General features: G+C 60.1%; 49 protein-coding genes and 10 pseudogenes. 37 read left to right on the plus strand and 22 right to left on the minus strand.

Going from position 1 to position 50,279, the window contains the following annotated elements:
- Window positions 1-423: 423 nt before the first annotated feature.
- The 3 genes from U5A52_RS39705 to U5A52_RS39715 all read right to left on the minus strand — a co-directional run bounded on the left by U5A52_RS39705 (window position 424) and on the right by U5A52_RS39715 (window position 4,091).
- Window positions 424-1,626, minus strand: coding sequence for an acetate/propionate family kinase (locus U5A52_RS39705; RefSeq protein ID WP_321939661.1), 1,203 nt, complete (start codon window positions 1,624-1,626; stop codon window positions 424-426).
- A 796-nt stretch (window positions 1,627-2,422) separates the two neighbouring features.
- Complete coding sequence (locus U5A52_RS39710; RefSeq protein ID WP_321939662.1) at window positions 2,423-3,160, minus strand: SDR family NAD(P)-dependent oxidoreductase; 738 nt, start codon at window positions 3,158-3,160, stop codon at window positions 2,423-2,425.
- 49 nt (window positions 3,161-3,209) lie between these two features.
- Window positions 3,210-4,091, minus strand: a complete 882-nt coding sequence (locus U5A52_RS39715; protein WP_321939664.1) for an NmrA family NAD(P)-binding protein — start codon at window positions 4,089-4,091, stop codon at window positions 3,210-3,212.
- A 307-nt stretch (window positions 4,092-4,398) separates the two neighbouring features.
- Here U5A52_RS39715 and U5A52_RS39720 point away from each other — a divergent pair, with 307 nt between their 5' ends.
- The 4 genes and pseudogenes from U5A52_RS39720 to U5A52_RS39735 all read left to right on the plus strand — a co-directional run bounded on the left by U5A52_RS39720 (window position 4,399) and on the right by U5A52_RS39735 (window position 7,763).
- On the plus strand, window positions 4,399-5,307 hold the full coding sequence (locus U5A52_RS39720; RefSeq protein ID WP_321939666.1) for a LysR family transcriptional regulator: 909 nt from the start codon (window positions 4,399-4,401) through the stop codon (window positions 5,305-5,307).
- 11 nt (window positions 5,308-5,318) lie between these two features.
- Window positions 5,319-5,566, plus strand: a pseudogene (locus U5A52_RS39725) (phosphate ABC transporter substrate-binding protein PstS); the annotation flags it as partial.
- 652 nt (window positions 5,567-6,218) lie between these two features.
- Window positions 6,219-7,115: a cation diffusion facilitator family transporter gene (locus U5A52_RS39730; protein ID WP_321939667.1), complete on the plus strand. Its 897-nt coding sequence runs from the start codon at window positions 6,219-6,221 to the stop codon at window positions 7,113-7,115.
- A gap of 246 nt (window positions 7,116-7,361) precedes the next feature.
- A complete protein-coding gene (locus U5A52_RS39735; protein ID WP_321939669.1) occupies window positions 7,362-7,763 on the plus strand; it encodes a hypothetical protein in 402 nt (133 codons plus the stop codon).
- Window positions 7,764-8,129: 366 nt separating this feature from the next.
- On the opposite strand, the gene U5A52_RS39740 is transcribed toward U5A52_RS39735, so the two are convergent.
- The gene (locus tag U5A52_RS39740; RefSeq protein ID WP_321939670.1) at window positions 8,130-9,800 is read right to left on the minus strand and encodes an alkaline phosphatase family protein; all 1,671 of its coding nucleotides are present in this window, start codon (window positions 9,798-9,800) and stop codon (window positions 8,130-8,132) included.
- Between the two features lie 447 nt (window positions 9,801-10,247).
- Between U5A52_RS39740 and U5A52_RS39745 the strand changes: the two genes are divergently transcribed.
- Window positions 10,248-10,505 (plus strand): hypothetical protein, encoded by a 258-nt coding sequence (locus U5A52_RS39745; protein WP_321939671.1) that lies wholly within the window; start codon window positions 10,248-10,250, stop codon window positions 10,503-10,505.
- Between the two features lie 12 nt (window positions 10,506-10,517).
- Here the strand turns inward: U5A52_RS39745 and U5A52_RS39750 are convergent, their stop codons facing one another.
- The 4 genes and pseudogenes from U5A52_RS39750 to U5A52_RS39765 form a co-directional block, all read right to left on the minus strand.
- Window positions 10,518-11,087, minus strand: a complete 570-nt coding sequence (locus U5A52_RS39750; protein ID WP_321939673.1) for a cytochrome b — start codon at window positions 11,085-11,087, stop codon at window positions 10,518-10,520.
- A 176-nt stretch (window positions 11,088-11,263) separates the two neighbouring features.
- Window positions 11,264-11,664 (minus strand): annotated as a pseudogene (locus U5A52_RS39755) (ATP-binding protein); the annotation flags it as partial.
- A 9-nt stretch (window positions 11,665-11,673) separates the two neighbouring features.
- Window positions 11,674-12,189, minus strand: a complete 516-nt coding sequence (locus U5A52_RS39760; protein WP_321939676.1) for a cytochrome b — start codon at window positions 12,187-12,189, stop codon at window positions 11,674-11,676.
- 240 nt (window positions 12,190-12,429) lie between these two features.
- Window positions 12,430-12,657: a hypothetical protein gene (locus U5A52_RS39765; protein ID WP_321939677.1), complete on the minus strand. Its 228-nt coding sequence runs from the start codon at window positions 12,655-12,657 to the stop codon at window positions 12,430-12,432.
- A 213-nt stretch (window positions 12,658-12,870) separates the two neighbouring features.
- Between U5A52_RS39765 and U5A52_RS39770 the strand changes: the two genes are divergently transcribed.
- Window positions 12,871-14,076, plus strand: coding sequence for an IS110 family transposase (locus U5A52_RS39770; RefSeq protein ID WP_167449584.1), 1,206 nt, complete (start codon window positions 12,871-12,873; stop codon window positions 14,074-14,076).
- Window positions 14,077-14,965: 889 nt separating this feature from the next.
- Window positions 14,966-15,859: a hypothetical protein gene (locus U5A52_RS39775; protein ID WP_415774128.1), complete on the plus strand. Its 894-nt coding sequence runs from the start codon at window positions 14,966-14,968 to the stop codon at window positions 15,857-15,859.
- A 236-nt stretch (window positions 15,860-16,095) separates the two neighbouring features.
- Here the strand turns inward: U5A52_RS39775 and U5A52_RS39780 are convergent, their stop codons facing one another.
- Window positions 16,096-18,435, minus strand: coding sequence for a heavy metal translocating P-type ATPase (locus tag U5A52_RS39780; protein ID WP_321939683.1), 2,340 nt, complete (start codon window positions 18,433-18,435; stop codon window positions 16,096-16,098).
- 160 nt (window positions 18,436-18,595) lie between these two features.
- Here U5A52_RS39780 and U5A52_RS39785 point away from each other — a divergent pair, with 160 nt between their 5' ends.
- The 9 genes and pseudogenes from U5A52_RS39785 to U5A52_RS39825 all read left to right on the plus strand — a co-directional run.
- Window positions 18,596-19,546 (plus strand): universal stress protein, encoded by a 951-nt coding sequence (locus U5A52_RS39785; RefSeq protein ID WP_321939685.1) that lies wholly within the window; start codon window positions 18,596-18,598, stop codon window positions 19,544-19,546.
- 939 nt (window positions 19,547-20,485) lie between these two features.
- Window positions 20,486-21,049 (plus strand): Spy/CpxP family protein refolding chaperone, encoded by a 564-nt coding sequence (locus U5A52_RS39790; protein ID WP_321939686.1) that lies wholly within the window; start codon window positions 20,486-20,488, stop codon window positions 21,047-21,049.
- 108 nt (window positions 21,050-21,157) lie between these two features.
- Window positions 21,158-21,796, plus strand: a complete 639-nt coding sequence (locus tag U5A52_RS39795) for a hypothetical protein (RefSeq protein WP_321939687.1) — start codon at window positions 21,158-21,160, stop codon at window positions 21,794-21,796.
- Window positions 21,797-21,862: 66 nt separating this feature from the next.
- Complete coding sequence (locus tag U5A52_RS39800) at window positions 21,863-22,297, plus strand: YeeE/YedE family protein (protein ID WP_321939689.1); 435 nt, start codon at window positions 21,863-21,865, stop codon at window positions 22,295-22,297.
- A gap of 1 nt (window position 22,298) precedes the next feature.
- Window positions 22,299-22,730, plus strand: a complete 432-nt coding sequence (locus U5A52_RS39805) for a YeeE/YedE family protein (protein WP_321939690.1) — start codon at window positions 22,299-22,301, stop codon at window positions 22,728-22,730.
- Window positions 22,731-22,959: 229 nt separating this feature from the next.
- Entirely contained in the window at window positions 22,960-23,307 is a 348-nt protein-coding gene (locus U5A52_RS39810; RefSeq protein WP_321939691.1) for a carboxymuconolactone decarboxylase family protein, read from the plus strand.
- A 468-nt stretch (window positions 23,308-23,775) separates the two neighbouring features.
- Window positions 23,776-23,991 (plus strand): annotated as a pseudogene (locus U5A52_RS39815) (c-type cytochrome).
- Window positions 23,992-24,317: 326 nt separating this feature from the next.
- Window positions 24,318-24,665 (plus strand): hypothetical protein, encoded by a 348-nt coding sequence (locus U5A52_RS39820; RefSeq protein WP_321939693.1) that lies wholly within the window; start codon window positions 24,318-24,320, stop codon window positions 24,663-24,665.
- Between the two features lie 108 nt (window positions 24,666-24,773).
- Window positions 24,774-25,172: pseudogene (locus tag U5A52_RS39825) on the plus strand (hemerythrin domain-containing protein); the annotation flags it as partial.
- Between the two features lie 138 nt (window positions 25,173-25,310).
- Here U5A52_RS39825 and U5A52_RS39830 read toward each other — a convergent pair.
- From U5A52_RS39830 to U5A52_RS39840, 3 genes and pseudogenes are all read right to left on the minus strand, one after another.
- Entirely contained in the window at window positions 25,311-25,793 is a 483-nt protein-coding gene (locus U5A52_RS39830) for an RES family NAD+ phosphorylase (protein WP_321939695.1), read from the minus strand.
- Window positions 25,790-26,299, minus strand: a complete 510-nt coding sequence (locus U5A52_RS39835; protein ID WP_321939697.1) for an antitoxin Xre/MbcA/ParS toxin-binding domain-containing protein — start codon at window positions 26,297-26,299, stop codon at window positions 25,790-25,792. The genes U5A52_RS39830 and U5A52_RS39835 overlap by 4 nt, the downstream gene beginning before the upstream one ends.
- Before the next feature lie 179 nt (window positions 26,300-26,478).
- Window positions 26,479-26,852: pseudogene (locus U5A52_RS39840) on the minus strand (DUF1016 N-terminal domain-containing protein).
- A 271-nt stretch (window positions 26,853-27,123) separates the two neighbouring features.
- Between U5A52_RS39840 and U5A52_RS39845 the strand changes: the two are divergent.
- From U5A52_RS39845 to U5A52_RS39855, 4 genes and pseudogenes are all read left to right on the plus strand, one after another.
- Window positions 27,124-27,414 carry a type II toxin-antitoxin system CcdA family antitoxin gene (locus tag U5A52_RS39845; protein WP_321939698.1) on the plus strand — a complete coding sequence of 97 codons (291 nt, stop codon included), beginning with the start codon at window positions 27,124-27,126 and terminating at the stop codon, window positions 27,412-27,414.
- Window positions 27,414-27,533: pseudogene (locus U5A52_RS43405) on the plus strand (CcdB family protein); the annotation flags it as partial. The gene U5A52_RS39845 and the pseudogene U5A52_RS43405, both read left to right, overlap by 1 nt.
- 80 nt (window positions 27,534-27,613) lie before the next feature.
- Window positions 27,614-27,736: a hypothetical protein gene (locus U5A52_RS43410; protein WP_415774129.1), complete on the plus strand. Its 123-nt coding sequence runs from the start codon at window positions 27,614-27,616 to the stop codon at window positions 27,734-27,736.
- 146 nt (window positions 27,737-27,882) lie between these two features.
- Complete coding sequence (locus U5A52_RS39855) at window positions 27,883-28,605, plus strand: IclR family transcriptional regulator (protein ID WP_415774130.1); 723 nt, start codon at window positions 27,883-27,885, stop codon at window positions 28,603-28,605.
- Between the two features lie 9 nt (window positions 28,606-28,614).
- Here U5A52_RS39855 and U5A52_RS39860 read toward each other — a convergent pair whose 3' ends face one another.
- The gene (locus U5A52_RS39860) at window positions 28,615-29,943 is read right to left on the minus strand and encodes an MFS transporter (protein WP_321939703.1); all 1,329 of its coding nucleotides are present in this window, start codon (window positions 29,941-29,943) and stop codon (window positions 28,615-28,617) included.
- Window positions 29,944-30,190: 247 nt separating this feature from the next.
- Here U5A52_RS39860 and U5A52_RS39865 point away from each other — a divergent pair, with 247 nt between their 5' ends.
- The 3 genes from U5A52_RS39865 (at window position 30,191) to U5A52_RS39875 (ending at window position 33,964) form a co-directional block, all read left to right on the plus strand.
- Window positions 30,191-30,973, plus strand: coding sequence for an enoyl-CoA hydratase/isomerase family protein (locus tag U5A52_RS39865; RefSeq protein ID WP_321939704.1), 783 nt, complete (start codon window positions 30,191-30,193; stop codon window positions 30,971-30,973).
- Between the two features lie 13 nt (window positions 30,974-30,986).
- Window positions 30,987-33,086 (plus strand): acetate--CoA ligase family protein, encoded by a 2,100-nt coding sequence (locus tag U5A52_RS39870; protein ID WP_321939706.1) that lies wholly within the window; start codon window positions 30,987-30,989, stop codon window positions 33,084-33,086.
- An 83-nt stretch (window positions 33,087-33,169) separates the two neighbouring features.
- Entirely contained in the window at window positions 33,170-33,964 is a 795-nt protein-coding gene (locus tag U5A52_RS39875) for a substrate-binding domain-containing protein (RefSeq protein WP_321939708.1), read from the plus strand.
- 192 nt (window positions 33,965-34,156) lie between these two features.
- On the opposite strand, the gene U5A52_RS39880 is transcribed toward U5A52_RS39875, so the two are convergent.
- Window positions 34,157-34,444 (minus strand): hypothetical protein, encoded by a 288-nt coding sequence (locus U5A52_RS39880; RefSeq protein WP_321939711.1) that lies wholly within the window; start codon window positions 34,442-34,444, stop codon window positions 34,157-34,159.
- A gap of 723 nt (window positions 34,445-35,167) precedes the next feature.
- Between U5A52_RS39880 and U5A52_RS39885 the strand changes: the two genes are divergently transcribed.
- Window positions 35,168-35,329 (plus strand): group II intron maturase-specific domain-containing protein, encoded by a 162-nt coding sequence (locus tag U5A52_RS39885; protein WP_321939741.1) that lies wholly within the window; start codon window positions 35,168-35,170, stop codon window positions 35,327-35,329.
- Window positions 35,330-36,156: 827 nt separating this feature from the next.
- Window positions 36,157-36,456, plus strand: a complete 300-nt coding sequence (locus U5A52_RS39890) for an H-NS histone family protein (protein ID WP_321939713.1) — start codon at window positions 36,157-36,159, stop codon at window positions 36,454-36,456.
- A 434-nt stretch (window positions 36,457-36,890) separates the two neighbouring features.
- Here U5A52_RS39890 and U5A52_RS39895 read toward each other — a convergent pair whose 3' ends face one another.
- Window positions 36,891-37,814 (minus strand): AraC family transcriptional regulator, encoded by a 924-nt coding sequence (locus U5A52_RS39895; RefSeq protein ID WP_321939715.1) that lies wholly within the window; start codon window positions 37,812-37,814, stop codon window positions 36,891-36,893.
- A gap of 179 nt (window positions 37,815-37,993) precedes the next feature.
- Here U5A52_RS39895 and U5A52_RS39900 point away from each other — a divergent pair, with 179 nt between their 5' ends.
- The 4 genes from U5A52_RS39900 (at window position 37,994) to U5A52_RS39915 (ending at window position 40,155) form a co-directional block, all read left to right on the plus strand.
- Window positions 37,994-38,119: a hypothetical protein gene (locus tag U5A52_RS39900; RefSeq protein WP_321939717.1), complete on the plus strand. Its 126-nt coding sequence runs from the start codon at window positions 37,994-37,996 to the stop codon at window positions 38,117-38,119.
- Complete coding sequence (locus U5A52_RS39905; protein ID WP_321939719.1) at window positions 38,104-38,838, plus strand: SDR family oxidoreductase; 735 nt, start codon at window positions 38,104-38,106, stop codon at window positions 38,836-38,838. Before U5A52_RS39900 ends, U5A52_RS39905 begins: the two co-directional genes overlap by 16 nt.
- Window positions 38,839-38,938: 100 nt before the next feature.
- Entirely contained in the window at window positions 38,939-39,490 is a 552-nt protein-coding gene (locus U5A52_RS39910; RefSeq protein WP_321939722.1) for a DUF4863 family protein, read from the plus strand.
- Window positions 39,491-39,717: 227 nt separating this feature from the next.
- Window positions 39,718-40,155, plus strand: a complete 438-nt coding sequence (locus tag U5A52_RS39915) for a carboxymuconolactone decarboxylase family protein (protein WP_321939724.1) — start codon at window positions 39,718-39,720, stop codon at window positions 40,153-40,155.
- 183 nt (window positions 40,156-40,338) lie between these two features.
- Here U5A52_RS39915 and U5A52_RS39920 read toward each other — a convergent pair whose 3' ends face one another.
- The gene (locus U5A52_RS39920) at window positions 40,339-40,665 is read right to left on the minus strand and encodes a hypothetical protein (RefSeq protein ID WP_321939725.1); all 327 of its coding nucleotides are present in this window, start codon (window positions 40,663-40,665) and stop codon (window positions 40,339-40,341) included.
- 341 nt (window positions 40,666-41,006) lie between these two features.
- Here U5A52_RS39920 and U5A52_RS43415 point away from each other — a divergent pair.
- Window positions 41,007-41,180, plus strand: a pseudogene (locus U5A52_RS43415) (transposase); the annotation flags it as partial.
- A pseudogene (locus tag U5A52_RS39925) lies at window positions 41,167-41,778 on the plus strand (IS6 family transposase); the annotation flags it as partial. The pseudogenes U5A52_RS43415 and U5A52_RS39925, both read left to right, overlap by 14 nt.
- Window positions 41,779-41,811: 33 nt before the next feature.
- On the opposite strand, the gene U5A52_RS39930 reads toward U5A52_RS39925, so the two are convergent.
- Entirely contained in the window at window positions 41,812-42,483 is a 672-nt protein-coding gene (locus U5A52_RS39930; protein ID WP_321939727.1) for a HipA domain-containing protein, read from the minus strand.
- Window positions 42,484-42,810: 327 nt separating this feature from the next.
- Between U5A52_RS39930 and U5A52_RS39935 the strand changes: the two genes are divergently transcribed.
- From U5A52_RS39935 to U5A52_RS39955, 5 genes and pseudogenes are all read left to right on the plus strand, one after another.
- Complete coding sequence (locus U5A52_RS39935; RefSeq protein WP_321939729.1) at window positions 42,811-43,599, plus strand: acetoacetate decarboxylase; 789 nt, start codon at window positions 42,811-42,813, stop codon at window positions 43,597-43,599.
- 31 nt (window positions 43,600-43,630) lie between these two features.
- A pseudogene (locus U5A52_RS39940) lies at window positions 43,631-44,146 on the plus strand (SDR family NAD(P)-dependent oxidoreductase); the annotation flags it as partial.
- Between the two features lie 40 nt (window positions 44,147-44,186).
- The gene (locus tag U5A52_RS39945) at window positions 44,187-45,488 is read left to right on the plus strand and encodes a patatin-like phospholipase family protein (protein WP_321939730.1); all 1,302 of its coding nucleotides are present in this window, start codon (window positions 44,187-44,189) and stop codon (window positions 45,486-45,488) included.
- On the plus strand, window positions 45,485-45,970 hold the full coding sequence (locus U5A52_RS39950; protein ID WP_321939731.1) for a hypothetical protein: 486 nt from the start codon (window positions 45,485-45,487) through the stop codon (window positions 45,968-45,970). Before U5A52_RS39945 ends, U5A52_RS39950 begins: the two co-directional genes overlap by 4 nt.
- A gap of 153 nt (window positions 45,971-46,123) precedes the next feature.
- Window positions 46,124-46,669, plus strand: coding sequence for a DUF4863 family protein (locus tag U5A52_RS39955; protein ID WP_321939743.1), 546 nt, complete (start codon window positions 46,124-46,126; stop codon window positions 46,667-46,669).
- A gap of 8 nt (window positions 46,670-46,677) precedes the next feature.
- Here the strand turns inward: U5A52_RS39955 and U5A52_RS39960 are convergent, their stop codons facing one another.
- The 5 genes from U5A52_RS39960 to U5A52_RS39980 all read right to left on the minus strand — a co-directional run bounded on the left by U5A52_RS39960 (window position 46,678) and on the right by U5A52_RS39980 (window position 49,806).
- A complete protein-coding gene (locus U5A52_RS39960; RefSeq protein WP_321939733.1) occupies window positions 46,678-47,364 on the minus strand; it encodes a type 1 glutamine amidotransferase domain-containing protein in 687 nt (228 codons plus the stop codon).
- Window positions 47,365-47,459: 95 nt separating this feature from the next.
- Window positions 47,460-47,960, minus strand: coding sequence for a DUF3331 domain-containing protein (locus U5A52_RS39965; RefSeq protein ID WP_321939735.1), 501 nt, complete (start codon window positions 47,958-47,960; stop codon window positions 47,460-47,462).
- Window positions 47,961-48,046: 86 nt separating this feature from the next.
- Window positions 48,047-48,280, minus strand: a complete 234-nt coding sequence (locus U5A52_RS39970) for a tautomerase family protein (protein ID WP_158763313.1) — start codon at window positions 48,278-48,280, stop codon at window positions 48,047-48,049.
- Window positions 48,281-48,361: 81 nt separating this feature from the next.
- Window positions 48,362-49,072, minus strand: a complete 711-nt coding sequence (locus U5A52_RS39975) for an SDR family oxidoreductase (RefSeq protein WP_321915013.1) — start codon at window positions 49,070-49,072, stop codon at window positions 48,362-48,364.
- A 311-nt stretch (window positions 49,073-49,383) separates the two neighbouring features.
- Entirely contained in the window at window positions 49,384-49,806 is a 423-nt protein-coding gene (locus U5A52_RS39980; RefSeq protein ID WP_321939737.1) for a VOC family protein, read from the minus strand.
- A gap of 251 nt (window positions 49,807-50,057) precedes the next feature.
- Between U5A52_RS39980 and U5A52_RS39985 the strand changes: the two are divergent.
- A pseudogene (locus U5A52_RS39985) lies at window positions 50,058-50,279 on the plus strand (hypothetical protein); the annotation flags it as partial.

A 50,279-nucleotide genomic window follows, 5' to 3' on the forward strand; every position in this document is an offset into this window, starting at 1 on the left:
GATCGATCTCCAATTCCCTGTAATCCGCGAACGTCGCGGGCTTCGAGCGGAGGAGTTTTACTGGGCGGACGTTTCCCTCACGAATATCTGGTTCGCAGTTTCTGCCTGGGGCGGGATCTAGCCACAGATTCGGGCGCGCCAGGCTATCGCGCCTGTACTGGAGCCAGGAATGGCGTCACCGGACGTTCAATCTACGCGATCGAAAGTGCGTCATTCGGGCCGGCCGGGGCGACACCGGAAGTAGCAGCGGCTGTTCAGGACGTGGCTGCGCGAGTCGTCTAGGAGGGGCCAGGGCAGCCCAGGCGCGCCAAGAGCAGGAAGACGTGAGTCAAAAAACCGGTTCGCAATCTTATGCGCAAGTTTGCGCTCGAAACGCAAGCGCTTACCGTCTGGGCTTCAAACCCCGGCTGTGAACATAACACTTCATGCGGCGCTACCGGCGCGCAGTAGCCGTATCGCGTCGCGGGCGGCAATCCACGCCTCGTTGGTCGGTTCGACCACTACCTTGACCGCGCTCGATGCAAGCGAGATCACGTGGGCATGCGCTGCGTTGGCCACAGGGTCAAGCGCTACGCCGACCCACCCGAGCGCCGTGCAGATCCGCTCACGCAAGACCGAAGAATGCTCACCGATGCCAGCCGTAAAAACCAGCATATCCACGCCCCTGAGCAAGGCAATCATGGCACCTATTTCACGCACGATACGCTGAACATATAGGGCGAGCGCATCGCGCGCCCTGGCATCTCCATTCGCCTCACGTTCTAGGAGGACCCGTGGGTCGGACGAGATGCCGGATACGCCTCTCAGCCCCGATTCACAATAAAGGATGTGCTCGAGCGCCTTATGAGAGAGATGTTCGACGTCAAGCAGATGCAACACAGCGCCGGGGTCGAGCGTGCCGCAGCGCGTGCCCATCATCAATCCATCGAGCGCGGAAAACCCCATTGTCGTTGCGACACTGCGAAGCGAGCGCATCGCGCACAGGCTCGCGCCGCTGCCAAGATGTGCAGCTATCAGGCGTCCATGTGCGCGTGCACCGAAGGCTTCGCCAAGCGCAATGCTGAGGTACTCATAGGACAAGCCATGGAAACCATAACGACGCACGCCCTTGTCGAACCACGCATAGGGCAGCGGCAGCAACTGCTCGCTGCGCGGTAATGTGTGATGGAATGCCGTATCGAACACCGCAATTTGCGGAACAGTCGGCAAGGCCGTTCGCAGCGAGGCGATTGCGTTCAGGCTGTGTGGCTGATGCAGAGGCGCAAGCGGCGTGAGCTTGCGTAACGCGCAGAGCACTTCATCATCCACGAGGACCGGACCTGCGTAGTGAGTGCCGCCATGTATGACGCGGTGCGCAGTTGCGCCCAAGGTAACATGAGAGAGTTTTTCGAGAATCCACCTCTCGACGTGCTGGAGAATGACGTGAAAGGGATCAGCGCCCGCAGCTTGTGGCAGCGTGTTCTCGGGGGCAGCATCGAAGCGAATTGCGACGTCGTTGCCGGTGATGACCGCTTCCCCTTCGTGCAAGGACCGACGATCCGGATCACCATGCGGCGGCCAGGCGAATATCGCGAACTTCATGCTCGACGAACCCGTGTTGATGACAAGGAGTGCAAGCGTGCGCATTGGCACCTCAAAATGCGTCAGGGATCCGCTGTGAAACGACGTCACACGGCTCGAGAAGTGCGATGAAGTTTGCAACGTGAACTAATCTCATCACTGACCCAGATCAATCTGGACGGGAAAACGTAGAGCCGGACAATAACCGTTGTCAGGTCAGGCCATTTTCATGGTGCTCCGGATCGCCGGTTTTATCGCGGGCCGCCGTGGCTGATCCGTGTCGCTACACACGTATGCCAATTGCAGCGATGGATGTACGTCATCGCGCGCGTGAGCAGTCATGGACTGGGGCGTAATGATTGCAAGCGTTCACGTCGAGACACCGGTGCGCAAGCCGCGACGCTGTTACCAGCATCGACGATGCATCGGGTCTGCCGACCAGTATGGCGGCCGTCACCTACAGGTCGGCTGATTGCTGGGTCCTAACAACAGTGCTTTCTTGGGAGACCGCCGAGCATCGACTCATCAGTGCGTCGGTGGCGATCCGAGCAGATGTACAAGCAGCCGAATAGTTGATTTAAGAGAATCCAGTTACCGAAACCGTTTGCTAACGTCACCTGAAATGTGCGCCTACGCCGGCTCGAGAATGGCTTTCAGGTGCTGCTTGTCGGTTCAAGGATAAACTGAATCAAGGGTCGCGATGATACTGGACATCGTCATGATCTGTGTCGTCGTGTAACCTCCGGGGACGTCGGAATTCGCCCTGAGCGCCGCCACGTCCAGCGCGACCGCTTTGTACGGGTCGTTGATTTGCTTAGTCCATGACGTTTTCCTTGGATTTGAAATGTGAAGAATCCAGGCATCAAGGCAATCTGGCTGACATCATTGCCTGCAAGGCCTTCGGGTCCGCGATGTACCGTTCGTAGAGCATCCGCGACTGACCACCAGCAACGACCTCGTCGTTCGTGCCCGCTTGCACGGCATCCAGCGCGTCCGAAACGAGTTCCTGCGGCGTCATACGCGGCTCAGGCATGTTTGCACCCATAGGGGTATCGGTCTGCACGGCAATCACGCCGACCACCTGTGTGCCTTGTGCGGCGAGTTCAGCGCGGATGCTTCGGGTCAGCGAAAGAGTCGCCGCTTTAGACGCAGAATATGTCGCGGCCTTTGGCAAGCTCACGAGCGCTAGCATGGACAGCATGTTGAGCACGGCGCCACTCCTCGACGCCGCGAGAATGGGAGCGAAGGCACGCGTCATCGAAAGCGTGCCGAAGTAATTCACTTCCATTTCGCGTCGCGCAGCTTCCATATCGGGTGCCGCAATCGACCCCTCGAAAGCAGAATACCCAGCGTTGTTGATGAGCAGTGACACGTCAGGCGCGACGCTGGCTGCAGCGGCGACCTGGTCCGGGGCGGTCACGTCGAGCGGCAGCGGTACGAGACGCTTGTCGCCGTGTTTGAGAAGTTCGTGAAGTGAAGCGGTGTCGCGTGCTGCGACATATACCTTGGCTGCGCCACGGTCCAGCAGGTCCGCAACAAAGGTTCGGCCCAGGCCACCATTGGCGCCAGTGACGAAAGCGATCGAGCCTGTGATGTTCATGATGATTCTCCTTTTCTCAGTGGGACCGGCTCGAAAGCCGGTCCCTTGGCTATCGTTGGGCGTTGAGTCTGTCTGCGTGGAGTCTGGCGAATTCACCAACTGTCATGGAGCGGCGGCCAGTCAGCTTCTCGACGTTGTTGTCGGCGCCGGACATATGGCCGTTCTGATAGTCGAGCATTGCGCCTGCGAAGTGCTTGACGACGTACTCGGGTACGCCCATTTCGGTGAGCGACGCCGTGTACTCGTCAATCGGCAGGTCTTGAAACACAATCTTGCGGCCGAGTGCTTCGCTCAGTTCCGCGGCCATCTGCTCGTGGTCCATTTCGGCCGGACCCGAGAGGTCAATCGTCGTACCAATATGGCCTTCCGGGTTCTTCAACAGCGCGGCAATCGCGCGGCCCTGGTCTGCGACTGCGATGGCCGAATGGCGCCCCTTGCCGGCCGGAATACGCAAAACGCCGTGCTGGAGATACGGGAGTTGGAACGGATACAGCAGCCAGTCGAGGAAGTAGGTGGGGCGCAGATGGATGACAGGCACGCCCGACCAGTTGAATACTTCTTCCGAGATAAACGTATCACGGCATGAGTCGCTGGTCGAATGACGATTTGCCGAACGCTGTGAAAGATTGATGACCGCCTTCGTGCGCGCTTCCTTTGCCGCCTGTGCGAAGTTGACGGTAGCGTGAAGCAGGCCCGGCGCAACAGGGTAGACAAAGTAGGCAGCTTCGACGCCTTCGAGTGCGGCACGGATTGAGTTGACGTCAAACATGTCACCGACTACCACTTCGGCACCTAGCGCCGCGAGCGCATCGGAACGCTCGTCAATCTTGCGCACCATCGCGCGGACATGTAGACCGAGGGCAATCGCTTCATGAACCGCTGCGCCACCGGTGTCACCGGTGGCGCCCGTAATCAATACTTTCTTCGACATGACAGTAGCTCCTGAGAGGTCACATTGGGTGGAACGCGCACGACTCGTGTCGTGGTCGCTGCGTTGAGGTGAATGATGGAGCAGCTTCCTCTGACCCGGTAGCCACTGATTTCGTCTAACATTTATGCTGTGACAGCATAAGTCGGCGTTTGGCGCAACCCGACAGATGGAAGACCAGGCGAACACGGCGCGCGTAGATGGTGTCGCTGTGAACGAAGTGGCGCCGATTGCCGACAATCTATGCGGGCTGATACGAGGTTGTGCGCTTGTGTTCGAGCGGCGGCATTGCCACGGAAAAAGGTGAGACTTGAAAGACCTTCTAACGCTCAAGCTCTACACCCGCGTCGCGCGGCTAGGCAGCTTTTCCGCAGCCGCGCGGGAAGGCGGCCTGGCCCAGTCGCAGGTCTCGCGGATGGTCGCAGAACTCGAGGCGAACCTCGGCGTCCGGTTGCTCACGCGTACGACGCGCGCTGTCGTCCCGACTGAGGCGGGGCTCGAGTTTCTTGCTCGCATGGAGCCTGCGTTGGCGGCCATAGAAGACGCCCAGAACAGCGTGCGCGAGACGGGTGAACTTCGTGGATTGCTGCGTGTTGGCATGCCCTCGACGATGGGCACGCGTGTCATCATGCCAAGGTTGTCGCCATTTACTGAGCGGCATCCTCAGCTGCGCGTTGAGCTCCTCCTCGACGACACGTGGCAGGACCTGGTGCGCGATGCAGTCGACGTTGGTATCAGAGTGGGTGTGCTTCCAGATGCGTCTGGAACCAGGCGGCTGCTTGGGACAATGCACCGAGCTTTCGTTGCATCGCCAGCCTACGTTGCGCGCCACGGCATGCCCAAAGAGCCGGCGGACCTGGAGAAGCATCGAATTGTTACCGGGCCGGCAGCACCGAATTCACGATCCTGGAAGTTTGAGCGCGATGGAAATACTGTGGCGGTCGAGGTGGAGCCCCATGTCGCGACGAACGATACGGCGGGCGCGCTTGCCGCTGCGGCGAGTGGTTTAGGTATAGCCGCCACAACTTCCTGGGCTTGCAGACGGGAAGTGCAAACCGGAGAATTATTGTTGATGTTGCCCGACTGGAAGACGATGGAACTCCCCGTTCACGCGTATTTCCCGATGGGACGAGCGACTCGCAAAGCTGCTCGCGCATTCGTCGACTTCATCGCCACAGAACTTAAGACCAACCCACCCTCTGATCGCGAATCCGAATGAAGGAGCCGCTCTACCATTTCTTCACGAACGAGCCGGGCAAGGATGCATAGCCAGTCGTCGGCGCGACCTTCGTTCTTCTGCACGCAACACAGGTCAAGCCGTGGCCGAGGAAACGCTCAAGTTTTCGACTGGGCCCTCAAGAATGTCACGCCGGCTGCCGACAACCTCGACTACATCTCGCGGCCTCAATAGGTCGTGAGCGAAATCGGGCAGCAGTGGAAGTCGAAGATCACGGAACGCGAGTGGCAAGGCGATTGCCCGGAAGGAGTCTGGCATGCCGTCTTTCCGAGGTTCGACGGCCGCCAGCGAGACGGGTAAGCGAACGAGATTACAATTCGTGCATTCCGGCGGTCTTGCCCGGGACATTGGCCAGCTCCGCTTGGACTACCACCTCACCAGTGTACCCGTCGTCATATTCGTCGGGCGCTCTCTCGGGGAACGGGAAAGCTCTCACGAGCGTCAACCGCGGACTCGTTCATCCGAGGGGAAACGTGCTGCAACAGGGGGTGAACAGCGGGTCTCCAACCAATCTGGCTTATACCGGGACCGGTACACTTTGTCCCGAGGACTGCGACGAGAGCATCTCTGCCACCGATACCGGTTGTTGATTCCAGTGAGATTGCGCTCGCGGTTCACTGCTGTCGTCACATTTGCACATCCGCGCCGTATGTAACATGTGCTATCACCGTGCGGATGAAAGGGAATCCGCCCCTCGTGAGACGTCGTGTGATGTCGCATTCCGATTCTGATTTCCCAATACTGATAAAGCAAAAGAAACTACGAATTATTCGCATTATTTTGTCATTAAAAACAATAACCTGGCCACGCCGCCATTTGGGGGGCGTGAGATAATCAAGGCCTGAACATTTCAGGCATTCGCGTTTACGAGCGCATACACCCTGGTTGATCAAATGACAGTTAGAGTAAAGGTCATGCGGGATCATAGCGGGGCGGCTCAACGCAGCACGATGGTGAGCCTATGCATGAACCTGCTGCTTTCGGTTACGCAGATCATCATCGGAGTCCTGGCAGGGTCCCAGGCACTGTTTTCCGATGGCATCCATTCCCTGTCAGATCTGGTGGCGGATTTTGTCGTTCTCTTTGCGGGTCGGCAAAGCAGAAAGGGTCCTGACGAGGACCATCCGTACGGACACCGGCGCTACGAGAATGCCGCATCCCTTTTCCTTGGCCTCCTGTTGCTGGCTGTCGGCATCGGCATGCTTTGGACCGCTATTGTAAAGTTTCGCGATCCCGTCTCGATTCCGCGTGTCCACGCCATCGCATTGTGGGTTTCCTGTGGCGCGCTCGTAGCGAAGGAATTGCTATTTCGTTACATGCTGCGTGTCGCAAAACGCGTCCGTTCGAGCATGCTGGCCGCCAATGCCTGGCATGCACGCTCGGACGCAGCATCGTCACTGGTGGCCGCAGCGGGTATTGTCGGCAATCTTGCCGGTTACGCCATTCTCGATCCTGTTGCGGCGCTGATCGTCGGTTTCATGGTGACGCGCATGGGGTGGGGTTTCGCCTGGAATGCGATGAACGACCTGATGGATCACGCTGCTGACGACTGCGAGGTCGCAGCGATCCGCCAAACGCTTGGTGAAGTAGATGGCGTCGCCGGATTTCACGATCTGCGGACACGGAAGATGGGAGACATGATTGTGGTCGATGTCCATCTCGAGGTCGACCCGCGCCTGTCGATCGTCGAAGGCCACGAAATTGCCATGTGCGTAGAACGTAATCTGGTGGACCGCCATCCTGTACTTAGCGTCATGACACATGTTGACCCCGTTCGCGGGCAAGGATGAGACCATTCAGGCACGGCTGGCGAGAATGCCCGGCTTCGTCCCGCTGGTTGATCGACCGCGGCCTGAGGAAGGGGCATTGAGCCCCGACCGGTGTGAGCGCGCCTCAATGTACCGGTGGCCCACCGTGATCGCCGGCTTCGGCACATCTTCAGGAAAAGACCCTGGAGTAGCAGAGAGAAAAGGTAACCGTTCGTGTGCAATTTGCGGAGCCAGCACAATCATTTTTGTTGCAAAACGGAGGCCAGAATGAGAATGCCATTCATGCTCATTTCGGATGCCAGATTACCCGAAAAGAGATTGCGGAGATTTTTGATGGTGCTGCGGGCCCACCTCAAGATCGCGTGTCTTGCAGCGATGGTGCTCCAGATGACCGTGCTGGGTGCGATGGTTCTATTTCGCATTCCGGAGGAACATTTTACCTCGAACGATTTCCGCGCGGTCGCCGTCCTGCTGCTGATATGTGCGGTTGCGGCAGTCAGACAGGCAGCACACGTTGCCTTTAACGCGGCGCTTGAGCGGAACGACGCGATGTTCACAGCGGATGGCAATAGTCCGGCGGTATCGATTTCTGCTGCCTGCCCGCTGCGTGCGTTGGTTGTGCTGCATGTGCAACTCACAGGTTTGCGCAGGGACACATTCTGTCGATGACGAAAGATGCGTAGCAGCGACGTCGTGCATCCCTCCCCGCTCGCGTGGCTCGGGGTGGCGGGGCATAAGATCCTTGCGGGTTGCTCGATCGTCCTGTCGCTGGATGGATATGACACTCACGGTTTAACGGTGATGCGTCACGGGAGCAGCCATGCCCGACATGGAGCAATTCAACCGTGATGGACAGGCTCCCGTAACACACCGGCGCGTCTACTGATCCTGGCCAAGGCGGCCACCGCCTCCCGTGGCCTCCTAATTGCAGGGTATGCGCGGCAAACGGGACGGTCCTGCGTTGGGATATTTATGCATTCCCGGAATGCGTCCTCGTCCATGTAGAACCTTCACCCTATGCAGAGCGCCATTGCGTTAGATTTTCGGAGCCTTGTCAATCTCGAGGCCCGTCCGTGGATCCAGAAACAGCTTGCGCTCTTCGCCGCGACGGCTGAAATCGAACATGCCCATGATACTGCCTGCCTTGCCATCGAACGATCCGCCACCGATACGTTTTCCATCGAGCCAGTTGTCCTCGACGAATCGAACAATGGACGACTGGTCGATCAACGTGTGATCGACGAAATTCTCTTTCGCCCAAGGCGAGATCACCAGGAACGGTATGCGTGTACCCGGGCCGCAGCGGCCGTTCACGGGCTTTCCGTTCAAGCCATCGTGCGGCGGCTCGCTGCCGCAGGTTCCCGGGCCGTTCAACTGGTCTGCGACCGCATCATACGAAGCACTCGACGGTATTGCGTACGCGTGGTCGTACCAGCCGTCGGAGTCATCCCACGTCACGATAACAGCGGTGTTCGCCCAGTCTGGCTGTCGCTGAAGGAAGTTGAGGACCTTCGCAACGAAAGCTTGCTCGTCGAGTGGGTCTGAATATCCGGCGTGTCCATCCTCGAACGCAGGAGCCTTGAGAAAGCTCACTGCCGGAAAGTTACCGGCGTTCACCGCATCGAAGAAATCATCGGAATCGTATTGGTGGTTGGCGGGATCCGGGGTCTGGCCATTTTTTTCGAGGGAGTGTCCGATCGCCTCAATGGAGCTCGGGCGCAAGTGCCTCGGATTCGACGTCGATGCGTAGTACTGGAACCAGTTGTGATGTGGAATATAGTCGACCGTGGCCGAGCCGACGACCACCGATAGCGAGCTGCGCCTGCACGCGGTCGTGCCGTTGCTGTTCACCGTCTCCAGGTTGAAGCCACCCATGAAGCCGCCCCAGGTAATGTTGCGCGCGTTCAAGAGGTCGCCGATATTCCGGCCCGTCATCATCACGGTGTCGCGCTTGCTCGAGCAACTGTCAAAGGCCGGATCTACGTCGTTGATCAGTGTGAATCCGCCCTGTGCGTCGTTCACATAATATGAACCTGCGACCGAAGGCTTCGTCGTCGTCAGCACAGTCTTCATGCCGTTGGTTTGACCCGAGATCGCCTCCAGTGCGCCCGGCGTCGACGGGCCGTAGGTCGACGACCACGCGTTGTCGCTCATCGCAAATCGCTGCGCGTAGTTCCACAACGCCGTGACCGTGTTGCCGTCGAAATAGCCCATCACCTGGCCAGTCTTGCCAGTGGCACCGGCGTCATCGCTCGTACTGTTGCCCCTGCCTGTGTACTTCGGGAAGAGGTCGGCCGCACCGTTGTTATACGCCTGCTGCTCTGCCGTGTAGGCGTGATCCTGGTCGGCGGTAGCTGCCTGCGCACGGTCGATGCGAAACGGATTGGACGCGCCCGCGCCATTAGCCGGATTCGCAGAATTCGGATTCCTGGAGAGGAGGGCTTCTGAAAGACCGTTTACCTTGGGCGTACCAGGCCGCGGGTTGAACGCCGGCTCGCGAGATGGATTCGCCGCATGTGGATACGTTGCGAAGTAGTGATCGAACGAAACATTCTCGCCATAGATCACAACGAGGTGCTTGATTGGGGTGGCCGTACGAACGTCTTTCAGGCGATTGACGCCATGGCCGTCACTCGCACCCCATGCAATTGTCAATGCGCACTCTGCGGCGATGAGCGAACAAAGTGAAATATGTCGCCAGTGCATGTCAGGCTCCCGGTCAATTTCGTTTCCCCGTGACGCTTACCTTACACCCGACCGAAACAGATCCAGTCCCGGTAGTATTTGTCGTAGACCGCCTGGCTGAAATGTTGTTCATCGCCCATTCTCCCACGACGGGCGGAGAAAGCGCGCGGTTGAACAGATTGCAAATGGTGCAGGAGCAGCTCCGCTTCACGGACGGTGGCCTGCTGGATCGTCAGGATGCAGCCCGCGCACGCGGCAACGATCCAGCGCTAGACGGCCGGGACGATTGATTGAGCGTTCAGCGGGGCGGCATCCTCGGCCGACGCTTTGCCCTGTCCGGCGCGTGGGAACAGCAACGATGTCGCGCAACGTCTCGGCAAGGGCACGCAGGACCAGACGTTGGGCAGTGCTTATCAGGGGCTGGACAGTCATTAGACGGCTGATGCACCGGTTGCCGTTCGCTGCGAGATGCCCCTGCAGGCAAGCTTCGTCACGCCGTTTATCGCGAATTACGGACGGCGTTACCCCTGGGTCCGGGGACTTGAATTGCTGCTTGCCTATGAGGCGGTGGCGCGGATGAAGGCGCAGGCGCACTGGCACACGGACGTTCTCACCGGTTGGGCGCCAGGCACAGTCGTCGGGTATTTCGCGACTACCTGGGATACGCCGATCTCCATCCAGATACTGCCTCATGGCCTGACCGTCGGGTTCTCCAAACGCTTCTGACCAGCAATGGGCTCAATGATCGATGTTTGCCCGTCCCCCTGGAACCCAGCGCGGAAGCATGGTGGTCAGCACGCCGTCCTTGAGAACGATGTGATGGAAAAGTGCAGCGAATGCGTGGAATCCCGCGAGCCACATGATGGTGTCGCCGAGCCACTTGTGGACCGACGCGAAAGTCGCGCCTCTGTCGTGTGCCGTGCCGACCCAAGGCTGAATATTGACTCCAGCGACGAGCGTCAAGGGATGCCCTTCCAGCCAGGCACCCGCGATGGCAGTCAGAGGCAGGGCGAGGAGCAGCAGATACAGCACGCCCTGCACGATCGTTGCCAGTACAACCATCCAGCGGGATATCTTGGGGGTTTCGGGGTGCGCGTCGAACGTCCTCCACAGCAAGCGGATGAGAGTAAGTGCGAACACGCACAATCCCAGCGTTTCGTGGAGCCTCCGGTCAAACTCATGCGCGGACGAGTACACGCGCTGTTCGGGTCCGCCGGGGCCATAGATAAACGCCACGAGGACAATGATTGCTGTGCACCAGTGGAAAAACTGGGCGGTCGAACTGTAGCGGGCGGCAGAATTCTTCACCGTGGCGTCTCCAATATGCGAATCCGGGTGGATGGCCGCCGCGCGTTACGGCAGACTAGTGAACAAGACACGCAATTGCATCATAGTGTAACGTGACATGCGAAGTTCGCCTTGTCTCAGGAGGACTAGATTCCGGCAGCAGATTCTCCCGGTGGCCTAACTTGTTGTCGCGCCGTTCAGTTTTCTGGTGCGCCAGGCGGAAAACGCACGGTTACGGTCAACCCGTGCTTCTCTTCGCCGTTCCCAAGCGAGATGTTGGCATGATGCTGCATCTGCTATGCGTGTGCCAATCGATAGGCCCAGAGCGCTGCCCGACGGATTGTGGTCGGTGCCGCGGTAAAAGCGTTCCCGTGCGCGCGCACGGTCTTCCTTCGAAATGCCCGGGCCAGTGTCGCGAACCTAGAGCACGGCGCAGCCATCCTCGGGGTGCACGATGACGTCAACACGCGCGGGCTCCGGCGTAGCGGATTGCGTTGTCGACCAGGTTGTTGAGCAGGATGCGCAGACCGTCAGTGTTGCCGCTTGTGGTGACGCCGCCGGTGGCGACCAGTTCCAGGTCGATCTCATTTGCTTCAGCGTACGGTACCTACGTATGCCGGCCCGTTTTACGGTTGGCGAGCAGATTGCACCCCATAGAAGACTGTTGACGCGCAGGCCATCGAGGACGATACGAGGGCGAATCCTTGGGCGTTGATGTGCCGTATGCTGGGCTAGCAAGCGAAACGTCGCAACCCGCGGGATCGCGACGCGGGCGTTCCGCTTCGGTCACTCCGGTACGTGTTTCGCCTTGGGTAAAGGGAGGAATGCGTGGAAGGATATTGCGCCCCTTGAGCAGCCGGTTCACCAGCGCTCCGAGCATGTGCAAACCTATCAGTGCAGCCAGGCTGTATGCCGCTATTGCGTGAAATTGTACTAACCAGTGTGATAACTCCTCGCCTCTGGACAGCAGCGTCGGCAACGAGAGGAGTCCGAAGAAACTGGCTGCATGTCCTGCTGCATTGGTTTTTAGCCACCCGAGCAGAAGGGCCAATATCGTCAGCACATAGAGCAGGCAATGGGCTGCACTTTCTGCGAAATATGCGGGTGTACCTGCCTCATTCACGGAGGGCGGCAACCTGGCCCGCGCGCGACCGGTTCGTGAGGCGGGTGAGTGCCAGGGCGAGGATGGCAATGCCAATCAACTCGTGAAGGGGCGAGTAGTTCCTCCCTGTCGACGAGCAGCCAGCCGATAACGAGATTGCCGATCACCGCGATGGCCAGCAACCAGTGCAGAAGGCTAACTGAAAATGGATAGCGCGAAGAGTTTTTCAAGTGTCGGGCTCCCGGTCGATTCGACGTGTCATCAGCCCAGCAGGTCGGGGTAATGCTTCCTGGTCATGTCGTTTGCGCGAATGGCCTGAACAATCTCGGCGAGTTCGCGCCATAGAGTCTGCATGCCTTCGTCGTAGGCAGGTTGGTCGTCGCGGTAAGGTTGATGACTGGCTTGCTCCACGTCACGTTCCAGGCGGCCCACGTAACTGCTCAGGGCGGGCATTGTCGTGCCTGCCATCGCCCCCGTTACTATCTTCATTCCTCGACAATCGAGGATTTGGCCAGCTAGGCCCGGCATGATTCTCGCCCCCAGTCGCAGTCATGATCCGGGGGGTGTTGTCACCGGGCCTGGTGGGTGGCTGGTGATCGCTAATAGGGGCTCGGCCAGGATATCTTGAGGCCGTCCGTAACGTGGATGCCGAGACTTGCCACCGATGTTGCAGGCCAAACAGCCCAACCTGCAAAGCCTTCGATGCAAGAAAACCAACAACATAGCTCTGTCGATGTATTCGTCGGCGTCGATGTCGGCAAAGGCCACCATCACGCCGTCGCCCTCGATCGGCGCGGAAAGCGCCTTTACAACAAGGCGCTGCCCAACGATGAGGCCAAGCTGCGCGCACTCATTACCGAACTCAAGACGCACGGCCAGCTCCTGTTCGTCGTCGATCAACCCGCTACCATCGGCGCGTTGCCCGTGGCAGTCGCCCGTGATGAAGGTGTTCTGGTCGCATATCTACCGGGTCTGGCTATGCGCCGCATCGCCGACCTGCACGCCGGTGAAGCCAAGACTGATGCTCGCGATGCCGCCATCATTGCTGAAGCCGCGCGCTCAATGCCGCATACGCTGCGCTCACTTCGGCTGGCCGACGAACCACTCGCCGAACTCACCATGCTGTGCGGCTTCGACGACGATCTGGCGGCCCAGATCACGCAGACCAGCAACCGCATTCGAGGTCTGCTCACCCAGATCCATCCGGCGCTGGAAAGGGTCCTGGGGCCGCGCCTCGACCATCCGGCCGTGCTCGATCTGCTTGAGCGATACCCGTCACCCGCCGAGCTCGCCTCGGCCAGCGAGAAAACACTCGCCAACCGCCTCACCAAGCTCGCACCTCGCATGGGCAAGAGCCTGGCTGCCGACATCGTCCAGGCGCTCAGCGAACAGGCTGTGATCGTGCCCGGTACTCAGGCCGCAACCATCGTCATGCCGCGTCTTGCCCAGCAACTCGCATCCTTGCGCAAGCAACGCGAGGAGGTTGCCAGCGAAGTTGAACGTCTGGTGCATGCACACCCTCTTTGGCCGGTCCTGACCAGCATGCCGGGAGTCGGCGTCAGGACCGCCGCCAGACTCCTCACTGAAGTCGCTCACAAAGCCTTCGCATCGGCTGCGCATCTCGCCGCCTACGCCGGCCTCGCCCCAGTGACCCGACGCTCGGGCTCGTCCATCCGTGGCGAACACCCGTCCAGACGGGGCAACAAGGTACTCAAGAGAGCGCTCTTCCTCTCGGCCTTTGCTGCCCTGCGAGACCCGATCTCAAGGGACTATTATGCGCGCAAGGTCCAGCAGGGCAAGCGCCACAATCAGGCGCTCATCGCTCTCGCTCGACGACGCTGCGACGTGCTGTTCGCCATGCTGCGCGACGGCACCCTCTACCAACCAAAATCCGCCCCTACCGCTTGACGAATCACATAGGGGCACCCCCCCCGCATGGCGAGCATCATGTCCTTCATCAGCATCTTGATCTCCCCGGCCTGTGCGAATGGCGAGACCGCGAGAAGTGACGTGCACAACAACACGCTGGTGCGAAGGGGAAACGAAGCCTTGGACATGCGCGTTCTGCTCGTGTTGTATTGCAATCCCGCGATCGTACGTGGGACAACGTTAGCGCAGACTTAAGGACGCGGCGCGTCTTTGGGAGCGTGGCGCGGCGCTCACCGACTAGAATGAAGATCACTCTCAATCGGGAGCAGCCAGCCCGTAATCGTCGAGGCGGGAACTTCTGGCAGGTCCAGCAGTGAGCGTTGGGACTGGAGACATGCGATCGCGAAGTAGGCATACTGTCAAAGTGTCCGTTTTATTCTCAAACGCAATCGGACTCCCATAATTGCCTCTGCACCACCTGTCCAGTTGCGGCGCGCGAGCGCGAACCGTGAGAAGCCCTAATCTTTGGTTAACAACGTCGAACACCTGTCCCGCGCTTTATTTCGGGTCCAACATATGCGCTACCGGAGGAAGCCCCAGCGGGGGGCCGCGTGGCAAAACCGATGACGAGGCGATCACTTGTGCCGCGGAAATGTGAAAGCGCGGGAGAGCGTCATTCATCGACGTCATGAAGGTCGGACATTGACGCTTTTCATAATTCCGCATGTGCTGTGAAATGACGGATTTCACAATTGGCAGTGCAGCCAAAAAAGTCCAACTGGCCGGCGGCGATCGCGTGTGACAACGGAGCAACACGATGTGGCGTCTAAAAGGAAGTGGACCACGTATTGCCAACGTCCGATGTCTCGCAATTTCTGGCCGACATCGGAGAAAGCACAGTTCTCGCACAGTGAGCGTCCGGCTCCGCATGACACTATGCGTGCTGACCTTTCTGGGGGCGCCCAGCCTGCTGTGCCCGCAGCTGTTAGCCGAGGCATCTGACGATGCCGCCCGCTTGCGCACCACATACCTGAGCATGAAACTGCTGCTTGACCATAACTCGTTTCATCGGAGACTGTATCTCGATTCCCAGGAGTCGCCATCTACGGTCACGGGCGAAATCTACGCTGTAATGGACCATCCATTCGCAACCGTGAGCGACGCGCTTGGTGACCCGTCTAAAGGCGCGGCTCACTGGTGCGATGTATTGCTTTTGCATCCCAACGTCAAGTATTGCCATGTTTCGGACAGTAGCAACGGCAACACCATAACCGTGAACATCAGCCAGAGGGAAGCCGCAACAGAGCTCGGGTCGACTTATCAATTGCGTTTCAATTATGACGCGCCGATCTCGAGCCCGGGATACTTTCGCGTAAGGCTCCACGCGGACAGCGGTCCGCTCAACACTCGGGATTATGAGATCGCCCTCGAAGTGGTATCGCTCGATAGCGAGCGGACATTCCTGCATCTAACCTACGCATATAGTTACGGCACGTTAGGACGTCTTGCAATAAAAGGCTATCTGTCAACTTTCGGTAGCGGCAAGGTTGGTTTCACTAACATCGCGGATCCGTCCGCGCTACAGCCGGAATACGTCGATGGTATGCGCGGTCTCGTGGAGCGCAACACCATGCGTTACTACCTGGCTATTGACGCGTGGCTGGGCGAGCCGCCGGGCAGTCCCGATATGCGGCTTGAGCAACGTCTGAGCAATTGGTACAGCGCCAGCGAACAATATCCGCGACAGCTGCACGAAATCGATCGGCAGCAGTACATGCAAATGAAACAGCAGGAATACCGGCGCCTGCCGATGGAACAATAGTCTGGAGACCAGACGCTAGCATCAGGCTCGGAAGTCGATGAATTTGCCTCGCCGAGCTGGTAGGGCTTCACCTGGCTAGCCCCCTTTCGGGACGCTGTGCCGATCGGGTTATCGGCGCGCGTCTCCATCTGTTAAATGAAACAAGCAATAAAATAATGTTTCAGTGTGGGAAGTCGATTCGGAACGGCGCGGCGGAACAAGCTGCAAGGCGGTAGCTGAGGAGGTTCGCCGTCCAGTCATGCGCTATCGCCAAGTGTGTGATAAATCTCGTCTTCCTGAGCACAGTGCAGGCGCACAATCGCGTAGAGGCCATAGAGAACGCGTTGGATTTCACGCAACCAGTCGGCATCCGGGCCGTCTTCCGGCATGTCGTTCGCCATATGGGTGAGCGTCCGCGTGATATGGAAGATTTCGCGGTGCGCCGTGCTCATCAATGCGAGCGGATCATCGCCGCCCAGTAGTGGCGCGAGCCGCGGGTAGACCTGCGCATCGTCGTGCCTCTCGTGCGGTATGAGCTGCTGCGTCAGCAACTCACCCAGATCGGCAAGCCTGCCTTTAACCGCTGTCGCGGGCAAAACCGGCATCTCGTCGGCAAGCTGCCGGATCCGTTCGATGACCGGCTCGAGCTGGACGTGTTCTCTCTTGAGCTGCTCGGCTGCGACGGGCGGCAGGAAGCCGGCCGTTCCTGCAGACGGAACCCGCAATGCGCGCAGGGCGTTTGCGATTGCGGCGACATCGATAAATTCCTGAAGCACCGCGCCGGCCAGCGGGGGCAGGGCGCCGATTGCTGCGAAGCCCATTGCGGCAAGGGAGAGTCCCATGCCAACGTACACACTCTCGATCGCAATGCGGCGGGTGCGTTGTGCCACGCGTCGTGCATCGACCAACCTGTCCAGCCGGTCGACCAGCAGCACCACATCGGCCGCCTCTGACGATGCAGCCGCTCCCTGAGCCCCCATTGCAATACCGACATCGGCTGTGGCCAGAGCCGGTGCATCATTCACTCCGTCGCCGACCATCATGACGGGGCCGCCCCTCCGCGCTTTCTGGATGGCAGCGAGCTTGTCCGCGGGCGTCTGGCCGGAGTGCACCGCGTCGACCTGGAGTATCGCTCCAACCGTTTCCGCGACGTCTGCGCGGTCGCCCGTCAACATTTCGATGCGCGTGACGCCCTCCCTTCGGAGCAGCCTGAGTGCGCGAGGTGTATCCGTACGGATCCGGTCGGCCAACTGGATGGCGCCGATCATGACACCATCCTCGCTGACATAGACCGCCGATGCACCCTCGCGGGCAACGCGGCGAAGAAGCCTTTCACTCCAGGGCGCAGCAGGAGCAGTCGTGATCACGAAGTCAAACGATCCGATGGCGACTATATGACCGTCGACGTTTCCCGTGACTCCTGCGCCAGGCGTTTCACGTACGCTCTGTGGCGCAGATAGGGGAAGCTGCCGTGCGCGGGCTTCGCATGTGAGCGCGTCGGAAATCACGTGGCCCGAGGCCTGCGCGAGAGAGGCAGCGATGTGCAACACGCGCTCGGGGGTGTCTGCCGGACCAGTCTCAATCGCCACGAGCCGTGCATGGCCGGCGGTCAGCGTTCCCGTCTTGTCAAAAAACAGGGTGCGTGCAACCGCGAGTCGTTCGAGCGCTCCACCGTCCTTGATCAGCACGCCGCGGCGCGCGCAGCGTGACATGCCCGAAACGATCGCGACTGGCACCGCGAGTATCAGCGGGCAGGGCGTTGCGACGACGAGCACCGCGAGCGCCCGGATCGCCTCGCCGCTCGCCATCCAGGCACCCGCGGCCACAAGCAGAGTGCAGGCGACAAATCCAAGCGCATAGCGATCGGCGAGCCGTGCCGCGGGGCTGCGCGCTCGCTGGGCAGATTCGACCATCCGTACGATTCCGGAAAATGTACTGTCGGCGGCATTGGCGGACGCGATCATCTCAAGGGGTGAACCCGCGTTCACGGCACCACTTCGAACCACTTCACCGGGGGCGCACGCCCGGCTGCGTGATTCGCCCGTCAGTGTCGACTCATCCAGCTCGGCCGCGCCCGTCAGGGTTCCATCGACGGGTATGACTTCACCATGTCGCACGAGCAGCCGATCACCCGGCACAACGTGATCAAGCGCAACGGGCGTCCACTTGCCAGCGTCAGACCGGATCGCTTCGCGCGGCGCATGGCGAAGCAGGGCCGTCATCTCCGAGCGCGCCCGGGCGCGCGCGTAATCTTCCAGGGTCCGACCGCTCGCGAGCATCAGGGCGATAACGGCGGCAGTCAGCCGTTCGTTCAGAAGCAGCGCAAAAGCAATGGCCAGCGCGGCAAGAACGTCTATTCCAGCCTCACGTCGGCACAGCGCAGCAAGGATCGAGACGCCGAGGGCGGCGAGAACGGGTAACGGACCGGCCAGCCAGATCATGCGCGCCACGTCAGGTGAGCCGGCGCGCCAGCACAGGAGTCCCGCGACCAGGGTGATGGCGCAAAGGGCTAGCAGGAACGCATTCAACGATCGGGAGAGGTCGTGTTTGGAAAAGAAAGCATGCCATATCCGGTCGCGTGGGGAGGGAGGCTTCATGATGTGCCGGAGACAGGTTAGGGCGACAGGGCCAGCTGCGCTAAGTCACACGGCATACGTTGATGGTTCCACCGCAAAGTGCGTTGATTTGAGTCAATTGCCGGTGACAGCTCCACGGCAGCATTTAAATTGCTATTCCGCATCGATCATGAGGTCTGAAATGACTGCCAGGAACGCGCCGTTTCCCTTCGCGAGGATCCTCGTCGCTGTTGATTCCACGCCCGCGTCGGCCGCAGCGCTGCGCTACCTGCGCAGGCTCCTGCATGCGGGCGCCACAGTGCGCGTGGTATCTGTGGCCGAAAACCCGCACACGCTTGTGCCCCTCGGTGGGTGGGCTGGAGCGCAACTCCAGGCGGCGCCCGATGAATTGCGACTCGACGCAGAGGCGGCCATCAATGCCGCGCGAGCCAAACTGGATGGATGTGGGGCGCAGGTCGAGGGTCAGCTTATCGACCTTTGCAGGGAAGGCGGCGACGTTGTCCACGCGCTCGCCGAAGCAATATCGCAATGGTCACCCGATCTGGTTGTGCTCGGAGCGCGTCATCATCGAGCCCTCTTGCGGTGGGTGGAGGGCGAGGTCTCCGCGCCACTCGCGCGGCTGCTTCATGCGCCGACCCTGATCGTCCCGGGCGAATATGAAGGCGGGTCGGATGGTCCTCCTTCGCGGGTCCTGTTCGCGATCGACGGTAGCGAAGTGTCCCTGAACGCTTTGCGGGCAGGTGCCAGGCTTTCGGCGCCACGCGCGGATTGGCGCGTCATTTACGTCGTTGATCGACTGCTTGCACCGGGGACCGGACCTTTCGAAGAGCAGCTCGAAGATACGCTCATGAAGAGCGGCCAGGTTGCCCTCAAGGTGGCAGGCGACGAACTTGCCACGGACGATCAGCAAAGCAAACAGGTAGTGGAGACGGCGCTCATCAAGACAGGGAGCACGTATGACGACGTGCCTCATACGATTGAGCGCGACGCGCAGCACTGGAAGGCACAACTCGTTGTCCTCGGGACACACGGGCGGCGCGGCCTGACGCGCTGGCTGCTCGGCAGTGTCGCTGAACGGACGTTGAGATTGACTTCGGTTCCTCTATTGCTGGTGCCTCCAGCAGACAGCTAGGCTAGCCCTCAGGACGGACTTTCCGATGCGTCATCGCTGGCGCCCGGCGGCCTGGCTGACCATCGCCGATGGATCGTGCGTGCTGTGCATGCCCGCGACGAGCAGATTCGCGTCCCGCTTGCGCGCCTCGTCAACAATCGGCCCGGCTTCCAGTGGCTCATCACGCTACGTTCGGGCCCGTCGGTTCCATCCAGAGGGCACAGGTGCACTTCTGGTCTATCCATGCGGGCCGCAAACTTTAATGACTCCACACTCGTCGGGATCTTCCAGATGAAAAGTCACCTCGGTGCTCCCACTCACTGGAACCTGAACCGTACGCATCTCGCTCTGCGAGCGCAAATGAACCTCGATCCTGTAAGACCCAGGGGGCACGCGCACGAAGAGGAATGGGCCTTCTGTCCACACGCGCATCAGGCGCTGACCGGTCACGGGCCAGATACTGACGTCGACCTCGGCAAGGTAAGAACCCGTTTTCGACGCGAACGTCATTCGCAGGTTGTACTTGCTGGCCGCGGACCGGAACGCCTCGACCTCGGTTTTCCCAACCCCACCCGTAATGTACGAAATGCCGTTACGTATAACGGGGGTGAGCGGCGTCTGCGCATGACCGACGTGGACCATACAGGCTAACAAGGCGAGAAGTGCGCCTCTGTGAAATCTGGACATCAGAATACCTGGTTGATGGCGTTACGGATACGGCGCGCCATTACAAGACCCGCCACGACATCACAGTAGGCAAAGCGGGCTGTGAACGCTTGATGTATGTCAACCGGGAACTCATGGACATGCATGCAGTCGCCTCGCGATTGGCCATTGATGGCGCCCGGCTCCGGTCGTTTCCCCCGTCATGAATTGACACAAATCAATCACGTCGTCCCGCCGTCCTATACGCTGAATCTTCGGCTATCCCGATTGCGGATCGGCTCGGTGCGGAGGGACATGATGAATCCCAGGATATTCACTCTGCGTGCGTTGCGACATTGTGTCGTCGCAATGCTGGTTGCCTCGCCGATTGCGGCTTCCTTCGCACAGCAAGGCGGTAATCTGCCTGCCAGAGGCAACGGACCATACGGTGGCGGCCCTGGCATGATGGAAGGTTGCGGCGGCGACTGCATGGGCGCAGGAATGATGGGCTCAGGTATGGGTGGCCCAGGCATGATGGGCGGCTATGGCTATGGCTATGGCTATGGCTATGGTTGTGGCGTCGACCATATTGGTTGGGATCCTGGCCTGAAACTGTCCCACGACCAGCAATCGCGCATGAATGCGATCGTCGATCAATCGCGCAAGGCCCGCTGGCTACTGATGGGCAAGATGCTCGATGAACAGTCGACGCTTCGCGATCTTTATGCCGCGCCCAAGCGCGACCAGGCAGCCATCGACGCCAGTTACGCCGCCATGCGCGACCTGCGCAAGCAGATGTACGGGATCTCTGTCGACGAACACAAGCGTATCGATGCACTGTTGACCCGAGAGCAGCGCGAACGGTTGCGCGAGTACTGACGCGAAATGGAGCCCGCAGCGTGTGCTGCCCGGCGGGAAATCGTGGCGTCGGTTTCGTTGAGGTCGCCACCAACCAGCCGAATGTGCACGCGCACGTGGGGGATTGACGTGAAAACACTGGCGCTCCTGTTCGTCATCGTGTTGCTGATCAATCTCATGCCTGCGTTTGCGCCGCCGACCTGGATGGCGATGTCGTGGGTTGGCTTCAACATCCATGAGGGGAACATGCTGCTTGTTGCTGCCGTGGCGGCCAGTGCTGCAACGGCAGGTCGACTCACGCTTGCTGCACTCTCCCGGTCACTGGTGAGAGGGCGCTGGTTGCGCGACGCCGATCGACAAAACATTGACGTGGTTAGCACGTGGCTCGGCAAGCACAGGGAGAAGACAGCTGGCGCCTTTCTCGTGTATGCGCTCAGTCCGCTTCCGTCCAGCTACCTGTTCATTGCCTACGGACTGTCGGCGCTGCCGCTCGGCTTCGTCGGTGCAGCGTTCTTTGCCGGGCGCATCGTCAGCTACACGATCTGGGCTCACCTGGGACGGTTCGCTTCATCGCTCGTCGATCCCGAAGCCCTGTTTGAAGGGCAGTATCTCGGCGTCGGGTTCGTGCTTTCGCAACTGGCGTTTCTCGGGCTCGTGTACGGGCTCATGAAGCTCGACTGGAAACTGCTCCTTGAACAGCGAAAACTGAAATGGCGGCGGCCGCTCAGACAATCCAACGGCAATGACGCGGGCTCAGTCGGTTCCTGACCTGGTGATATTGTGCAGCTAGCTGCGTTATCAACAGTCCTGCGCGAATCCTTCAGGGGACAAATCATGTTGATCGACTTCACCCATTTCACTCCCGGTCTCTCGCTGAGCGGCGGACTCATCATCGGCCTGGCGGCCGCCGTACTCGTGCTGTTCAACGGCCGCATCGCCGGCATCAGCGGCATCGTCGGTGGCCTGTTGTGCCTGCCACGCAATGACAGCGGCTGGCGCCTCGCTTTTGTCGCAGGCCTCGTTATCGCCCCAGTCATTGCAGGCCTGCTCGACAAGCCGGCAATTGCGGATATCGAGGCGAGCTGGAGCGTCGCCCTGGCAGCGGGCTTCCTGGTGGGGCTCGGCACCCGATATGCCAGCGGCTGCACCAGTGGCCACGGCGTGTGTGGCCTTTCGCGCGGTTCGCTGCGTTCGCTCGTCGCCACGTTGACCTTCATGGCGGCGGGATTTCTGACTGTCTTTGTGCAACGGCACCTGATTGGAGGCTGACATGGCAATCCTTACGGCACTGCTTTCGGGGCTGATATTCGGCGTTGGCTTGATGGTTTCCGGCATGAGCAACCCGGCCAAGGTGCAGGGCTTCCTCGACATCGCCGGTAGTTGGGACCCCTCTCTCGCGTTCGTGATGGTCGGCGCCATCGTGGTGGCTTCGCTCGCGTTCTTCGTCGCGAGACGTCGTACGCGTTCATTACTGGGCTTGCCTGTGCAGCTTCCGGCAAGCACGACAATTACGCCACGGCTCGTCCTCGGCAGCACCGCTTTCGGTATCGGCTGGGGCCTGGCGGGCTTCTGCCCGGGGCCCGCGCTGGTTGCACTGGGTGCGGGCTATCCGAAGGCCATTGGATTCGTGGCAGCGATGGTGGTGGGTATGGCCGTATTCGAACTCGTCGAACGGACGAAATCGGGCATGCAACGGGCGTAAGCAAGGGCACACAACTACGACTCGCGGCTTGTCACAGTGGGTCCCGGGTTCGTATGGTTTGATTTCCTCGAACCACAGCTTGAACGCACACAGCACTTGATCGGGGAATGGGGCGGAGCCGATGCCGGAATCGCGTGGCCTAATGACCAGGTCGATAGCCGCTCGCCTGGTTCGCCATTTTTTGAATTCCGAATTAACCGTTGGACCCTTGGTAACCGGAGGAAAAGCGATGGCTGAATTACCTGTATTCAAGGACGTCGTACGCGCAGTCTCCAACCAGATGCGATCCCTGCGTCAAACGCAGCCAGACCTGATGACGGCATTCAGCCAACTGGCGGCTGCTGGCACAAAGGACAGCGCTCTGGACAAAAAGACCCGGGAGCTGGTCGCGCTGGGTATCGCCGTGTCTTCCCGGTGCGACGACTGTATTGGCTTCCATGTCCAGACGCTGGTGAAACTCGGCATGACGAGACAGGAACTCGACGACGTGCTGGCTACTGCAGTCTACATGGGTGGCGGCCCGTCGATGATGTATGCCACCCACGCGCTCGCAGCGTTCGATGAGTTTTCCGCCTGACAGGCGCAATCGCGTGTCCAACCGTGCTGGGCAATTGTGCCCACGTGCGCGGGCATGTGATGTCGGGGCATAACGTGCCATTTCCCATCATCCCTCGTCCCAGCATGCGCCGCTTGACGCTCGCCGGCGGGTTTGCGTAGTGTGCAAGGGCCGAAGACGGCAGACGTCTCGCTGCGCAACTGTGCGCAGCCACGGAGTGCATGGCAAAAGAGAGACGACACCCATTTTTCCAAGGTTGAGCGCGCAGACGCCGGAATGCCCGACAGAACAGATCAAGAAACTCCGCGAACACGCGCGCGGGGAAACTGATGCGCGTGCCCATTTTGAGGCTATCGCCTCGCGACTCGACGATGCCACGACCAGCATCGCTGGCTGACTATTGCTCACATCAGGAGTCAGTGCACGGCGTGCCAGGCGACGAAGCGTTAATGGCGAAGAGACAGGACATTTTCGAACTCGGCGTGCCCGATCGGGGGGGCGGCGCTCGCGTCGTGCCATGGAGCACAGGGGCAGGGGGGCGGTGCTTTTCCGCGCCTCGCCAGATAGCACAAGAAGTACCTGCTACTCCAGATCGAGGTCTTTAAGAACGAGACACGCTCCAATGCACCCGTCATGACGGCAGTCGCCCATCCGCTGGATTCCGACGAAGCGAAAGCCGCCGCTGAGCGGCTTGAATTACGTTAGCAAAGGTCAGGGCCTTGCCAATGTCCGCGACGATCCACAGACGCTGTGCATCCTTCGCTATTCTGCCGAGCCGTTGAGGCGGGCGTTAATTGAGATGTCGCGATCAAATCGACCCGCTTGCGGCCTTGCTACGTTCTTGCTGACTGCCGAGTCCGACTCTGCTACCGGGATCTCAAATTGATCTAAGTCAATGTGCTTACGCGCGAGCAGGAACATGGTGTAGCCAAGGGGCGACTCACATTGGAGTCGTAAATCGCGGGTTTCCGCCGTTCCCGAAAGCGGTCGGGACGGAACTCAAGACCACGAGACATGCAGGGAGAGTGACCATGCAAGCCACCCATCATTTCAATATCGAACTGCGGCATGCGACGGTTCCGACCTACGTCGTGAGCTATCTGTTTCCAATGCTCCTGTTGCTGTATGAAATTCATCGGGTGGGCAGGTGGATTTACGACTACGGGATGCATTTCTCGAATTTCAGATTCATGGGTTATGAGTTCCTGCTCATGCTCGTGTTTGTTGGGGTCCAGGCCATTGTCGCGGTCGTATTCCTGATTGGAGCGTCGATCAGCCGACATCACGACTTCGAGCACCGGGTTTCGAATCTTCTGGCGGGCCTCAGTTTTTCGATGGTTTTGATTGCGTTCGATCTTGCCCTGCAGTACGCCCTCTAGTGTTTGGGCCGACGGTATTCGAATTTTGACGGAACGTACGCGCTGAAGACCACGCCGAACACGAGCGATTGCTTGTCGCGCACAGAATTCGCATCGAAGAGGCACATCATGGCCAACGCACTTGCTAATTGGCACGCCGATCATGTCAATTTTGCGAGATTACTTGATCTGCTGGATGAACAGGTCGCTGCCTTCCACCGCGGAGATAGTCCGGATTATGGCCTTATGGGCGATATCCTTTTCTACTTGCGAGACTATTCGGATCGTTTCCATCATCCCCAGGAGGACGTTGCATACGCGCGACTTGTCCAACGGAACCCCGGGACTCGATTGGTAGTGAACCGGCTTCTGCAAGAGCATCGAGTGATTGTTACGGCCGGAGAAGAACTCTCTAATCGCCTGAATGACGCAGCAGCAGATGTACTGGCACCGAGGGCGGATCTTGAGGCGGCCACAGCTACGTACCTTGTGTACTACCGCCACCATATCTTTACTGAGGAGCGGGATGTGATGGCCCGCGCAGCGCAGGCGTTGACCGGGGAGGACTGGGCTACGGTTGATGCGGCAGTGCCAGTCAGTCGTGACCCGCTTTTCGGCGACAATGTGCTGGAGCGCTTCGTTCCGCCCCGGCCATCGACATCACGCTCATCGCGTCGCCTGACCAAACAGCCGCGGATCCAGCGTAAAGGGCTCGCTGCTGATGACCCTGATGTTTGCCATCTCCGGATGCATCGGGTTCAACAGCAGAATGAAATCGCTCGGACAGACGACCGAAGGTACTCGCATCGCCAGTTGCTCGCCCGCCTCAAGCCATTGCCGGCCGAGCGCCCTTGTCGCAGCAGGCTCTCGCGTCAGGTCTGCCCAGCCCTCCGGCGGGTCCGGGGCGAACGCGGCATCGTAGATGGCGTCCGGCACTTCCAGTGTTACCAGGAAATAGCCACCGGCCGGCAGCAAGCCTGCCATGTGCACCAGTGCCTCCAGCAACGCTGTCGACGCGTGGCAGCACGTGTAGAGCACCCGCATGCCGCGCGGGTTCCAGCGGCCTCCGGCGATCGCCGCACCATTGCCGCTCAGGTCATCGGCGCGGTAATAGCCGCGCCGTTCTTTCGCCAGGCGGTAAAGCCTCATGCAGACACGCCGTGGATGACGCGCAGCAGAATTTCACGCACGCGGTCGTAGCCCGGTTGTGAGTCGAGCACTTCGAGCGGACTAAGCCCACCCAGTTCCGCGTTCGATCGCTGCATCCATTCGGCAGCCAGCGCCGGATCCTCAAACACCTCGACAGCAAGCTGACGCACATAGAGCACGCGCGCGACGCGATCCGACTCGGCTGGCGATAGGCGCTCCTCGCGCGCCATCTTGCGCAGGATCGTCGAACTCGGCAGATTGAGATTCGCAAGCAGTGTCTGCACCGGCACGTGCAACAGGTCCTTCGCAACGCGCTCGATGATCACCGCTTCGATGCCTTCGCGGATCTGCCGGCGTTGCTCGAGCGGGTCAAACTGGACGAGGAATGCTTCGATATCGTCAGGGTGGGAACCGGAGGACCGGCCAGAGCCGACCAATGCCTTGCCGGCATGCGCTGCGGCCGGGCGCGCGGCCGTATGACGGCCGGACGGTTGATTCAGGGCCATGATGTGAGCCTCCCATATGAGAATGTCGTTACTCCCATTTTAGAATACTCTCAATCAGGAATCAAGAATCTCCCATTTGGTTGCCTGCTACACCGGCTGGTCCTGCGGCCGGAGACTGAAAGGAAGTCGAAGATGTACGGATCCTTGAGCGCGTCGCGCGCGAGATCGGATTGCGGTGGTCACAAGCGTTCCGTAAAGTTGGTGACCGCATTGCCGGCGCGCGCGTGCGCGGCCGTCTCGATCTGCATGGTCAGCACGCTGCGCGACCAGCCGCGTTCGACCGCCTTGGCGGCATACCAGTCGCGATGCGCGGTATCTTTGAGTTTGTCGAGCAAGGTGCAAAGGTGGAACCACGGCAATTGTGCAGCAGGCTGCTGCACAAATTCGCGCGCATGTATTTCAGGTTGCGCGTCGAGAAGCCTCGCATATCCGGGAACGCAGACTTGAGGTCGCGCGCCAGCTGGTCTACGACGGCGGCTCCCCATCCTTGTTGCTGCCGCTGAAGAATATCGTTCCCGATCTGCCAGTACAGCTGGATCAGCTCCCGGTTCACACCGGCGGCCGCACGCTGGCGCGCGCGCTCAACGCGCCGTCTCAGCTCGGAAAGCCAGCGATGGTATTCGTCGCTCTCCTAGCGAGGTTGTTCAGGTCATTTCTCAGGCAGTTGTCTTGGCCTGCTTCACGCCAGCTGAACGAGCCTGCCCACTTGCCAAGGCGGCCAAATTGCTTCTACGATTTAAGGGGCGGAACGTCCATTTGAAGCTATGTCCTTGTCGGGAAGTATGGCAGACTATGCGCATGGTTCATGCACACCAGAGATGCGCATGATTAATACGCCTGTGGCGCAACCCGATGCCACCAAGCGGGCCGCTAAAGCACACGCCCCATCAAAGGTTACGCACAAACCCACCAACGTTTCGCTTCCGACGGATCTGCTCGAGCGTGCCAGGGAACTGAACGTCAACGTTTCGCGGGCAAGCGAACGCGGCTTGCGCGAAGAGGTTCAGGCGGCCGAGGCTCGTGTCTGGGCGGAACGGAACGCGGACTTCATCGCGGAAATGAATGCACGTATCGAGCGTGACGGCTTGCCCCTGGAAGAATATCGGATGTTTTGATGGCGCGTTTTGATCTATACAACAACCCCTCGACAAGATCCGGGACCAGGTCACCTTTCCTGCTCGACGTGCAAAGCGATCATCTCGGTAATCTCATATCGCGCGTAGTCATTCCATTAACGCGCGTGGCCGGAAATTACACGGCGAGCAAGTTGCGCTGGATCTCTCGCCCATCATTGAGATCGAGGGAGAACCGTTCGTGCTGGAAACGCCGTTGCTCGGCGCGTTCAGGACGAGTGATCTCGGCCCCGCAATTGGCACGCTCAAGGATGAACAAAGCCGGATCAGTGTCGCGCTTGACCGTCTCTTCGGCGCTTACTGAGTCCACTTAAGCAGCGTCGACAACGAAAAAATGACGCGGCAGTAGGCGCCTTTAGCATCCTTACGCAGACGACCATGGCAACAAGGGACGAAGACCTTAACGAGAGAGAAAGCTCGACGGTTTCCAATCGGTCATTGGAGCGCGGGATGGACATCTTGCGCGCCTTCGCTTCGGGCACGACGGTCCTGAGAAACGGCGACCTCGCGGAACTGACAGGACTGCCCAAACCGACTGTGACGAGGCTCACCCGAACGTTGGTCGAGACGGGTTTCCTCGAATACGATCCCGCGCGCAAGGCCTACAGGCTCGGTATTCCGGTGCTCGGTCTTGCGCACGCGTTCCGCACCGGATCGACTGCGCTTCGTGCAGCGACGCCCTTGATGCGGGAAGTGGCGCAACGCCTGCGCATCAATGTCGGCATCGCGGGCGCGGACGGCACCGATATGGTGTATCTGGAGTCGGTACGTTATGGTGCGCGGCCATCGCTGCGCACAGTCGTCTCCGGCCAGCGCGTGCCCATGAAACTCACCTCCCTCGGGCGCGCTTACCTGTCCCAACTTCCGGCTTCTGAATTCGCGGCAAAAATGGAGCAATTCAGAAATGCAGACATGGTCGGCTGGAGTCGCTTGAACAAGGACATCACGCTTGCCGTCAGGGCGGTGAGGCAGCAAGGGTATTGTGTGACCAGCTGGCAGCCGCAGGTCGTGGCCATTGGCACGCCGCTCGTCATTCCTGGCCACAACGTTCTCGCGTTGAACTTCAGCGTCCTCTCGGAAGAATCGCTGAGTTCGATCGAAGCGCGCCTGTCCGGCCCGCTTCTTGTGTTGCGCGATCAGATCATTGGCGCGACGGCCGAGCTCGACGAATAGTCCGATCCGTTATCGCTCATTGATCGCGCGCGCGGGAATGCCCAGCACGACGGCCAGGCCGCCGAGTATCGAAACGGCCGCGACCGTATAGAGGCCCATCGCGCTGCTGCCCAGATGTGTCGAGGCGTATCCGATCACGGTGGGCGCCAGTATTCCGCCGAACTGTCCCACGCTGCTGATCAGCCCGATGCCCGCCGCCGCTACCGTCGTCGACAGATAAGCAGGGGGGATCGACCAGAATAGCGAGAGCATCCCCAGATAGCCGGAAGTCGCGATGCAAAGCAGCACAATGAGCGCGACGGGCTGGGACGATGCGGCGGGAAGGAATACGACACCGATCGCCGCAAGGATTGCGCCAAACATGAAGTGCCAGCGACGCTCGAGCGTTCGGTCCGAACTCTTCCCAAGCAGGTACATGACGACGGCCCCCACGATATACGGAATCGCGGAGAGCAAGCCGATATACCAGTAGTTGGTCACGCCGCTTTTCTGAATGACGCTCGGCGCCCAGACGTGCACGACGATGCTCGCCCAGGGAACGCTGAAATAGGCAAAGGTCAGGAAATAGAATCTCGGTTCTTTCAGCGCGGCCCAGATCGAAGGATGCGCGCGCTCTTCTTTCACGCGCGCGTCGTGTTCCAGTTCACGCCGGATAATCTGCTTCTCGCGATCGCTCAACCAGGTGGCGTGTTCCGGCCGATCGGTGAGAAACGCGTAGGCAGCAAGCCCGGCAATAGCCGATGGCAAGCCTTCCAGAATGAACAGCCATTGCCAGCCTTTGACACCGAACGCACCGGACAGCGACTTCAGAATAAGCCCTGAAACCGGACCGCTGATAATGCCCGAGACGCAAATGGCGGTCATGAAAATCGCCGTCACTCGCGCGCGCCGCGCGGCAGGGAACCAGTAGGTAAAGTAAAGGATGATGCCCGGGAAAAAGCCCGCCTCGGCAGCGCCGAGTAGCACGCGTGCGAGGTAAAACTGGAACGGCGTCTGAACAAACGCCGTGGCCGCCGAAACGAGCCCCCACAACACCATGATGCGAAGCAGGGTCTTGCGAACGCCCACGCGTTCCAGAAAGATGTTGCTCGGCACCTCGAACAGCATGTAACCCGCGTAAAAGAGGCCGACACCCAAGCCGAACGACGCGTCCGACAAGCCAATGTCGCGCGAAAACTGAAGATGCGCGAATCCGATGTTCGCACGATCGATATAGGCGAGCACGTAGCAAAGGAACAGGAAAGGCAGCAACCGCGCTGTCACCCTACCATATACCGCGGCGGCTTCCGCGGACTCGGCGCTGGTTCTGTCGATGGGCGCCGTCTGGGCAGCTTGCATGAATGTCTCCGTTTTCTGGTAAGCACGTCGGCTACGGCAAAGGGCGGCCGCACGCGTGCCATTCCTGAAAATTAACTGCGAGCGCAGCATCAACACAAGGTGTCAGTTTCATTCTGTGAAACAACATATAGTTTCATACAGTGAAACTGGATAGGTGCCGTCGTCTCCATTGCGGACTACAGTCTGGGAACGGTTGCCGGGCTGACAACGCCTGGCGCTTCAAGCACTCCAATCCAGAGACAGCCCTATGGAAACATCCCTCATCCAGTTGCAGGTCGCGGAGGGTATCGCGACGCTCACCCTCAATCGCCCCGAAAAGCGTAACGCGATCAGCGACGCGATGCGTTCCGAACTCATCGAGCATCTCGAATCGGTCGCGCACGACAAGGCCATTCGCGCAGTGGTCCTGACCGGAAGCGGCAAAGGCTTCTGCGCCGGCGGTGACGTCAGCGGCATGAAGAGCCGGATGGAAGCGCCAGCAGGCGAGGTTGCGTTCAACGGATGGTCGCGTCAGCAGCGCGTGCACCATGCCGTGAACCTGCTCTACAGCATGCCCAAGCCGACCATCGCCGCCGTGAACGGCGCCGCCGCCGGGTTGGGCGCCGACATGGCGCTGTCGTGCGATTTCGTTCTCGCATCGACGGAAGCCAGTTTCGCGTGGAGTTACATCAAGCGCGGCCTCATTCCCGACGGCGGCGGCTTGTATTTTCTTCCCCGGCGCGTGGGCCTCGCAAAGGCGAAAGACTTGATTTTCAGCGGCAGAAAAGTCGATGCACAGACAGCGCATGCGCTTGGCATCGCCGACGAAATCAGCGCTGCGGACACGCTCCTCGATCGCGCCGTTGCCTGGGCGAAGGAGCTCAGCGCGGGATCGGCGACGGCCCTCGCGCTGGGCAAGACGATCCTCAACCAGAGCTTCGAACTGAGCGCGCATCAGATCTTCGCGCAGGGTAGTCAGGCGCAAGGCGTCTGCTACACGAGCCACGAGCATCGCGCCGCGGTGCTGGCGTTCCTGAACCAGAGCAAGTAGAGGGAAGAGCGAAATGGAAGCCATTGCCAGTCTCATGAATCCGGCCAGCGTCGCGGTGATCGGCGCGTCGGGCGATGCATCGAAAACCGCTGGACGTCCGGTCGCGTATTTGCAGAAACACGGTTTCACGGGACACATTTTCCCCGTCAATCCGCGCTACCAGGAAATCAACGGTGTGCCGTGCTACAAGGACATCGCTTCGCTGCCGCATGCGCCCGATGTGGCCGTCGTGCTGCTCGGTGCGGAGCGCGCGCACCTGGCCGTGCGCGAACTCGCGAGCCGGGGTACGAAGGCGGCCGTCGTGCTCGCGAGCGGGTACGCCGAAACGGGCGAAGAGGGCGTTCGACGCCAGCGCGAACTGATGGACGCCGCGGGCACGATGCGGCTTCTCGGCCCGAATACGATCGGCCTCGTGAACGTGACCGATCGCATCATGCTGTCGGCGAGCGGCGCGCTCGAGATGGAACACTTTCCGGTTGGGAAAATCGGCATCGTGTCGCAGAGCGGGGGCATTCTGGGCGCCATTCTCTCGCGGGCCGCAGCAAGCGGGATCGGTCTGTCGAAACTGGTATCGACCAGCAATGAAGTCGACCTCGATATGGCGGACTTCGTCGACTATCTCGTCGACGACGCCAGCACCTCGGTCATTGCGCTTTACATGGAGAGTGTGCGCAATCCAGGGAAATTCCGCGCGGCGGCGTTGCGAGCAGCGGCGGCCGGCAAGCCGGTCGTGGTGTTCAAGATCGGCCGCTCCGAGTCGGGCGCGCGCTCCGCCGTGTCTCACACGGGCGCGCTGGCCGGCTCCGACCGCATGTACGACGCGCTGTTCGCGCAGACTGGCGTGACTCGCGTGCAAACCTTCTCCGATCTGCTCGACGTTCCGAACGTGCTGGCCACAGGCCGAAAGCTCGCGGGCAAGCGCGTTGCGATCCTTACATCGACCGGCGGCGCCGGCACGCTGGTGGCCGATAGCCTCGGCGTGTCGGGGTTCGACACGCCCGCGCCCGACGGCGAGACGGCGGCGGCGCTGCGAGCCCTGCAATCCGGCGATCATGCGGTTCTGGATCGCAATCCCATCGATGTCACGTTGGCGGGTTTGCAGCCGGACCTGTTGCGCGGCGCCATTCGCATTCTGCTCGATAGCCCGACTTACGACGCGGTATCGATCATCGTGGGATCGTCCGCGCTCGCGATGCCCGATCTCATGGCGGGCGCCATCCGCGACTCGATGCCGGACACCGACAAGCCGGTGATCGCATTCGTCAGCCCGCATGCGCCCCACGTGGCGAAGATCCTCAATCGCGATGGAATCCCTGCATTCACGAGCCCGGAGTCGGCCAGCAGCGCACTGGCGGCGTTGTCCCGGCATACGCAGGCTGCTGCATGCGTCGACGTGCAACACAGCGAGCCCGTTGCCATGCCTGGCGCGAAGTGGGAAGACTTGCCGCGCGGCTCACTCAACGAAGCGCAGGCCAAGGAACTCTTCGCGCGCTTCGGCTTGCCGTGCGCCCGCGAGCGCGTCGTCACAACGGCGGAAGAGGCGGTAGCCGCCGCTCATGAGTTCGATGCGAAAGTGGTGCTCAAGATCCTGTCCAGCACCATCACGCACAAGTCGGACGTGGGTGGGGTTGCGGTTGGGCTGACGGCGGAAAACGTTGGTACGCGTTTGAAGAAAATGCGCGACGACGTTGAAACCGCAACCGGCGAGCGGCCATCGGCATTTCTCGTTCAGGAACAGGTTTCCAACGGCACCGAACTGATTCTCGGCTTGCACAAGGACCCGTTGGGAACGGCTGTACTCCTCGGCATGGGCGGGGTGACCGCGGAACTCTTCAAGGACACGACGATGCGGCTCGTCGATCGTGCTTCAGGGCTCTCGCTCGACGAAGCGCACGCGATGATACGCGAGCTGAAAACCTGGCCGTTGCTCAATGGTTATCGCGGGCGGCAGAAGCCGGATGTCGATGCGCTCGCGTCGGCGATCGTGGCGTTCTCGCAAATGGCGGTTTCACTCGGCGACACGCTGATCGAGGCAGAGATCAACCCGATTTTCGTGCTTGCCGAAGGGCAGGGTGTGCGGGCAGCAGATGGCGTCGCCGTTCTTGCGGACTAAAGGCACGCGGGCCGAACGATCGCACAGTTTGCGTAGACGACGACCGGCTTCGACCGGTCGATATAACAAGAAGGAGACAATCAATGAAAGTTCATGCAAAACGAGTGGTACTGGGCGTCGTCGCGTCGCTCGCGTATTTCATCGCAGCTACGGGTTCGGTCGACGCTGCGGAGATTCACGTCCTCGCAACCGGCGCCTTGTCGGCGGCAATGAAGACCATTATCCCCGCCTATGAAAAGCAATCGGGAAACCACGTAGATGTTGTGTGGGGGCCGTCTTACGGAACGTCGCCGGATGCGCTCCCTTCGCGAATCCAGAATGGCGAACCCGTAGATCTGGTGCTGATGATTGGCGCAGCGCTCGATCGGCAGATCGAACTGGGAAGATTTGAAGGCGCGAGTAAGGTCGATATCGCCGCATCCGCTATCGGCGTCGCGGTGCGTGCGGATGTGCCCGTTCCCAGGATTACGACGGTAGACGATCTTCGAAGCACCTTGCTGGCTGCGAGATCGGTTGCGTTTTCGGAAGGTGCCAGTGGGACTTACATCGTCAATACGCTTTTTTCCCGGCTCGGTATTGCGGATCGGATGAGAACGAAAAGCGTGCTGATCGAGGGGAAGGAGCTCGTCGGGACCGCACTCGAGCGTGGCGACGCGGACCTCGGATTCCAGCAGATCAGCGAACTCAAGGCAATTGCAGGCATCAAGTATGTCGGCCCGCTGCCAGCGGAAGTTCAGCAAGAAAATCCGATCTCGGCCGCGATTGCGATATCGTCGAAGGAAAAGGATGCAGCTGAGACGCTGATTGCCTTTCTCCAGACGAGATCTTCCGTTGTCGCGTTTCGCCATGCCGGACTCGTCGTCAATACGGAAAAATAAGACGCCTGATTTGCTGACATCCTGTGCTGGCCGCTATGGCGCCGGCCACCGCTTGCGGCTTTTGGGCCGGCCGCCCCAGACGATGCGGTGTTCGCTCGCGATGCCAGCTTCGAAGGTGCCTCCACCGAGCTTCGCGTCAGGGGGCAGTGGTACGTGCCTGGGACGGCTGCGCGGCCCCACGAACGGAGACGGTTATTTCTGGCGGGAAACGGTCGGGCTCGCTACGGTCAGCGCGATACGTGCGGCGAGGATGCGCCGGATGTTCGCCAGGGATTGTTCTGCAACCGGGCTCTCCCGCAGAGGCATATGAAACCGTGGGACCCTGACGCCGAGCTGCCTGCAGACGGCGGACAGATAGGGTTTGCCTGTCCCCTCGCAACGCCGGACGGCCGCAGCGATGGCGGTGTCGCCAATGTGCCGGCGCAGCCATTCCAGCATTTGCCGGTCGTTCTCGTTATGCACTCTGACCAGATGCTCCATCTTCGCCTCCTGATTGCCAGCCCAGGCTGAATGGGAAGACGTTAGCGTGAAGTCGGGCCGAATTAGGGGCGGCAACGCACACTCCGGGCGATCTGGTAGCCTGCATTGAGCCGGATGCCGGAAAACTATAATTAGGGTGAGACCCTAAAACGTTGATAAATTATTTATACGTCAACTTTGCATCGTAAGATACATCATGGCGTATCTCGCAACTAACCGTCCATCCCCGACTCCGCAGCAAACATTGACTTCGCCCGTCAGAGATCCGCTGCCGGTCAGAATGTCTCGAATCTTGACTTTTGAGTCAGTACGGCAAGTATTTGCATCGGATAACTAAATAAATTAGAGAATATGGCCGCGGTCACATGATTGAGCGACACGCGGCCACGATTTGCATCACTGATCTCCTCGGGAGTGAGATAAGAAGGCTTAGTGTGTCACGAACGCAGGCGAGAGCCTGCGGTGCTGTACTGAAGATGGGAGTAGGCCTCCCGAAGTCGGCTTTCAGGAGCAGGCTTCAAACCGCCCGGTGCTGCTGCGTCGAAAAGGCGCGTTGGTGAGCGACCGTGGAAAAGTCACCCGGACAGGTGGCAGGTACGCGTTGAGTAGATGAGCGAAAGCAAACCGTCCGACGACGCATCGTTACCTATCGAAAGCGCTGTCAAAACTGGAGTCGTAAGTTTACTCCAGGATCAGTCGGGACGACACCTGATTACGGACCCGATGGCTGATGAACTCGCGCAGCAATGCAATACAACGATACAAGGGTGGTGGAACTACTATGGGGCATTCTATCGGACGGCGATGCACAGCCTCTTCAGCTACATCGACCTACGGCTTATGCGGTGGGCTCGGAGAAAGTACAAGCGGCTGAGGCAGCACTAGCGGCGTAGTGTGGAATGGCTACGCACGATGAAGTTCGCCCACCCCAGGTTGTTTGTCCACTGGCGTGTCGTTGGAGTATCGTTTGGATAACGGGAGCCGAATGAGTCGAGAGGCTCACGTTCGGTTCTGCGAGAGACTCGGGGTGCAACTCCCCGGGTCTACTCACCTCTTTATGGCGCTGCTTTGGGGGCGTTTTCGCGTGAAGCACTGAGGCTGCCCGGTATCCCGGTGGCCAGCAATGTTCGCTTGGGTTGATTCTGGCGCATGCACGCCGCGCGCGGCGCGCTTTGCAAGGCGTCGCGGTGGCGGCACGCCGCGTCTTACGGCACGATAAGGGCGCCGCCGGGATCAGGCGGCAGCACACCTCTTCCTACACACCATTTCGGATCGTTTTGAACTTGTTGCGATAGCGCTGCCCAGCGGCTGCGCTCCCGAAGCATTGCCGCCGGCAGTCGCGGCGCTGCTTGCTGCGTTCTGGCCGGGTATGAGTCAGGCCCAGCTGCTCGATCGTGCGCGTCGACTGGCCTTGCGCGTCTCATTGCATGTGCGGCCGGAAGCTGGCCCGGATGGCGTACGACTGTATTCGCTGATGCTGGTGGCAGGAGAGGTGCGGACCGAACTTGTCGCCCATGTGCGGCGTGTCGTGCGCCGGCGCTCCACTCGTCGCGCGAAGGCTTCGCTGCCGCCGCTGAGGGATGTAAGGCAGCGGGGGCTGTCTTCGTAAATGGCTGCCTGCTTGTCAGGACGCAGCAGACGGCCAGCTATCAATCACACCATCATTGAGCGGGCTATCATCGCCATCACCGTATTCCGTCACGGAGACAGTCTTGGCGACGTTCAAGGAACTGAAGGCGCAGATGGCCGCGCTCGAGGAGCAGGCGGCCGCGGCCCGCGCTGCAGAGTTCGAGGAAGTCCTCGCGGATATCCGGGCAAAGGTAGCCGATTATGGGGTTACGGAGTGGGACATTTTCGGACGCGCGAGGGGCCGCCCGAGGAAGGCTGTTGCGGGTTTCCTGCCGCCCAAATATCTTGATCCCAAGACAGGAGCGACGTGGTCGGGCAGGGGGAGGGCGCCAGACTGGATCAGGAACGCAAAGAACCGCGACAGGTTTCTGATCTCGCCCTGAAGGACCGCTCCTGCTCCGGTGGCAAGGCAACGGGCAACCCGCTCACAAATTCGGAAACCCGACTAGTTTCGGTATTCACCCCTCGGGACGAAGACTCTCGCGTTCGCAAAGGCGAACAGCTTCACAGTCGAGGCTGAGAGTTACGATAGCCTTGCGGATGATTGCGCATGAGGAACGTGGCTCACAGGCAAAATCTGCTCCTCGAATTGATCGCTCCAAAGCGGTCGCTACATTTCAGCGGCCCGAAAACAGCCAGTCGGCAGTGCGCACTCCCTACCCACTTCTGCCCTCCACGTTTTCGCAGCAAGCGTCCATGATTCGCCGTAAGCCGGCCACCTGCTCTTGGCGGCGGATTATTCGTTGATTGAAAAAACTAAGGCCTGCCATGTCCAGCGGTGCATTGACTAGCAATGCGAAAACCGTGCCCGTGGCATTCAACCCTTGCTTCGTGCTTCGAAGCGATACCGGCTGGGGCTCTGGCCGAACATCCTTTTGAAAGTCGAACTGAAAGTGGTTTCGGACGCATAGCCGACGGCGGCAGCGATGCTCGCGAGATTGTCACTGCCCGTTTTCAAGGCATCTCGCGCAATCATCATGCGCCAGCGGATCAGATATTCCAACGGCGGCAAGCCTACGAGATCTTTGAAGCGCTCAATGAAGGCGGTGCGCGACATGCCGACCTTCGACGCCAATTCCTGTACCTTCCAGCGGCGCGCAATGTCTTCATGCACCACCCTGAGCGCGGAGCCGATCCGTGGATCCGACAATGCGCCTAGCCAACCCGCTGATCTCGGGTTGGCGGCAAGATACGCTCGCAGGATGTTCACCAGCACCATATTCGCGACGCTGCCCGCCATCGCTGCCGCTCCAGGCCGGACAAACTCAGTCTCGACCCTGATCAGTTCGAGGGCCATGCTCAACTGTCTGGCATTCGGAGAATCCGCGGGAACGAGAACAAGCGGTGGCAGCAAATTGAGCAGCAGCCCGCTCATGTCACCGTCGAATTCGAACCGTCCGCCAACGCTCATCGCGCGCATTTCGCCCCGTCCATAGCGAACAATTCCGTCCGTGCCCAGGTCGTTGGCAAGCACCCTCTCTCCGTCGTCTGGATCCACGCCGGGATCGCTGGCGAAACAGTAGGGCGATCCGTCAGTGAGGAGGCAAAAGTCTCCCTCCTTCATTTTCGCGGGCGCGGTGACACCTTCAATCCACACCCATCTATCGCCCTTGACGACGCCGACGAATTTGACATGACGATAGGCAGCAAATCTCAGGGACCACGGTTCGGCAGCCTCAAAGCGCGCCGATAGCACACTCTTCACCTTCAGCAGAGAGAAGACGTCGGAAAGCGGGTCCATAGGAATTATGTACGATTCAATAGAAAATCTGGCCGATTAAGTATGGATCGAACGGGCGCTCCGAGCAAGAATCTCTTCGACGGGAACATCAACGTCATGACATACGACATGCCGCTTTTTCCGTCCCGGAAACACGTGAGCACGATACTCGGCCTTAGCCTCACAGAGGAGCTTTGCTGATGCGCACAATTGAATCGACCTATATGGAGCGTCGTATCCACGAAGAACTGACCGCGCATGCGGCCAGTCAGGGCAGCTATTTCAAGTTTGAAGAAGTGGAGGTGGCCTCATGTCAATCGCATTGATCACGGGGGGCGGCGGCGACATTGGCGCGGTTACTGCGAAGACGTTGGCCGAACAAGGGCACCGGGTAATCATAAATTATCGCAACAGCGCAGCCCGGGCCGACGACGTGGTGGCGGCTATCGTCGCGGCGGGTGGAGAAGCCATGGCGATAAAGGCCGACGTGACCGACTCCGATGCTGTCGCCGCTATGATCAATGAGGTCAATCAACGCTGGGGTGGGATCGACGTTCTCGTGCACTGCGCGTTGACACCGTACGTCATTTCCAGGTTTACCGATCTGAGCTGGGAGCAACTCGGCGGTAAGCTCGACACCGAGTTGCATGCCGCATTCGTGGTAACCAAGGCTGTCGTACAAGGCATGATGTCGCGCGGCAACGGACGGCTGATCTATATGAGTGCGCTGCCATCCACTCGTGCGCGGATCGGGATGATTACACTGGGCACTTCCAAGGCGGCTCTAGATCAGTTCGTACGGTACGTCGCCCTGGAGTTGGCACCGCTCGGCATCACCGCCAACCTCGTGGCACCGACCACGGTGGAAGGTGCGACTGCGGACAGGCTGATTCCTCCCGAACGCCTGAAAGCGATCGCGGCCGCCGTACCGATGAAACGGCTCGCCCGTCCCGCCGACGCGGCCAAAACGATCGCGTTTCTCGCAAGTGAGGGGTCGGGTTTCACTACCGGTCACTATATTCCGGTGAGCGGTGGTCTGGCCTAAGCAAGGGTATCCATCCGTTTCCATCCGTCGTCGATCCCGAAGAGCGTGATACATGTAACGCCATCGGGTTTCGCCGACGTTCAGAGGTGCTACGTCAAACATGCCTCAGGCCAAATTCACACAGAGCAAAGAGGAGCTGATCGCCCGTTTCATTCCCCTGCTGCAAGAGGTCAAGGACATGACCACGAGCACCGAGGTCGAGCGATGGCTGAATGAGAAATACGGTATCGAAAGCGAGTTATACAAGGACCTTGCCCGACTGATTATCCTCGGCGTGCGGGAGGGCTGGGCGGCCGACATTGAAGTCGCTGGCCCGCGTTACCGTCGCTCGCTAGTCGGAGCGCCGAGCGCAGAGACTTTCTTCTTTAGCATCACCGCGGTGCTGCTGGACAGCACGGATAACGTCCAGAACAATCCTGAAGGCAGCTTCCGCGCCGGCCACCACTTGCACCCCTATGGCGAGATCAATCTGGTAGTGCCGCTCAATGATGGCGCAGCGCTCGCAGGTCCGAACGGCTGGTGTTATGGCGGCTGGACGGCACCCGCGCCGGGCAGCCGCCACTTTCCCGAAGTCAAGGGCGGTGCGGTCATCTCGCTCACTTTTCTGCCCGCGGGGCGGATCGCTTTCGACGTCAAACCACTGCAGCATTGAAGGGTCCTGGCGACCCCGTATGAAGGCCTTGACGATCCGACTCGCCTTCCGAATCGGCCAGCAGTATTCCCCTTGTATTTCGACGCGGATCTCGCCGAATTGTGCGAGGAACTACTACAGCCTCCACGAATCACGTGACAAAGCGCCAAGACCGAAATGTGTGGTGCGGCATAGGTAACTCGTCGAGATGTAGCAGTTGCACTCTCCCCTAACCCCCAAGGATTGACATGAAACAACGTCTCGATTTCTTTAAGGCTGTGCCAAATGCGATCAATGCCCTGCTCGCGCTTGAAGAACAGATCGGTAAGTCATCGATTGAAAAGTCCCTCGCCGAACTGGTCCGCCTGCGCGCATCGCAGATTAACGGATGCGCCTTCTGCGTGGATATGCACGCGACCGACGCGCGAAAGGGCGGCGAAACCGATCGCCGACTGACGGCGTTGGTCGTCTGGCGCGAAACGCCATTCTTCACGGACCGTGAACGTGCCGCGCTGGAATGGACGGAAGCCGTCACACTCGTGTCGAAGGACCGCGTGCCCGACGTAATTTGGGAAGCCGTCAAGCCGCATTTCAGCGACGTGGAGATCGTCGACCTAACGCTGCTCATCTCGGCGATCAACAGCTGGAATCGCTTTTCGATTGCCTTCCGCAAAATGCCGGCTTGAGGGCCGAGCATTGCACCTGTTCTCGTCAAGCGCCTTGGGGCGCTTGACCTCGGCGCGTCATGCAAAGCCCGGCTCGGGTGACGGTAATGGAGTCGGAAGCTGCCGCTCGTTTCGTTAGGCTAAACGTCAGCAATTGGCCGATGACTGCCGGCTGGCGAAGGCACGGCAGGCCCGTGCGCGTGTTCAGATGATGCTGCCGCACGCGAGCCTTGGGCAAGCTTTCAGCGTCGGTTCGCGGGCGTTGGTGGCCATTGAGCCGACCTGATAGGCGCTCTGCTCGTGATCAAGCCGTGGCAGGTCAGCGAGCGTTCGGCGCGTATCGGAATCAGCGTTCACCATTTCGATGCCTTCGCGTCCGGCCTCGTCGACGACGCGGCGAACCTCCGGCCCAGCAACGCACTGTCCATTCAGCGGAAATACTGTTATGACGGTGTCGCCCTCGGCCAGTGCATCGACCACTTCGATTACAGGCGATGCGTGCGGAGCGACCTCGAATTGTTCCCCGCTCACGGACACCCGCGCCCAAAGCACGTGGGTGGCCCGTTGCGAATTCCCATCCAACCGAACTGCCGTAATAGCGTGCACTGCCATCGCCTTTCTTCCCTTGTTGGGGAAATCCTAGCACGAGCGAAACGATCAGCCACTTGGGCACTTATCGATGCCGCGAGCCGGCGGCGGACCCTTTGGCTACCGTTCGGACGATGTTCGTCACGCTGAAGCCGAGCGGAAGGTCGCAGGCTGGGGGGCGACAATTATGTTGGCCGGCGCATTGACTCAGGTTTTTTATTACCGAGCTAGGCTCGTTGCCTCAAGTATTTTGCTACCTGTCAGACGGCTGGCGGGAGCGACTTATGACGAGGCGGCTCAGCATGACAACAAGACGGGAATTAATCGAGGCAGTTGGAGAGCGGTACCGCCGCTCCGGCCGGAACGACAAGCGCCAGATCTTGGACGAATTCGTTGAATTGACGGGCTATCATCGTAAGCACGCAATCCGAGTGCTGTGCCGAGAAGCGCGGCGTCGTGGTGACCTACGAGACGATCCGTTGCTGGTGCGACAAGTTCGGAGCCACCTTCGCAGGACGCGCAAAAGCAGCGCGACGCAAGCCCGGTCGAGCGTGGCATCTGGACGAACTGTTCGTGAAGTTGTGCGGCGAGCCCTACATACTGTGGAGGGCCGTGGATGAATGCGGCGCCGAGCTCGATGTGCTTCCGCAGAAGCACCGGGACAAGGCCGCAGCCAAACGCTTATTCAGGCATGTGCTGCGATCGAATCCCGTGCCCCGGATAATCGTCACCGACCAACTGCGCAGTTACCCTGCGGCCACGGCAGAGATCGTAGAACTCACGGGCGTCAAGCACGTGTTCGTGAAAGCGGCTGCACGGGTGAATAACCGTGCCGAGAACAGTCACCAACCTACGCGTCGCCGTGAGCGGGCCATGAACGGGTTTCGCGATCCGGAGCGCACGCAGATGTTTCTATCCAGCTTTGGTCCGATCCGCCAACACTTTGCATTATCCCGCCACCGCATGACGGCGCAGTCTCATCGCACCAAACTCAAGTCGCGCCTTGCAGCGTGGAATCGTTGGACTGCGATCGATGCTTCCATGTGCAAACATTGATAAGGATACCGATTCGTTCTCGATCTTCCTCCGTCATCTCCCGTCAAGTTGACAACGCCCGTGCCGGCGCACCACCGTACCGTTCTGCATCTCGCGGTCGAACCGCTCGAAGAGATACCCGGGTGCGGGCGCGTAGCGCCGCTCCACATTGGGTACCTCGAGACCGACGCTCGCTGCCAGCTTCATGGTGAACCACTCGTTGACCACGGTACTCGGGTAGGCGTTCGTCTGCGCGTGGTTCGGCTTCAGGATGTGTGGGGACACGGCCTGTCCGCTCGGCTCGATGAGCTGGCCGTCGCGCACCGCCACCGCCAGCTTGTGCTGCGCGCCCGCCAACGACATCTTCTTGGGGGCATCGTGCGTGAGCGGGACCTCCGGAAGGTTGCGGATGCGCTCGTTGAGTTCCTCATCACTCAGTGGCCGCAGGTTCGCTTCCTGATCGCCTTCGGCGGCCGCCTCGGGCGCACGCAGGGCGACCGAGCCGGCTGACTCCCGCCCGTAGTACTCGAGCAGGGCAAAGGCGTCATTCACGTCCGGCAGCTTCGCGTCGCTCGCGAGCAACTCGCGCACTCGCTCTTCCGGGAGTAGGTTGTCGAAGTACCACTGTGCCGGACGCCGGGTGGCACCATCGCGCAGGAACTCCGCCTGCAGGGCCAGGTGCCCGTTTTTGCATAGAGTAGGGAACCGGGTCCCCAAATTCTGCAATCGTATAAATGCTTTTGTCAGACTAGGTCAGGCGCCGATGTTGGATGGGGAATTTCCGTCGTCGCCGATTGAAACAGTATCTCATACCGCATGCCGTTCGAGGCCGCCGACGCCACATTCAACTCGACTTTCCAGAAGATGCCTGGTCAGAGTCGCAATCGCTATTGCTAAGAAGTGCGAACAGGAGCTGAACGCCGTGCGCGGGACGCGTTTTGTAGCACCTTCCCAGTAGCTGGAATATAGATTCCTGATATCGACGGATTCTCTCGTGATTCGTGAATGAGTAGTATCCACCGCACTGCAACTCAATTTCCGCGAGGGAACGTCATGACCCGCCTGAACCTGGCTTCGATTCGCAAAGACGTCTTTGCGATGCCTATCTCCAACCCGGCCTATCCCCGGCCGCCGTACCGATTTGTCAACCGGGAATATTTCATCATTTCGTATGAGACCGATTTCGAAGCGCTGCGATCCATCGTGCCAGAGCCGTTGCGACCGGAAAACAACCTTGTGCATTACGAATTTATTCGCATGCCGGATTCGTCGGGTTTCGGCGACTACACCGAAACCGGTCAGGTCATCACAGTGCGCGACCATCAAGGGCGCCTCGGGAACTACACACATGCGATGTACCTCGACGACGAAGGACCGATCGCCGGCGGCCGGGAAATCTGGGGTTTTCCGAAGAAGCTGGCGAGGCCGACCTTGAGCATCAATGGCAACGACACGCTGCTCGGCACACTTGACTACGGCACGCAGCGGATCGCAACCGGCACGATGGGCTACAAGCATGTGCCGCTCGATATCGAGGCCGAACGCGCAAAGCTCGCGGAGACGCCGAATTATTTGCTGAAGGTCATCCCCCACGTCGATGGTTCGGCGCGCGTATGCGAGCTCGTGCGCTTCTATTTGCGCGACGTTAGCGTGCTCGGCGCGTGGACGGGGCCCGCTGCGCTCGAATTGCATCCGCACGCGTTGGCGCCCGTGGCGGATCTGCCGGTGAAGCGGGTGGTCGGCGCCCGCCACCTGATCGCCAATCTCACGCTGGATATCGGCGAGATTGCGTTCGACTATCTGGCCCAAACCGAAAACGTAAAGCTCGCGGTCAACGGATAACGTAGCGACGATCGACGCAAAGGAAAGCAATATGTCTCTGAACAACAAGGATAAGGTCGCGCTCGTGACAGGCGCGGCAAGCGGCATCGGTGAGCGGTGCGCCCGCAAACTAGCGAGTCTCGGCGCGGCGGTGGTCGTCTCCGACCTGAATCTTGAAGATGGACAGAAGGTAGCCAGCAGCATCATTGCGGCGGGTGGCGAGGCGTTGGCGGTCGCCATGGATGTCACCGACGGAGAAGCGGCCAATAGCGGCATCCAGCGCGCGGTCAGCGTGTTTGGCAGCATCGACGTGCTGGTATCGAACGCGGGCATCCAGTTCGCCGCGCCCGTCGACGAATATTCGTTTTCCGACTGGAAGAAGATGCTGGCGATTCACCTGGACGGCTCCTTCCTCACGACAAAAGCGGTGATCAAACACATGTGTGCTGGCGGCAAAGGCGACTCGATCGTCTATATGGACTCGATCCATTCTCACGAAGCGTCGAAGCTGAAGTCAGCCTATGTGACGGCCACGCATGGCCTGTTGGGTCTGGCCCGGGCAGTCGCTGATCGTCAGCCACAGCTGGGCCATGCAACAGGGAGTCGTGATGCGCAGCAGCACAGTTGAAAACAACCGGCAGCCGGAGGCGTTCGTGTTGCCGCACTACGACGAAGTCGCTCTGGTGCTTCAGGGCGGTGGCGCGCTAGGGTCCTATCAGGCCGGCGTGTATGAAGGCCTGGCTGAGATGGGCGTGCACCCGCGCGCGATCTCAGGTGTTTCGATCGGCGCGCTCAACACCGCCATCATCGCGGGCAATGCGTCGGAAAACCGCGTGGCAGCCTTGCGCGGGTTCTGGAACCGCATTTGCCATCCGCGCGACTGGGTCGGTGGTCTGGGTGCATGGATGCCGCCTGTGTTTGGCATGCACGACCTCTCGCGCAAGTGGGCCAGTGTGTGGGCGGCCGGGCGCGCCTTGACCGAGGGCCAGCCGGGTTTTTTCTCGCCGCGCATGCCGTTGCCGGTGGCGGGTTTCGGCAAACAGAACCCCAACGTGGTCAGCTACTACGACACGGCCGCGTTGAAGCAAACGCTGCTCGAGTTTGCCGATTTCGACCGGATCAACGACGGCGACACCCGTGTTTCGGTGGGGGCGGTGAACGTGTGCACCGGTAATCTCGTGTACTTCGACAACACGAAAATGCGTTTGAAGCCCGAACATTTCATGGCTTCAGGGGCGTTGCCGCCAGGGTTTCCGGCGGTCGAGATCGACGGCGAGTATTACTGGGACGGCGGCCTCGTGTCGAACACGCCGTTGACCGAGGTGCTGCGCGATGCGGACCACAAGGACGCGCTGGTGTTCCAGGTCGATCTCTGGAGCGCGAGTGGCAATGCGCCGGGCGACTTCTTCGACATCTCCGCGCGCGCCAAAGACATCCAGTACTCGAGCCGCACGCGCGCGGTGACCAGCATGCTGGCGGATCGTCAGAAGCACGCCCGGTTTATCAAGGAGTTGCTCGCGCACATTCCCGCAGAGTTGCGCACGGCCGATCCGCTGTTTCGTCTTGCTGAAGAGGCGGCCGACGGCAGCGCGATCAACGTGGTGCACCTCATCTACAAGAACAAGCCCTATGAAGGGCACTATAAGGATTACGAATTCAGCATGGACACCATGCGCGAGCATTGGGAAAGCGGCCTCGAAGATATTCGCGATTCGTTTTCCCATCGCGAGTGGTTCGACGTGCCTAGCCGAGAGCAGGGGTTCGTCACGCACGACGTGCATCGCTTGCCTGGCGCCGTGCCGCAGTGCGACCGTGACGCGCTCATATTGCCCCTTGCGGACCAACGAAAAGTCGCTGATGGCGCGCCGGAAAACGAAATCCGCGAACCGGTCGGGGAGAGCATGTCGTGAGTAAAGAGCCCTATCGCTGCGCTGTGGACTGCCTGCGCGGGAGAGCCTTGCGGACGCCGTGGGGCTATATTTTCCGCAGCATCGCAATGATCGCGCTAGCGGTTTCTCCAGCGATCGTATGCGCCTACCTTGCGCAGGCTTCAGCACACTGGAGCCTGTTTGAACGGTCTGGATCGGTCATCACGATCACGGGCCTTTTGCTGGCGTCGCGTCGCTATCTCGAGCACACTGTGACGGACCTGGTGGTCGCCCACACAAAAGGGGACGCCGGATTCAAGCCTCATCACGCGCTGAGCGAGGTCCTCGCCGCCAGGCGCGGACTGACGCTTTCGGCGTTTGGCACGCTCATTTGGGGATGGGGCATATTCCTGCGCTGGTGGAGCTTCGGCGTGCTCGCGTTGTGGATGGCATTCGTGGTGTACCGGGCATTTCGCGACCCGGTGTTGCAACGCTCCCGCGACGACGTTGACCTGTTGCCATGAAAAATATGGACGATTCGTGAGGAAATCCGGCCGATTGATGAAGGATCGAGCGAGCAGCCTGAGGAAGAATGCTTGCACGCGGCCATTGCGCGTACTCGCGCCTCATTCGCGTCGAGCATTCCGTTTTCGACCTTCACAACTGCTATGTCAACGATGCCGCAGACCCAATACGCCAATAGCAAAGACGAACTGATCGCCCGTCTCATCCCCTTCCTGCAAGAAGTTAAGGACATGACCGCGGGCATCGAGACCGAGCAATGGCTGAATGCGAAATACGGCGTTGAAAGCGCGTTGTACAAGGAGCTGGCGCGATTGATTACGCTGGGCGCGGAGGGAGGCTGGGCGGCCGACATCGAGGTCGCGGGCCCGCGTTACCGTCGTTCACTTGTCGTCGCGCCCAGCGCTCAGACGTTCTTCTTCAGCGTCACGGCGGTACTGCTGGACAGCACGGATAACACACCGCAGAACCCGGAAGGCAGCTTTCGCGCCGACCTCCATTTTCATCCGTACGGGGAGATCAATCTCGTGGTGCCGCTGCATGCCTGCGCGGCGCTCGCGGGGCCAATCGGCTGGTGTAAAGGCGGTTGGACGGCGCCCGCACCGGGCAGCCGCCACTTACCGGAGGTCAAAGGAGGCGCCGTCATCTCGCTGACTTTTCTGCCCGCGGGGTGCATTGCGTTCGGCAAGTCGCCGGCGTGAGCGCTGAACTAGCGACCCTTGGCCAACTTCTCCAGTAACGCTTTGGCAGCCGGCCCCGATGATGCGGGATTCTGCCCGGTGAGCAGCAGCCCGTCTTCGAGCACATACGGCTGCCAGTCGGGGCCCTTCGAGAAGTTTGCGCCCTTCGCCTTGAGCTCGTCTTCAACGAGGAACGGCACCACGTTGGTCAGGCCGACCGCTTCTTCTTCGCTATTGGTAAAGCCCGTGACCGATTTGCCATTGACGAGCGGCTTGCCGTCGGGACCCTTGACGTGCCGCAGAACGCCGGGCGCGTGGCACACGAGATCGACGGGTTTTCCGGCCGCGATCGTGCGCTCGATCAGGCCAATGGAATCGCGGTCTTCGGCGAGATCCCACATCGGACCGTGGCCGCCAGGATAGAAGACGGCATCGTATTCGCCGATGGCGGCATCCTTGAGCTTCGCCGTGCTGCCGAGATCCGCCAACGCAGCGGGGTCGGCTTCGAAGCGGCGCGTGAGGTCAGTCTGAAAGTCAGGCTCGTTGCTTTTGGGGTCTAGCGGGGGTTTCCCGCCCTTGGGCGACGCAAGCACGATCTGCACGCCGGCGTCCTTGAACACGTAGTACGGCGCGGCGAGTTCCTCGAGCCAGAAGCCGGTCTTGCGACCGGTATTGCCCAGTTCGTCGTGCGAAGTCAAAACCATCAGAATCTTCATGGCGCTCTCCTTAAATGCGGTTTCACAGTTTCCGATTGCAGAGAATTTCTGCTTCCACCCCGGGTGTGCCGAATCGGACTACCGAGCGGCTCGCCTCAGGCTAAAGCAGAAAGATGAATCATGGCGTTCACGTTCACGGGAAGGACAGGCGTGCGGGTATAAGGCCGGTAGATGATATCGCCGCGGCGGATTGCCTTGCCGCTTACTGCGCATACGCCGGCTCGGCGTGCCTTTGCGCAGACCCAGATCTGGTAGCCGTAGTGGCATGAGGCGGAGCACCAGCGCAACGCAATGGTTCTGGGAGAAAGGTGTTCGAGCAGCGTGATGGCGGCGGCGCACGGCGCGTCGGCCGTTGCATCGTCTGTCTTCAGGCTTTTACGGCACCTTCCGACGTTACTGCGCCGCCCGGTGATGCGTGAGCTGGCCGCGATTTCAGCGGGACTCAGAGCCTCGCCGCAGGGCGCTTTCGCGCAAAGCCTGTCGAGTAGCAGCAGCGTCTGCTCCCATGGGTCGGGGCACAAAGCGCGTTTTTCGCCCGTCGTTTCACGCGCGCTAGCGCTGCGATGGATCGGCCGTAATCCGTCGTCCGTGTTCATACGAGGCCTCAGATGACAATTGACAGCGCCACGATGCGTCCGGTGCAGTTGCGCGCGAAGCCCGCTCTCTAGCAGTCCGCGCGCAGTTACTTGATGAGTCCCTTCTGTCGCCGGTAGACGTCGGTGGGCAGGCCACCCCATCCCCAGTTTTCCGTTGGCACTTCCTCGATGACGACGAAGGTCGCCTCCAGCGGTTTGTTTAACACGTCGAGCAGTAGTTGGCTCACGCCCTTGATGAGCTGGGCCTTTTCGTCGGACGTGACCGAATCGGCGCCGGGCTTCGTGCCCTCGCGTGTAACCTGAATTGTGACGATCGGCATTTCGCTTTCCTTGATGATGATCGTGGGAAAGAGCACCGGCACACGGACGCTCCTGTCTGGCTCGGGGGTGCCCGGCGCGGCTCAGTGGCCGGCGATCTGGCCGCCGTCTACGTGAAGGATCTCGCCCGTCACGAACGGGGCCGAGTCGAGATAGAGGATAGCGTTCACGATGTCGCTCATCTCGCCCATATGACCCATCGGGTGCAGTGCGCCAAGCGCCGCGTGGGTTTCGGGTGCGTGCATCGGCGACTTGATGATGCCGGGCGACACGGCGTTCGCACGAATGCCGCGCTTTGCATACTCGATAGCCAGCGAGCGCGTGGCGGCGGCGAGACCGCCCTTCGTCAGCGAGGCCAGCACCGACGGAACACCGTCGATCGCATGATCGACGAGCGTTGTCGTGACGCTGAGCACGTGGCCGCTCTCGTGCTTTTCCATCTCAGCAATGGCGAGCTGCGTGATATGGAAGAAACCGCCGAGGTTGATGCCCGTGATCGCGGCGTAGTCTTCCGCTGTGTATTGCGTGAACGGCTTCGCCAGGAAAATGCCTGCGTTGTTGATGAGCGTATCGACGCGGCCAAAACGCGAGACGGCCGTTTCGATGACACGGCGAGCCGTGGCTGGGTCGGCGATATCGCCGGCCACTGCGACGAGATTGCTATCGTCAGTCTGTTTGATGTTGCGCGACGTCGCAACCACGTTGTGGCCGAGTGCGCGGAATGCCTTGGCCGTTTCGGCGCCGATACCTTGTGATGCGCCCGTGATCACGACGACTTTGGGAGATTGACTCATATAAACCTCGAAGTAAGTTGGACTCTCTTTCCGATCGGGTTTGCTGCTCCGATGTCGACCAATTTACGCACCGGCGCTCCCGTTTTGAATACAGGGCGTGGACAAACAGTTGTGAGTCACAGGAACAAATGCGTACAAGCCGGGCGCGATGACGCCACGCGGGAAAGGTCACGTGAATGAGGCTTCAATTATCTCGGATGACTGAGTAAGTGGGCGCGCTCAACGCGCATGGGCTCACGCGCGGATCATCGGGATAGGGGGAGGTGGGTACGCTCAGCGGCCGATTGGCCGCTGGCGAGTCGACGCGGGGCTCAGGAGGCCTGCGTGCGCGGATCGTAGTCGAATTCGAGCCTGATCCCGCCCGGTTCGTACACCATGGTGTGGCGTTTCGGCCCCGGTCCGAGGTTTTCCGGCGCAAATTCAATTTTCACGCCGGGCCACGCAGAAACGCGCGTGAAGACATCGTTGAGCGCTTCTTCGCTGCCTACGCGCAAGGCAAGATGATGCAGGCCCACATGGGTCTTGCGGTCGAATTCGATCAGGCGGTTCGGGTCGGTCACTTGCCAGAGCGTCAACATGACGTGCCCGTCCGAGACGAACGCAGCCGGATAGCTCGGCCTTTCGCCAACCTGCGTCCAGCCCAGACAGTTCACGAAAAAATCGCGGGTGAGGTTCAGATCGCGTACGGTCAGTCCGACATGATCGATGCCCAGTGTAAGCGCTTTGTCAGTCATGCTTCGATTCTCCTGAGAAAAGAGTGTGACGATCCGGGGCAAATCTCTGCCGAAACAATATAGCTGTGAAGCACGGCGCCGATAGTCGCTTGCCGTTCACATCACTTTTTACACTGTGTATCGTGCCGAGCGGGCAGGGCGGTTGCGCGAAGGATCGTGGCGCTGGCGCGTCGCGCGCGTCACCGGAAACTGGCTTGCACATATCTGCAATATCAGATATAGTTTTCATCAGATATCGAGGAGGGCAATCGATGAACGATCCCGTCAATGGAGATTTCGAGCGGACGCAGAAACTGGTGTTCGTGCTGGGACAGGCGCATCACCTGATGGCGACCGAACTTAGGGCAGGCCTGAAGGACGCCAGGCTGAACCTGCAGGAGCGCGACATTCTGCTGACGCTCGCCTGTGGGAGCGAAAAGACGCCGGCAGCACTGGCGAAGCGCCTTGGTGTTCATCCGGCGCGAATGACCCGT

The sequence above is a fragment of the Paraburkholderia sp. J8-2 genome, assembly GCF_905220195.1.
Lineage (GTDB): Bacteria > Pseudomonadota > Gammaproteobacteria > Burkholderiales > Burkholderiaceae > Paraburkholderia.

Excerpts from the sequence above, each read along its gene's own strand:
- U5A52_RS39705 (WP_321939661.1), bottom strand. The coding sequence starts at position 1,626 with ATGCGCACGCTTGCACTCCTTGTCATCAACACGGGTTCGTCGAGCATG.
- U5A52_RS39710 (WP_321939662.1), bottom strand. The coding sequence starts at position 3,160 with ATGAACATCACAGGCTCGATCGCTTTCGTCACTGGCGCCAATGGTGGC.
- U5A52_RS39715 (WP_321939664.1), bottom strand. The coding sequence starts at position 4,091 with ATGTCGAAGAAAGTATTGATTACGGGCGCCACCGGTGACACCGGTGGC.
- U5A52_RS39730 (WP_321939667.1), top strand. The coding sequence starts at position 6,219 with ATGACAGTTAGAGTAAAGGTCATGCGGGATCATAGCGGGGCGGCTCAA.
- U5A52_RS39735 (WP_321939669.1), top strand. The coding sequence starts at position 7,362 with ATGAGAATGCCATTCATGCTCATTTCGGATGCCAGATTACCCGAAAAG.
- U5A52_RS39740 (WP_321939670.1), bottom strand. The coding sequence starts at position 9,800 with ATGCACTGGCGACATATTTCACTTTGTTCGCTCATCGCCGCAGAGTGC.
- U5A52_RS39745 (WP_321939671.1), top strand. The coding sequence starts at position 10,248 with ATGCCCCTGCAGGCAAGCTTCGTCACGCCGTTTATCGCGAATTACGGA.
- U5A52_RS39765 (WP_321939677.1), bottom strand. The coding sequence starts at position 12,657 with ATGAAGATAGTAACGGGGGCGATGGCAGGCACGACAATGCCCGCCCTG.
- U5A52_RS39770 (WP_167449584.1), top strand. The coding sequence starts at position 12,871 with ATGCAAGAAAACCAACAACATAGCTCTGTCGATGTATTCGTCGGCGTC.
- U5A52_RS39775 (WP_415774128.1), top strand. The coding sequence starts at position 14,966 with ATGACACTATGCGTGCTGACCTTTCTGGGGGCGCCCAGCCTGCTGTGC.
- U5A52_RS39780 (WP_321939683.1), bottom strand. The coding sequence starts at position 18,435 with ATGAAGCCTCCCTCCCCACGCGACCGGATATGGCATGCTTTCTTTTCC.
- U5A52_RS39785 (WP_321939685.1), top strand. The coding sequence starts at position 18,596 with ATGACTGCCAGGAACGCGCCGTTTCCCTTCGCGAGGATCCTCGTCGCT.
- U5A52_RS39790 (WP_321939686.1), top strand. The coding sequence starts at position 20,486 with ATGATGAATCCCAGGATATTCACTCTGCGTGCGTTGCGACATTGTGTC.
- U5A52_RS39800 (WP_321939689.1), top strand. The coding sequence starts at position 21,863 with ATGTTGATCGACTTCACCCATTTCACTCCCGGTCTCTCGCTGAGCGGC.
- U5A52_RS39805 (WP_321939690.1), top strand. The coding sequence starts at position 22,299 with ATGGCAATCCTTACGGCACTGCTTTCGGGGCTGATATTCGGCGTTGGC.
- U5A52_RS39810 (WP_321939691.1), top strand. The coding sequence starts at position 22,960 with ATGGCTGAATTACCTGTATTCAAGGACGTCGTACGCGCAGTCTCCAAC.
- U5A52_RS39820 (WP_321939693.1), top strand. The coding sequence starts at position 24,318 with ATGCAAGCCACCCATCATTTCAATATCGAACTGCGGCATGCGACGGTT.
- U5A52_RS39830 (WP_321939695.1), bottom strand. The coding sequence starts at position 25,793 with ATGAGGCTTTACCGCCTGGCGAAAGAACGGCGCGGCTATTACCGCGCC.
- U5A52_RS39835 (WP_321939697.1), bottom strand. The coding sequence starts at position 26,299 with ATGGCCCTGAATCAACCGTCCGGCCGTCATACGGCCGCGCGCCCGGCC.
- U5A52_RS39845 (WP_321939698.1), top strand. The coding sequence starts at position 27,124 with ATGATTAATACGCCTGTGGCGCAACCCGATGCCACCAAGCGGGCCGCT.
- U5A52_RS39855 (WP_415774130.1), top strand. The coding sequence starts at position 27,883 with ATGGACATCTTGCGCGCCTTCGCTTCGGGCACGACGGTCCTGAGAAAC.
- U5A52_RS39860 (WP_321939703.1), bottom strand. The coding sequence starts at position 29,943 with ATGCAAGCTGCCCAGACGGCGCCCATCGACAGAACCAGCGCCGAGTCC.
- U5A52_RS39865 (WP_321939704.1), top strand. The coding sequence starts at position 30,191 with ATGGAAACATCCCTCATCCAGTTGCAGGTCGCGGAGGGTATCGCGACG.
- U5A52_RS39870 (WP_321939706.1), top strand. The coding sequence starts at position 30,987 with ATGGAAGCCATTGCCAGTCTCATGAATCCGGCCAGCGTCGCGGTGATC.
- U5A52_RS39875 (WP_321939708.1), top strand. The coding sequence starts at position 33,170 with ATGAAAGTTCATGCAAAACGAGTGGTACTGGGCGTCGTCGCGTCGCTC.
- U5A52_RS39880 (WP_321939711.1), bottom strand. The coding sequence starts at position 34,444 with ATGGAGCATCTGGTCAGAGTGCATAACGAGAACGACCGGCAAATGCTG.
- U5A52_RS39885 (WP_321939741.1), top strand. The coding sequence starts at position 35,168 with ATGGCTGATGAACTCGCGCAGCAATGCAATACAACGATACAAGGGTGG.
- U5A52_RS39895 (WP_321939715.1), bottom strand. The coding sequence starts at position 37,814 with ATGGACCCGCTTTCCGACGTCTTCTCTCTGCTGAAGGTGAAGAGTGTG.
- U5A52_RS39900 (WP_321939717.1), top strand. The coding sequence starts at position 37,994 with ATGCGCACAATTGAATCGACCTATATGGAGCGTCGTATCCACGAAGAA.
- U5A52_RS39905 (WP_321939719.1), top strand. The coding sequence starts at position 38,104 with ATGTCAATCGCATTGATCACGGGGGGCGGCGGCGACATTGGCGCGGTT.
- U5A52_RS39910 (WP_321939722.1), top strand. The coding sequence starts at position 38,939 with ATGCCTCAGGCCAAATTCACACAGAGCAAAGAGGAGCTGATCGCCCGT.
- U5A52_RS39915 (WP_321939724.1), top strand. The coding sequence starts at position 39,718 with ATGAAACAACGTCTCGATTTCTTTAAGGCTGTGCCAAATGCGATCAAT.
- U5A52_RS39935 (WP_321939729.1), top strand. The coding sequence starts at position 42,811 with ATGACCCGCCTGAACCTGGCTTCGATTCGCAAAGACGTCTTTGCGATG.
- U5A52_RS39945 (WP_321939730.1), top strand. The coding sequence starts at position 44,187 with ATGCGCAGCAGCACAGTTGAAAACAACCGGCAGCCGGAGGCGTTCGTG.
- U5A52_RS39955 (WP_321939743.1), top strand. The coding sequence starts at position 46,124 with ATGCCGCAGACCCAATACGCCAATAGCAAAGACGAACTGATCGCCCGT.
- U5A52_RS39960 (WP_321939733.1), bottom strand. The coding sequence starts at position 47,364 with ATGAAGATTCTGATGGTTTTGACTTCGCACGACGAACTGGGCAATACC.
- U5A52_RS39965 (WP_321939735.1), bottom strand. The coding sequence starts at position 47,960 with ATGAACACGGACGACGGATTACGGCCGATCCATCGCAGCGCTAGCGCG.
- U5A52_RS39970 (WP_158763313.1), bottom strand. The coding sequence starts at position 48,280 with ATGCCGATCGTCACAATTCAGGTTACACGCGAGGGCACGAAGCCCGGC.
- U5A52_RS39975 (WP_321915013.1), bottom strand. The coding sequence starts at position 49,072 with ATGAGTCAATCTCCCAAAGTCGTCGTGATCACGGGCGCATCACAAGGT.
- U5A52_RS39980 (WP_321939737.1), bottom strand. The coding sequence starts at position 49,806 with ATGACTGACAAAGCGCTTACACTGGGCATCGATCATGTCGGACTGACC.